This is a genomic window from Marinobacterium iners DSM 11526, assembly GCF_900107855.1.
Classification (GTDB): Bacteria; Pseudomonadota; Gammaproteobacteria; order Pseudomonadales; family Balneatricaceae; genus Marinobacterium; species Marinobacterium iners.
Genome location: NZ_FNRJ01000001.1, coordinates 399,780 through 457,450 on the forward strand (window position 1 = coordinate 399,780; position 57,671 = coordinate 457,450).

Sequence of the window (57,671 nt, forward strand, 5' to 3'; positions counted from 1 at the left end):
AGCACCTTTGGCTTCCGAATTGCTGCAAGTACCTTAACGTACGCCAATAACCGCCATTCCCTTGCTGGATCTTCCGCGATAAATCGCTGAACATCGGCATTATATGCAGGGTATCGCTTTAATAGCGTCAGTAGATTTGCGTCTTTCCGAGGATTCGATTCTTCTGCGAAACTGACAGCGCCTTTGTGATAGACAAACACATTCAGGGCATGCAGATTCGTCCACCCAGCGGCAATGGCTTTTTGGCACCAGTCGTTTTCTTCCCCATAGCCACGGCCGTAGGCTTCCTCATCGAAAAGGCCCAGCAATTCGATTGCGTCACGCCGCATATACATGCAGCACCCAACACCTGTCGGGAGCTCTACACTCGTCGTTGCCGGGACCGAATCCTTGAATGCCTGATCAATCACCTCCAGAGAAAGCCCTGTTGGCAACTCATTATCCTCGCAGAAAACCGGAAAACTACACACGGTTGCGTTATTGGCCGTTGCAGTCACCGACGCGACTTGGGCGTGGCTATAAGCGGTTTGCTGCAGCCGCTCTAACCAGTCATTTGCTACTTCCACATCGCTGTTCAATAACAGCACATCGGCCTCTGGGTGGAGTTGCATACCCTTGTTGACTGTTCCGACAAACCCAAGGTTGCTGCTGTTCTCATGCAGCTCAAACCCGAGCGCCTGATGTTGATCACGTAACCATTGGGTAATCTCAGGTTCGGGCGAGCAATCATTGATAACCACAAGACGGGCCCAGCGATGATCTATGCTTTTGGCAGCCGTTACAATGGCAGCACAGGTCTCATTAAAACCGGCGTAGACCGGGATGATGACATCGACGGCCCGGTAGGAGGTTTTCAAATCGCTCATTAACTTTTTTTCCGCAAAAACAGTTTCTTATAAATACGAACAGGCAGGCGCGATTCCAGCTCTTCCAACCGTTGGCGTACTATATTCAGTTGTGCCACTTCGGCATCAAGCGATGTACAGCGCTGGACCAATGCTTCAAGCGCTTGATCACGCTGCTCAACGACATTTTGCGCATGAGTATGCAACTGGCCCAACGCTTCATGCTGCTGCCACAGATCGGCAATTTGGGTATCTCGGTTTGCCAAAATGGCAAGCGCCTGCTCATGCGCTTCGCCCAGTTGATCCAGCTGGGCGCGGCTTGACTGCAACTCCATCACCGTACGATTGTAATCTTCGTATTGTTCGGCGAGTTGACGCAACAGCGATATTGTTTCTTCGCAGGGACTCCAACGGTCAGGCTGATACAGCTCAGGGGCCTTGCTACCCATGATGGCATTGAACAGGGCTTCCGTACGCTCGCCCAGAATACCTGCCAGCTGTTGTGAGCCCGCTTTATGATGCCTTAGATCCGATTGAATCCACTCTTTTATCTGCGTTGGCTCTGGTGAGACGCTCAACCCACAGGCCCGTAAGAAATGCTCTGTGGTGGTACCGGGCGACCGCATCAATTGATCATAACTTCCCACGGCACTCATGGCAGCAGGCAGCGTTGTACAGAACAGTTGGGCACAGACTGCATGCTCAAGCCAAAGGGCATTGGCATGATCAGGCTTGATGCCATCACGTCGCAGCAAAGATGCCTGGACTTCTGCCGGATGGCGCAACAAGTGAATGGCACAGCAATCAGCTCCTTCGAGCGCAAACACTTTTTGCCAAAACGGTGCCAACAGGCAAAGCCGCGGGTCCTTGATTGCAACCAAAGACCGGCCGCTGAGCAGTTTCCTGGCAAAAGACCGAGCCTGATCAAACAATGGACCGGCCAGCTCAGGCGCTTCACACACAGCAGACAAGGCATCCGCTGCTACAGGTGTGAACCACTTCAGCTCAGCATGAGCCAGCAGCGCTTCATTCAGTCGCACCAACTCACGGTGCTCCCAAAAGCCTTTATCGTTGACCCCTGCTTCTGCCTCAAGCAGATCATCACCAAAATACACGCCAGCAGATGCGATCGCACCGGACAGTGCTGATGTACCGCTACGATGCATGCCAAGAATGAATAGCGCCCTGGGGGTTTGCACGGGTCAATACCTGAGGCCGAAAACGTTGGGAAGAGTATACACGAGGCGTGTAAAGGACAAAAATAAGAGGGGTCGCCCCCTCTTGAATATGAAGAAAACGCGAGTACTGGAACTACCGCCTATTCTAGCGGGTTTTGGCAGGTTGCAGGTTGTAAAATTCAATCAATTCCTGCATGTCCATCCCTGACGTGTAGTTGTCCATGATATCACGTTCACTTTCCTGAATCGAGGTCTGGATATAGTTGTTGCGAATCGACTGAATTAATTGATCCTTAACTTCATCAAATTCCAATTGGCGCGCAGGTAGCCGTTTATCCAACTGAATCAGGTGCAGGCCAAAACGTGTTTCGACTATCCCGCTCAATTCACCTGGTTCATTGAGTGCAAAAACCGCATCTTCAAACGGCTTGACCATTCGGCCACGAGCAAAGGTCCCTAAATCGCCTCCTTTGGCAACGGAGCCGTTGTCTTCGGAGTACTCAACAGCCAGCTTATCAAACTCAGTCTCGCCGCTCGCTATTCGTTCACGAATGGACTCAAGCAGCGCCATTTTCTCCTGCTTTTCAGCTTCATCCTTGAATGTAAGCAGAATATGGCGCGCCTGCACCTGCTCCGGCTTCGTGAATCGGTCTTTTTCCGCCCGATACTGTTCTCGTGCCAACGGTGTAAAATCAGGTATTTCGAGATCTGCTCTCAATTTCTCACGCAGAAGCGCAACCAGCGCATTCTCATAGGCAATGCGAACAGCATTTGCAACCTTGGGATCACTTGCAAGACCCTCTTTTTCCGCCGCAATTGCCACTGCCCGTCGCATATCCAGCTGGTCTATAAAGTTGCCCAACAAAAGAGGCTGGTCCATCAGGCGATTAACGTCATTTTCAGGCAGTGACGCCAGCTCCTGTTTCACATCCTCATTATTGAGTGGAGCCGACTTCCCAATCACCAGATCTGCGAATACAGGCAAAGACACGCCCAACAGCAAAGGCAAACAGGCCAGTTTAAGCTTTGTATTCATATTACTCCTTGATCAGTTTGCATCGATAATACGGCCACTAAAAAAGGGGCCGAAGCCCCTTTTTAGTCTCAAACTAACTTAGTTAGTTCAATTATTACAGCGACTCGTCACGGGTGTAACCGTGGTTAGCGGAGAAGCCGTAGTTCAGGATGCCTTCAGAACCTACACCGTTCTCCAGAGTAGTTGCACTGAAGCCAGTTACAGGGTAACCATCCAGAGTGATGTTGCCATCAGTCAGCGTACGAGAGTCGTTGAAGATCATGTTCATCCAACCGCTCTGGAAGCCATCAGCCGCAACGTTCACACCTACAGCGCCGTGAGCACCGAACAGGTTGCTGTTATCGAAGGTTACAATCTGAGTTTCCTTACACAGGCTCTGAGAGTCTGCTACGGAAGCCGGAGAGAAGCCCGGGTTATCAACTGAAGCTTCAGCTTCTTCGCGGTTGAAGTAAGTGAAGTCAACACCTACTTCAGCACAAGCAGCAACACTGCCGTCAGTAGACTGCTGGAAGGTTTTGTTGAACGGAGCAACAGCTGCGTCGTCACCTACCTGGTGGCTGTAAGCAGGATAGTAGCTAACAGGATCCACTACGTTTGCCAGCGGGTTACGCTCGTCTACGTAGTAATGCTTGGTCGGGAAGGTAACAACCCAGTCAGTTTTGGCTTCGTTAAACGGGTTAACAGAGTACTGGTTAACAATGCTCTTACGCATCAGCAGTGCGGATACTGCATCAACGTTCTGGCTGCTGCTGGTGGCGTCAAAAGTTGCCATAGCGGTAGAGCCAGTAACTTCGCTCAGCCAGTAAGCTTCTGCAGGAACAACATCGTGCAGGCCAGGTGCCTGAGTTGACGGCAGAACTACCAGGTTATCAGTAGAAGAAGCCGGGTTGTAGAAATCAGCCAGCACTGTCGGCTCAGAGGTAATCTGCTTACCGCTGTTTACGTTCTGGAAGGTTACAGAACCTTTCAGCGCGTTGATCGGAGCCACGAACTGATCACGAGCAGTGGTGATATCGTTGATCATCAGATCACGAACCACATCACAGTCACGCGGAGTGCCGTTTACATGCTTGGCATAGTAAGCGATGGAGTCATCAACCTGAGTCTGAGTACCGCCGATGATGCGACCCATTGAGATCACTTCGATGTGACCTTCGGTGGTACGCTCCAGACCGGTACGACCTGTATCGGCATTGCCATCTACAAAGTCAGCATTGGTGAAGTCAACACCCGGCACATTGAACTCAGCGCTAGGAGTCAGCTTACCAACAGTACAGCTGGTGTCAAAAGTCTGAACGCGCGCGCCGCCCTGAGCGGTTTTAACGATGGAAGCGTTCCACACATCGTACGGAGACAGCACTACGTTAAAGTCACGAGCATCACGGCTGTTCTCGGATTCACGGAAGCGAATCTTGAAAGCAACTGTATCAGCTGTGGTGTTAGTGATGTTGATGTTAGTGTTGTAGCCGTTATTCACGGTGTAGTAGGGGAACAACAGCACTTCACCAATACCGTCGTTGCTGATGCTCACTGCCTGTGCATTAGCGGCCACCAGCGCACCCATTGCCAGACCGACAGCGGCAGCAACAGGCTTGGACACGAATGCCGTTTTATTGATCGTTTTCTTCATTGCAAAATTCCTTTAATCATCTATGACGGAATCGATCTTGCTAAATATTGCTCAACACCTGACCTGCAATCAAGTGCCAGTACGCAATCCCATAATAACACCGGCTTTTTACACAAGACAAGAGCAGATTCGTTTTATATACCCTGTCTCATCCAGCTTGCCGGATCGAACTCCACACGGTTGTGGCGGTTCACAGACTCTTACTGTACCACCACTTGCCATCAACGAGTTGCCAGCGCTCTTGAATCGGCTGAACACCATCAATCGGCTGGCCATCTGTTGTTAATGACCGGTAACCAATCATCACACGAACTTCGGCAATATCACCCTGTATTTCTACGCTTTGCGTGCTGGCATTCACCCAACGTACATGGCGACCAAAGCGGTTCTGAAAGGCCTTTTTCGAATACACCGCGCGGTAACCCGGTGTTTCGTATTCATATGCCTGGTCAAAATCACCGGCTATCAGTGCGTGCCAACGCTGCTCTGCACGCTCAGCCAAACGATTTTCCGCAGTTGGCAGCTTCAAGCTTGCACAGCCACTGACGACAAGCGCCAGCATCAGCATTGACAACCACTGGAGCGGGGCCTTGACCACCATGGCCGCATGCTGACAAAACTGATTTTCAGTGTCAACGTGCTTTGGCGCTTTTTCACCCAAACGATGACTCAACACGTTTTTAACTCCTTCCACTTTAGGCATAAAACATGACTTTTTCGTTACAGCCGACTGCCTGAAACAGGCACGTGCTGCCTGTCCAAGTTAGAGCCAGGAACATCATTTAAGTTCAATGACCTATACAGAACTTGGGCCATAGCCTGACAGCCAGTCACTCAGATCTTTTTGCAGATATAGCTGCAGAGACTGAACAGGCTCGCGGTACAGCGCCCACAATACTGGCTTTAAACTTTCACGCAGCGGATAGCCTGGCCCCGCGAACACTCGCTCCTGCACTTGCGACTCGGCCTTAGCGGGCAGGTCCAACTGCAAAAAATCACAGACATCCTGCAAGACAAGGTACGGATGACGCTGTATATCCTGGTAGAAAATCGTTTTAACCGCCTCTTCGCCAAATATGCCGCGCCAGCGGCGTAACGTACTTTCGTACGCGCCGCGCGCGCGTGATCCCCGCGAGTTGAAATGATCGATGAACCACTGATCGCTCACCTCATCAATTTCAAGCTCTGCCCTCTTCAGGGCCATCAATGCCGATGACCATGCACGCTCGATCGGGTTACGCAGTATAAAAATAATCTTCAAATTCGGATACAGCTGTTGTATCTGTTTAACCGTCGCGTCACACAGCATTGCGTAAGCTGGTGTCATATCGCCTTCTATGCGGGTTGCATCGGTTGAAAACAGTGACTGGTACCATTTCAATGGCTCAGAAACATGACGCGCATTCCAGTAATGCACTTCCTTACCACCGGGAAAACCGACCTGTTCAATACGATTCAGCTGCTCATACAACCAGGTGGTACCCGACTTTTGCGCCCCAATACACATAAAGGTCAACATGGATAGCCATACCTTTGCAGTGCAGGCCTGACTGACTCAAGCTCCAGCCTGTTCATAGCGTCATGTTGCTGCTGCTCCCGACCTGAAGCGCTCACGAGCGACTCATCTGCCCTGCTCCAGTCCAAATCCAGCCGCAGCTGCTCACATACTTGCCGGACCTGGGACAGTGGCGAAGTACAAAACGCCTCGTACTGCAGCCAGGCATATTGTCCTGGGTGCTGGCGCCCAATATCGCTTGCCGCCATATTGGTTGCTGCCCAAAACTCCAGCACTGCCTGCTCACGCGAGCCGGCCAACTGAGGCCAAAAATGGCCATGCAGCTCAAACTGACGCTGGTTTGACGAAAACGCCATGGATGCCCCATTGCGTACAAGGTGCAGGAACTTGATATCCGGTCTTACTGCATACAGCAAATCAAGCAGCAGCATTGCGCGCGGATTTTTCACCACGCATATTGCGCTGTTGCAGCCGACAAGATGATCGCCCAAGGCTTGCGCATAGGCTTCACTGAACTCAGCCACCAACTCGGAAACTTGATCAGCCTTGCGACCAAGCCAACGGTCTACCCAGATGTCAAGCAAACGGGCGACAGGCATGGAATCAAGTGATTCGTTCAGCTCACTGCCTGCATAACAGCCCAGCTGCTGAAGAAATCTGACCACGGCACGGGTACCCGACCCACCGGAGCCACCTATAAGAAGAAGCTCAGACATCGTGGACAATCCTGCCATGCAAGTTAACACCACCCAAAAAACATTTGTGCGAGTCGCTTACGGTAAAACCACAGATACCCACATGCTTGTCCAGCAAGTAATTAATTGTATCCGTCTTGGTGTTTTCCAGCCGAACGGTGAACGAGTATGAGCCTTCGGCAAGGTGCAGGGGTATTTCAAACTCGGCGCTCACACAACCATCCTGCGTTTGTCGTAAAAACTCTGTACGCGCCTTTAAGCCATAAATATTATAGCCCCGCGCGTCTCGCAATATCAGGATGATGGCTGGAGTGAGTTTTAGCTCATGCAGCTTGCATACGATCTTGACGCGGATGGTATCTCCGGTCGCAAAGCTTCTTTCAGCTTCGTGCCCCAGGACTTCAACCGAAAGGATTTCACCCTCTTTGGAGGCAAAACGGGCCTTGGCTTCTTCATCCGCTGTCCAGCTGAGCGTTTCCTGTGCATTTTCACGATCCTGTCGCATAAGGTGCAAGTAACGCTCAGTCACGACCTCCGGCTCACCTCTGGAAATGATTTCGCCTTGATGCAGGCATATGGCTGAGGTGCAGTAATTCCGTATCAGTTGCATATCGTGCGATGCCAACAGAATACTGGTTCCAGATGCGATCAACTCCTCAAGCCGCTCCAGGCATTTTGCCTGAAAACCCACATCACCGACCGAAAGCGCTTCATCCACAATTAACACATCGGGTTTGAGTGCAGTTGATACCGAGAATGCCAGTCGAACAAACATACCCGACGAGTATGTTTTCACGGGTTTTTCTATGTAGTTGCCAAGCCCCGAGAATCGAATGATATCGTCTATGCTGTCTTTAATCTGTGGCCGCGGTATGCCATAGGTGCTCGACATCAGGTAGATGTTTTCGATACCCGTGAGCTCAGGATCAACACCAGCACCCAGCTCAAGCAACGCCGTCAGGCGACCATCAATTTCGATCGTGCCTGAACTGGGTCTCAAGGTGCCGGCTATCATCTGCAAAAGCGTGGACTTACCTGCCCCATTCGGCCCTATAACCCCCAGTATTTGCCCTCTGCCCAGTTCAAGACTGATATTTTTAATCACCTCAACCTGACTGGCGGCATCAACCCCAAAAAGCAACTCCTTCAGGCGCTCATGAGGGCTTTCCCAGGCACGGTAATGCTTACAGACATTATCAACCTTGAGTACGGCATCAGAGCACATCGGCAAAACCTCCTTTCAGCCGCTGAAACCAGTAAAAACCCAGGTAAAACACCACGAGGCCATACAGGTTCATCAACACAAACGCTTTCAGCAGGTTATAGCTTGTATCAAACAGAAAGGCCCGCAACGACTCAATCAAGATGGCGATGGGGTTCAGAAACTGTATCGACCGCACGATCTCGGCAGCCGAATCGAGTGGGTAAAACACGGGTGAAAGGAACATCAATGCCGAAACCACAACACCCACAACATGCACCAAGTCTCTTATGTACACCGACAGCGATGAAATAAACCAAGACGCGCCGATCAAAAAGAGTGCGAATGGAAGTACAAAGGGCAGATACAGCAGTATACGCAGACTGACTGAGCCCGTCTGGAACCACACAAACACCAGCAGTACCAACAGATTTGCCAGAAAGAACACGAGTGCTGTCAGTGTGTTGGACACATTGAGCATCTCCAGCGGAAATACGACCTTCTTGACCAGGTTTGTGTTCATCATCACCAACTGTGGTGACTGGTTAATGACTTCAGCAAAGAGCGTGAACACAATCATGCCCGAGAACAGAAACAGTGGAAAACTGATCTCCGAATCAGCGGTCGATATCCATTTCAGAGGCATCACATATATAAAGACGAAGCTGAAGACACCAATCATCAGCAGCGGCAGCATGAAAGGCCATAAAAGCCCAATCCAAGAACCACGGTAGCGTGACACAATAGTGTGACTGACCGAGGCCCTGATCAGGCCTGTATTGGTCAAGATCAGGCGCCAAGGCCTAAGCAAAAAAGCGAGCATAGATATCCCTGCAACGGATTTATTCAGACTGTGAACGACTCAAATGGTCTTGCGGCGGCTCGCTTAACAAGTCCATACCTCGCAGGCGCAATCTCATTTCACGGCTGATATCTCGTGTATCCTGTTCGTTAGCCAACACCCGCGGAGTAAGCACAATCAGCAGCTCGGTTCGTTTACCGGTGTTAGCTGTTTTTCCGAAAAAACCGCCCAAAAACGGAATCTTATGCAACCCCGGAACACCGGTCTCTGCCAGAGACTTGTTTTCACGAATAAGACCACCCAGCACAACCGACTCGCCGGAACGCACTGCCACTCGGCTTGTAATATTACGCTCGTTAAAAGTACGTTGGCCGGTTACAGTATCAGCAGACCCCACATCGGTTACTGACTGCTCAACATCCATCGTTACCAGCCCGCCTGCATTGACTGAGGGTGTCACTGACAATTTCACCCCTGTGTCCTTGTACTCAACACGTGTGGACAGCACATTGCCATCACTGTTGACCGACTCCCCCGAGCGGATCGGCTGTTGATCACCCACCTGGATACTGGCCGTATGATTGTCCAACACCATAACCGATGGCGTTGAAATCACATTCAGCAAAGATTCCTGTGCCAGTGCGTTCAATACCGCCTTGATGTTGCCGGCTGAGTTGGAAATAGCATAAGAGAAGCCAGGCGCAATGGCTTTCAGTGGATTGTCCGAAACCGCAAGCTGCCCCAAACCGGAGTTGCCACTGCCCAAGTTATCCTTGAATACCCATTCCACTCCGTATTCAAGATCATCCGTCAGCGTAACCTCAAGAATACTGGCCTCGATCAGTACCTGAGCCGGAATCACGTCCAGCTTCTTAAGTGCTGACTCAACTTTCTTGTACTCTTTGCCATTGGCATAAATCAACAGCGCGTTGTTTTGCTCGTCGGCCACTACACTCATATTGCCCAGTTCAATACTGGTTGGCGCCTGGCTTTTTCCGGCCGAACTGGATGAACCGCCTCCCTGAGTGGTCGTGGTATTCGACCCTGATACACGTTCCTGTGTCAGCCCGGGTGCTACTCCACCGTTACCGCCCTGCGTCGACGACGTAGAGCTGAATCCATCGCCACCGTAAACGCGGCTAAGCAGATCCGCCAAGTGCCCTGCTGATGCGTTCTGTATCGGGTAGACATAGAGTTTGCGTTCGGTTGCTGCATCAGGCGCTCTATCGAGGCGCGTAATCCAGGTACGTACTGTTTCGAGGTATTTAACCCGAGGAGTGACAACCAGCAGGCTGTTCAGACGCTCAATGGGAATCACCTTTACCACAGCACCAAGCCCGGTTGCTGCACTCGTTAATGCTCCCCCCTTGTCATCTGAACCTGACGCATTGCCTGAGGGCACTGATGACGACCCACCCAACAACTCTGAAAGCGCAATCTCAATATCGGTTACATTGCTGTTTTCAAGCGGGAAAATCCCGACTGACATCCCCGCCAGCATATCAATGTCGAAGGTGGAGACCATATCCATCCAGCCATCCACCTGGTTGCGCGTGCCGGCCATCATTAAGAGGTTTCGGGCGTTATCAACACGGACAAAGGCTTCTTCAGGCGCCAGAGGTCGCAGTATATCCGCCATGGCATTGGCTGAAATGTATTGCAGAGGAATTACATTGATACTGTAGCCAGCCCCTTTACTGTTAGGGTTTCCCACACTCGGCAGCATCTGGGTAACACGACCCGATGCGCTGACAAACAGGCGGTCATCTGCATCACGCACCATTACTGCATTGTTGGCTTGCAGCAGCGACTCAAGGATTTGCAGCAACTGATCCTGTGGCACCGGTGTTCGGGTACGGAAGGTTACTTCACCCTCAATGGGGTGCTCAATAACGTAGTCCAATTCAAGGATGTCACCCAAAATGGCATGAACAACATCTGATAACGGTGCACGTTCAAAATTGATTGACACCGCTTCACCATACAGTTTGATAGGTTCACGCTCAGCCGGGGCTTTATGAAGCCTGTCAGTTCCCTTGAAAACAACAGGCTCTCTCAGCTGATCTGACTGATCTTCACTCTTGTTTTCTGTGGCCGATTCCTGATTGCGCAGATTCTGGACCAGTGCGAAGGCATCCTGGTTTTCTCGCACCTGGTCAGATGCCTGATCGAGCGCCGTACGCGTGGGGCTTTTTGTTGTCGCACAACCTGCTGCCATAATGGAAAGCAGCAATACAAAACCTGCCCGGCGCATCATGTTCGGGGCTGATATCCCGTCGGCCCTTGCCTTGACATTCGGGCATACAGTGAATCTTTTTTTATGCGCTGCTTGCATATTTTTCACGCTTATTCAGTTATTGGGTTGCTGACTGAAATTCACTTTCGGGTACTGAATTTCCATGCGGTAACGCTCACTGGCACTCACAAACTCAGCTGAACGTTCATTCAATGTGTCAAGCGTCCACCCCTCAAGGGTGTCTTGTTGGTTTAGCCTTATTCTTTTGTCTTTGTGCAACAGAATGACGCCGGGGTGCTGCCCGCCAGCATAGATGCCAAGCAACTGTGTATCCTTGAAAACCTTTTCACCGGGATCAGGCTGTTTTTCGGGCTGTTTTTCGGGTTCGACAACAACCGGAGGCTCATATGGACGGCGCTCACTCCAAAAAAGAGGTCTTTCCATGAGCTCGTTCAATACGATTGGTGTGCTGCCCTGCTCCTTGACTCTGACCACTTCAAATGCAGAGGATGAAAACTCTCTTGGCTCCGGGGGCGCAATCGTATTAAGCCTGATTGAGCCATAAGCCAGTTGAATCGCGCATATCACCAACAGTGCCGCCAGTGCCAGGTTCAAGTAACCTACTCGAGCCATCATCATCCTCCCTCCTTGTACACAAACAGTCTTGCATTGACTGTCAGTACCTGAGTCTTTTCGCCACGAAGCCGTGGCACAGGCTCTATTCGGAGGTGGTCGACCAAAATACGTGGACGCACATTTTTCAGCCCTTGCAGGGCCGCTTCAAAGGACTCGAAGCTACCACTTACGTTTAGATCAAGCATCAGCTGTGTTAGTGTTTCAGTAGGCTTCGATGACAAGATCTGACTTCCCGTTACATGCATACCCGCATCAGCAAATATTGATCTTGCCGTTTTCTGCAAATCAGAGTTTAGGGCAGCCTCGTCCTGACCGGCTGGATAGGTATATTCGGACAGCTCCAGCCCTGCCTCCTCTGCTGAAGCCTTAATATTTTCATGCGCCATCAAGAGCCCTTGCAACTGAGCGATACGCGGTTGCATGCTTTCAATCTCAGCCTGGTAGCGCTGATAACGGTCATACATGTTGAAGGCAACTATCAACAACAAAACAACTATTAACAGAATTATCCCAGCCAGCAGTCGAGCAGCCCTGGACCCCGCAAACATCCGAATCATGCGCCACCTCTCTGAGGCAACCTGATATCAAGCGTAAACTGTTCTTTGCCTGATGCCCTGTTGATACTTATGGCCGCTGGTGCCGTGACACGCTCATATGCCTCATCTGCATTCAAATCCTGCATGAGTTCAGCAGCACGATCCGCTTGCCCGGTAATTCTTATGGTTACCGGAGTCATTTCTACAAGTTTCAGGAAAACATCATCAGGAAGGCTTCTTGTCAGGTGCTCTAACTGCTGCAATGGGTCAAGACTGCTCGCTGGCAATGTTTTGATATTGTTTATCAAATTATTATTGGCCACCAACTGTTCACGCAGCCTGACTGACTCCTCTGCCTCTTCATTTACAGCAAGAAACTGGCTGCGCACGGCTTGCATTTCAAGCAGTTTAAAGCCTGCCGGCAACATTGAGCACAGCATCAGCAATAGAGTTATTGCAGCAGATTTCCCCAGGAGCCAGGCTATTTTTTTCTTTTGCCGCCTTATGCGCTGGTGCTCCAGATACCCTGAAATCTCGATGTATCCAGTACCATGAGCACACCATATCTCATACTCGGCAGGCACCCCTTTCAAGTTACTCTGGAAAAATGCATGGTGAACAAGCTGGGTGGATGTTATTGCAAGTACCAATTCTACCTGGCCTTCTCCGCGTTTAGTGATACGCCACCCATAACGGGTTTCATCAGCCGGGAAGGGGCTGTTGGACAACACATCCAGGCTGACAATATCGTATAGATTGGCTTCAGCCACTGCAGGGATGACCAGTTCCCTGATCAAGTATTGTTCCGGCGGAAGAAGAAGTGCTGTTGCTTTGCTCCGGGCAGCAGTTACGGGATCGTCCTGCCGGATGAACATTTCCTTACCATCAACGGTAACCAGTTTGACTACTTCACAGATATAAGGATGGAAGAAGCGGTTCTTTTCAAAAAAGAGCTCCTCCCACGCCAGCTTCCAGGATACAGGGGAAACCACCTGACGCAGGTCATATCCGAGAAAGCTCCACGGGTTTTTAGCGTCTGACATATCCATCCTTAATTAGCTGGAGTTCCCGGTTGACTCACACGCACTATGGGCTCAGTTCTGAAAAACCGCCATGGTAGCTGATCAAGCCCTTTCTGACCATATTCAGCCCATCGCACGCGCCGGAAAACCAGCCCATCTGCAAACTTGATCAGAACCTCTATGCGATAGATTGGTTCATTTGATGAGCCCACCAATTCCGGCTTTACTGAGGGCTGCACCGCCCCCGCCCCCGGTTCACGCTGTGCCTGTTGCCAATGATCCATCAGTGATTCATCACCGCCAGCCAGAATACGTAATACCTCAGGAGGGGCGCTCATTATATTCACTTCGGGATGCCAACCACTATTTACCGCCAGCGCAGGCAAGACTTTATCAAATAAAGAGCGACTCACTCCTTTAACCAGCAACAGGTCTTCTGGAGCCTCAAATCGACCGTAACGAAGATCAGGATCAGCCACCTCCTGCTCAGATTTTTGTCCACGCCACTTAATAATTGTACTGGCCAACACTGCAGCTGCTTGTGACTCCAGCTCACCCAGCTCAACGAATAGCTCAACAAGCAATGGCTCGGTTGCCCAGTTCAAATCCACATAACCGGATGCACCACGGACATTTGCGATCAGTTGAACTTGAGCCTGTTCATCTCCCCACTCAAATACAGAAGGCACAGGCTCACCACTGCGGCGCATCTCCAACATCGCCTGCATTGCCCGTTGCGCAGCTCCATCACCCAACGCCTCGGCTTGCGCCTGGCGAAGATAAAGTTGCGAGAGGCGAATATCCAGCTTGGCCTCCCCCATAAGTCCGGTGACAAGGAGTGACATCGCTGCTATGAACCAAAGCAGCATCACGAGTGCAACGCCCGCTTGCTGATTCGGCATGCCAAGCCTGCCCTGTCTGGTCATTGCCTCAACATCCCGTTATCCAGCCTGATAACAGTTTCGGGCCAATACTTGCCCCTTACCTTCAGGTTCAAGCGTACAAGTTTGGGACTGAAATACCCCATTGCCCACTCCGATTGCCACTCCGTGGCGGGTTCGAGGTCAGCCAAATAGGAAATATTGATCGACTCGACACTGCGCAACAGCGGATAGACTTCGATGCCATCCCATTGCGGTGGCTCGCTCGCTGAGCGAAAAGCCACCATCTGGAGACCAAGTACTTCATCCTGCAAGGCAAGACGGAAGAAGTACACTCCACCGCTTCCGGCCCCCGTTACCAGCGGAGCTATCCAGACCAACTGCTCCTCATTGCCGTAGAAAAAAGTGTTATAGATCCCTTTTTCTTCAACAAAGGCCGTTACCGGGATGGCTTTGCCCACCAAGCTGCGCAACAGGCTGGTAGCCTGCCTCATCTCGTCGAGGCGGTCTGTATGCTGTTCAATTCGAGATTGCGACTCACCAAACGTACGCATGGCCGTAAGTGTGGCCAACATGATCATTGAAAAGATGACCAGCGATACCAGCATCTCGATAATTGTAAAGCCGCGATAGTTTGAGCGCCTATCCATCCAATCGACCTGCCACAACCGACTCCAGCACGATAGAGCGCTTTTTACCGGTATCGCTCCACTGAACCTGAACGCGCAGATCCTGCAGTTGCTTTGCTGGCAATGCCTTATTGCTTTCAGTCTGGATACTCTGCGCCCGCACTTCCCATATGAAGCCGCCTTCCGTTTCACCCTGTTGAGTACTGTCCGGCTCAACCAGCGTGTTAAGAGCAACAAGAGATCGCGCAAGCTCTACTGCATAGACATATTTTTCATCCGTACCGACCGCTCGCATCGCACCACCCACTGCGTGGTACAAGGCCCCCAGGGACATGGCCAGCAGCACGATGGATACCAACATTTCGAGGAGCGTGAACCCCGACACTTGCCTTCTTGCAACACTAGAGCGCATATTTTTCCTGGACGACCCGGCCAAGTAACCAGTCAACCTTGAGATCCACACCTGTCCCACGCTGATTACGGATACTCACGGTTCCTCCTGATGAGGTGCCGTCTGGATAAAAACGAATAACGGCTTTACCTGGATACAGCACATTCATTTCCCGTGCACTGAGCACTTCCAGGGCCACTTTGTCAGGATATTCAACCTTATCGCGCCCTGACTCCAGCGTAAGCCCCTGAACATCGATCAGGACATCCTGCACTGTTCCATGTGCAACGGCTCGATAACGAGCAGACGTCAGCGCCACCAGCGAATCTCTCACTGCGCTGCGATACAGACTTGAGTCATACAATCTTGCAGTAGCAGGCACAGCAGCGCCTATGACCAAGCCTATCATGGAAAACACAACAAGCAGCTCAAGTAGCGTAAAACCTGCCTGAGAGCGCTGCCTGCTACTTCCAGTTATGGATGTCGGCGCTGTCACCTTCACCACCCGGCTTGCCATCTTCTCCATAGCTGAGGATATCCACATCTGCGTGCTCACCCGGACTTTTATAAAGGTAACCACGTCCCCATGGGTCTACAGGAACCGTTCCCTTCAGGTAGGGTCCATTCCAGCCCGCCGCGTTTGATGGTTGGCTTTGAAGCGCCTCCAGTCCCTCTTCCGTTGTAGGAAAGCGCCCCACATCAAGCTTGAACATTTCAAGCCCCTGCTCAAGATCCTTGATTTGAACGTGTGCAGTTTTGCTTTTTGCACTATCCAGTCGATTCAACAGGTTAGGACCCACCAAGCCCGCCAGAAGCCCAAGAATTGCAAGTACGACCAGAATTTCAATCAAGGTCATACCCGTTTGTCTAGCCATCATTTTGTATTTCATTTACGTCCACTTATACCTTGAGTTCAACCTGTGAAACTGACAACCACAACAGTCACATGGCCAAATCGTTCACTGACAGAATTCCCATCAATATGGAGATAATGATAAGGGCTATTCCGCCACCCATAAAGAGAATAAGTACAGGCTCAAGCAGTGTCAGCCCTCGCTTCACCCCTGCCTGAACTTCAGCGTCATACACTTTCGCCAACTCCAGCATCATCTCGCCCAATTGACCGGATTCCTCCCCCACTCGCACCATCTGAACAACCATGGGAGAGAATCCGCCATTCTCCTGCAGGACTGCCGACATCCTGCGGCCCGATTTGACGGCCGGCGCCAACACTTCAAACAGATGCCTGATATGTACATTACCAACGGTGTTCACGGCTATATTCAATGACTGCAGGAGTGACACCCCACTCCCCTGCAAAGTTCCCAATGTGCGCGCAAAGCGGGCAACTTCGTATTTGAACAGCACTCCGCCAGCAAAGGGAAGGCGCAACAGAAGCCGGTCCAGCCAGCGCTTACCTCCCGGCTGCCCAACCCACCTGCGCAGAAGCCAAAAACCAGGCACAACAACCATCAGGACCAGCCACCACCAATTCTGTACCCATTCGCCAGTCACTATAACCGCACGCGTCATTCCCGGCAGCGCATCCCCCATATCAGCGAATAGAGTTTCAAACTGAGGCACCACGAATCCAAGCATCACAACCACTGACAAAACAGCAACCAGCGCAAGGATTGCAGGGTAAATCAACGCCGAGACAACGGTGCCGCGCACCTGCTTCGACTGCTCAAGATGCTCAGCAAGGCGTGCAAGCACTTGACTGACCTGGCCACTTGCCTCACCGGCACGAACCATATTTATATAGAAGCTACCGAACAGCCGCTCATGCTGCTGCAATGCCGTGCTTAGAGGCTTACCGCCCTTCACTGTATCCAATAGATACTGCAACAACTCGGTATAGCGCTGCTTTGCGCTCATCTCGAGCAAAATCTTCAAGGCACGATCTATAGGCAGACCGGCTCGCATCAATACAGCCAGCTCTGAAGTCAATGCAATCACATCCGACCGACCGACCGGTGCTTTGGAAACACGCCCGGACCTGTGACGGACAAATACTTTCGAAGGAGCCTGCGTATCGTTTTGCTCGTCTTTCTCCGAGATTTTAAGAGGCGTCAACCCTTTTGCTCGCAGCTGTATCAGCACAGATTCTCGGTTTGCAGCCTGAATACCCCCCTCTTCTATGGGTCCATTTTTACTCACTGCCTTGTATCTGTACTCAGGCATCACTCATACTCACACAATCGCCGTTTCACCAAGAGACATTCAATCAGAACTGCTGTTCGCTGTTTTGATCCTGCGTAACCCTTAGCACCTCTTCAAGAGACGTCACACCCGTTACAACCTTTCGCAAGCCATCCTCATAAAGCGTCAACATACCGTTCTGACGAGCTAAGGTATGGAGACTTGCCGCATCAGACCCCGCGATGACAGCCTTTTGTAACTCTTCGTTCAGGACAATCAGCTCATGAATCGCAACGCGACCACTGTAACCCGTTCCTTGGCAGTGTTCACACCCATGACTGGTGTATATGTGATGCTGATGCTCTGGCATCCAACGACTCAAGCCCGAAGACTTTGCGACGGCAGGCTCAAGTTCTGTTTCCACTTTACAGTGAGTACAGAGTCGACGTACGAGCCTTTGCGCCAAAACCCCATTTACGGATGACGTTATCAGATAACGCTCAACTCCCATATCTTCAAGGCGTGCTATCGCCCCAGAAGCGGTATTGGTATGCAGAGTCGATAGGACCAGATGCCCCGTCAAAGCGGACTGCACCGCAATCTGGGCCGTTTCTGAATCTCGCATCTCACCGATCATGATGATATCCGGGTCTTGACGCAGAATAGAGCGCAGCGCACGTGCAAAATCCAGTTCAATCTGTGGCTGTACCTGAATCTGGTTAATGCCGTTCAACTGGTATTCCACCGGGTCTTCAACCGTTATGATCTTGAGCGCCTGAGAGTCCAGTGTGGCCAGAGATGCATACAGCGTCGTGGTTTTGCCCGACCCTGTTGGCCCCGTCAGCAGCAACACTCCATGAGGTCTGTGCAGCAGCTCCTTGTACGCCGACAGAACATCATCACTGAACCCCATACTCTCAAGGCTCAGTTTGATACTTTGACGATCAAGAACACGCATCACGATACTTTCGCCGTGCACTGTCGGTATCGTCGACACCCTAAGGTCCAGCTCATGACCTTTAACGCGCGTCATGATACGTCCATCCTGGGGCAGACGCCTTTCCGCAATATTCAGATGGGCCAGCAACTTGATACGAGAGGCTATGGCGGCCGCCTGCTCCAGGGACGGAGGATCAGGCATCTCCTGAATCACTCCATCTACGCGATATCTCAGGTGAAGACCATCATCAAAAGGCTCGATATGTATATCGGACGCTCCCATATCAAGGGCGCGATGTATAATCTGGTTGACCTGCCGAATGACTGGCGCTTCACTGGCCAGATCTCTGAGATGCTCAATGAACTCTTCATCACCGCCAAAGCTGTCAAAAGCCTCATCCGCCTCACCCTCAACAGACTGCTGCTCCGCATAACGCTGCATCACTGCGATGATATCGGTTTCAAGTCCCAGCTTTAAAACAACCTTGGCACCGGAAGCCAGCGCCAATGCGTGAGAAAGATACTGGCTCTGGGGCTCGGGGCACGCAACCTGCAACTCTCCCGACTCGTTACTCAGCACAACCATTTGGTGGCTTTGGAGGAATACGCTCGACACCCCGGCTACAACAACAGGCTCTTCAGGGTACTCAGCCGCATACACGCGATGAACATCAAGCTGCGTACAAAGAGCAACAGCAACATCAGACTCTGAAACCAGACCCAGCTTAACCAGCACCTGGCCAAGCAGACCACCCATTTCCTGTTGCGCAACCAGTGCGCGTTCCAGATCTCGAGCACTGATTTTTTTACTGGCAACCAGCATTTCGCCCAAACGTATATTCACCATCAACACCTTAGTCAGCAAGCTCGAAGTTCATCATTTCCCAATCAAAATCTGGTGATAGAGCTGGGACAGCTTTTTATTGCCAGGGTATAAATAAAGCCCTCTATTAAGGGTTTCAAGTGCATTACGGTTCAAACCCAGATTGCGGTAAGCGAGCGCAATAGCATGAATGGTTGAAGTCTCCGGTTCTTTCTTGACGTACATTTCAGACCATTCAATAAATTCTTTGGTCCAGTGATTGGTCCTATTCCTGAGATCTTGATTCAACAAAACCTTCAACCTCAACATCGTGGCAAATTCACCAAAGTAAAGATTATCACCAGCAGCTTCCAGCTTTTTCATATCAAGCTGCTTATACATAAAGAAATGGTTAATATCACGACTTACCGGAATGGTCGTGATGCAGAAATAGACCAACAAGACCGACCAAACACCCATACCGAATACCACCGGCATCACCACAGCCGTTTTCTCACAACGCACTGCACAGGGTCTTTTATACGACAGAGTCAAGTACACAATAAAAATAAAGAGCAGCCAATGATATACCGAACTATAAAAAGGCAGCTCAACCTGAGTATGCACGGCAATCGGGACAAGCAGCGCAAACATAGCGCCCCCTCTTTGCCAACCGAGATTGAACAGGGCGGTCATAATGACAACTGCAACAGCCAATATCGCCAAAAGCGCAATAGCACCACCCTCAACACCCCACAAAAGCAATTCATTGTGTGGATGCCCGTATCGGTTGGGGCCGATTAGTGGCTTACCATCTCTTGCTGCCATGTACTCAGCTGCACGCTCGTGAAAAACGCTCTGAAATGTACCTATTCCATGGCCGTAAAAAGGCTTGTCACTCATCACATCAAAAGCAACGCTGTACACGTGAGGCCTGACATCACCCTCCCCCTGGAAAAGACGCTGAATTTTCCAAAGCGTGCGATCAAACGCCGTAGAGCCGCCCCCACCCGATGCGTACATGCCGATACGATCGGGCAAGGCTGCCAACTGCATCGATTCAGGGACTCCCCCCCCCTTCTCAGTGAGCTTTATATCCTTGGTTAGTACAGTTAAATCCTGCATGCCGACACCAACACCGACCACCAAGGCCAAAATCGCACCTGCGGCTGTAGTCTTATTCCGATACAAGACTTTTGCTCTTGACAGGAACAAAACCGGCAGCGCCAAAACGGCAGCCAGTAGCCCAATACGTGAACCACTTGAAACCACAACTGCCATACCCAACATGATTGTCAGAACACATATGAGTTTAAGTACTGCATTACGTTTTGAGAAACCTGGCGTTGTCATGATGAACAGCGACAGCAAAACACCTGTCAGCACAGCGCTTACATTGACATTGGCCTGCTGAAAAACCCCAATAATACGCGGAGTTGTCATATGAGGTATCCACCCAAGCAAGATCTGCCCCGGAATAGCCTGCAGCACACTGACAACAGAGAATAATAGTGTCGCGAAGACAAAAATGTATACTGCATTTTCTTTGGTGCGACGCCCAAGATCAAACTGGTAAATCGAAATAAAAAACAAGACACCCGATAGCACATACCCGATTCTGAACAGCAAATCTTTCGGGTATGGAACACCATTTACAATAGTACCCGCGGTAAGCCCAAGTGGTAGCAACAAAAACCAAATATAATATTTAGGCAAAACAAGATTACGATTGATAACCGACTTCACAGCGGCACTTATAATAACGACAGCCACAACACCCCAAAGCCAAATATTGTATTCCTTAAGAAGGGGGTCATAACCGGTATTTGGTGTAAAATACAACGATAAAAAAGCGATCAAGGCCATCAATATAAGAAAGAGTTTATTCACTGCTCACATCCTGTCTGAATCCAAATGCCCAACCGCTCAATACACTTACACCACTACTGCCAGGCAACAGGCCAGCATGATAGCGGTTAGCCCTGCATCCGTACAGGCGCAGCAACAATGTCACTCCCCGAAGACACTATCATTCAACAGCACTACAATTATCCACCACACTGTTGCCATCTTCTGTCTTATGCTTTAAAAACCCATATCAATCGGTTGATACAAAAGCACGACAATAATAATCGTTCTGACTCCTACTGGTAGAGCGACCGACGAGCAGGGATAGTACATGAAGATAGGGACGCTGGGTTTCCCCTCTGATCAGCTGAAAAAACTGGAAAAAATTCTCAGCCTGTCAAAACGGCCGCTTGTGCTCGTCAGTTTTGATCAGAATGAGTTGCCCGACCTTCTTCTCGTGTTCGGGCCAGAGCACCTGCAGCAACCGGCGGTTTCAGAGCTGCCGCAGGAGTATCACTCTCGAGTGATACTGGTCAGCAAAACCCGCCCCAATGACAGCAGCTTGCCTCACATCAAATCACCCCTGATCTCATCCCGCGTCATCCGCACACTGGAACAGTACCAGCCGTTTGAACCGTCACTCTCAACACCTGCAGCCGAACCCGCTGAAAGGCCACTTTCTGAGCCGGATGCCATTGATCTTGATGTCCAGGCGGAAACGGAGAACCCGTTCAGCAAATACGACGCCCGAATCGCTGAGGTCCAGAAGCTGAAAGATACCGCCCCTGAGGCGGTGGCTGATGCGTCCTATGCCGTTCTGGTCGTGGACGACAGCCACCCAATGCAGCAGATGCTGGCCAGGGAACTGCAACAGCTGGATCATCCAGTAAATCTGGACTTTGCCGATGATGGTGAATCGGCTCTGGCCAAAGTGGCCGACAACCATTATGACTTTATTTTCCTCGACATCATGATGCCTGGCATCGATGGTTTTGAGACCTGTACTCGCATGCGATCCATGCCAGCATTGAAGAAAACACCGATCATCATGCTGTCATCGAAAACATCTCCTCTGGATGAGGTCAAGGGAATCATGGCTGGCTCTTCAACCTACCTGACCAAGCCCATCGAGCATGCCGAGTTCCAAAAAGTGATCCGGCGTGTTTCCCGCTGGGTCAGCGAATTCAGAAAATAACGCGTTTCATCTACCGGAGTAAGATATCTGCCATGGCCATCAACAAAATCCTGATTGTGGAAGACGATCCTGTTCAACAACAGCACCTGCAAACCATTCTTCAGACAACCGGCGCCAAGATTCTTGTCGCCGAAAACGGCCAGCAAGGCATCACCCTGGCTGAGCAGGAAAAGCCCGATCTGATATTCATGGATATTGTAATGCCCGAGGTGGACGGCTTTTCTGCCTGCCGGCATATCACCAGCGCCGAAAGCACCCGTTCTATTCCGGTCGTTATCGTATCCAGCAAGCACCAGGAGGCAGACCGGGTTTGGGCGCAGTTACAGGGTGCGAGTGCACTGGTCGCCAAGCCGTTTTCTGATCAGGACATACTGGATCAGGTCAAGGCCTTCAGCTGACAGGAGAGCATCATGGACGATATCAACAGTACGCTTGACCGACTGCTGCAAGCCGACATGGCTACAACGGCAGCAGCATCTGGTGAGATTCGTCACGGCTTCAGCCTTAGCGGCCATCATTTCCTTTTACAGCCAGGTACGTACTGCGAACTGGCGGCAAAGCAGAGCATTTGCGCCTTGCCAGACTGCCCCGACTGGTTTGCCGGGTTTATCAATCATCGCGGCCATGCCGTTCCTGTCTATGACCTGGCACGTTACCTTGACACGAACACTCCCAGGGCAGAACAGAAACGAGAATTCTGGATTCTGCTGCTGGATGCTCACCCCAATACAGCAGGATTTATGATTCCGACTCTGCCAACCGTGTTAACAGACCTCTCCTCTGTCGAACATCTCAACGCCACCGAGCAGCCCGCAAACCTGTCACCCTTTATCAGCCAAGCATGGCAACAAAACGGGCAGCGGTGGTACGAAATTGACCACACGGCGCTGCTGAACCATTTAAAGCTGCAATTTCAACCCTCCAAACAACAATAAAAAGCCAACAATACGTTTCAAGGGAACAGATATGACTTCTTCACGGAACCTGCAAGGCATACGGATAAGCACCAAGTTTGCGATAGCAGGCATTATGCTGCTCATCTGTATGGTAGCCATCGCAATTGCCTACTACCGTACTATCGTTATTGATGAGGAATCGCAACGCATTGACGCTGAAACCCGTGCCGTGTCGAATGTCGCTTCCGTTTTGACACAGCAACTCAATGAAGCACAGCTGGCATTTACGCGGGCTCGCCTGACCCTTTCGGTGGCGTCTCTGAATACGCTTGAAAACAGTACTCGAGCCTTTTTTATTCAACTTGAGAAATTACCGGCACTGTTGACCAATTTGCCCGGGGGCGATGAGTTGAAAGATCGCCTTTCTACACTGGACATTGAGCATGCTCTGGCAGAGCTGAATGCCGTTAAAGCCTCGTCAGCCCCACGCAAGGAGCGGGTACTCCGACTGCAAAAGGCGTTCGGCCCCATTTTTGCCACGCTGCAGCATGAAAACATCGTGTTGAAACTGCTGCCGGACATCTACAGTGCTGAAGCCATTGCCCAACGCAACGAAGCCAAGGCGGAAATGCTCAAACTGTTTCTTGGATCATTGCTGCTGCTCAGCTTCGCCCTTATCGCCGCCATGGCAATCGTCAAGCACGGCGTTCTGGATCCGATTGCCAAGCTCTACGCCACTGTAAATGCGGTACGCAATGGTGATACCGATGCACGTACAGAGTTGGAAAGCCGCGATGAACTTGGACAAATGGCAAGCGTACTGAACAGTTTGCTGGATGAAAAGGAGGCGGCAATTGCCCGCCAGTCGGAAGAAAACAAGAAACTGAACGACTCAATCATTCAGCTGATTCAGAATGTATTCAAGATCAGTCAGCGCGACCTGACTGTACGCGTACCGGTTGCAGAAGATATCACCGGTGCAGTGGCGGACTCCATCAACCAGCTGACCAACTCGATTGAAAACGTATTGCGTGAAGTCAGCGCGGTTACCTCTGAGGTCAACAGCACCTCGGTACAGGTTAAAACACAGTCGGAAGCGGTGCTTCTGCACGCCAGTAAAGAACAGGAGCAGATCAATGAAACACTGCAAGGCCTTGATTCAGCCATTCAGGCGATGCAACTGATTGCCAAATTGGCAGCCGTTACCAACAGTGCCTCTCAAAAGGCGATCAATACGACAGAAAATGCCAAGGAATCCGTTTCGGCAACAGTAGCCAGTATCAACAAGATTCGCCAGACGATCCATGAGGCCGAAAAACGCATCAAGCGTCTGGGAGAACGTTCACAGGAGATAGGCGGTATTATCAGCCTGATCAACAACATTTCCGAACGAACCCATATTTTGTCATTGAACGCCAGTATGCATGCCGCTTCGGCAGGCGAGGCCGGCCGCGGTCTGATGGTTGTTGTTGATGAGGTGCAGCGATTGGCTGAAAACTCACGTGAAGCGACCGCCGAGATCGAAAGCCTGGTTAACAATATTCAGTTGGAAACTGCTGATACCATTCACGTCATAAACACCGTAATTGAAGATGTGGTATCCGGTACACGATTGGCCGAACAGGCGGGTGAACGTATGGAAGAAACCCGTAAAACGACCCAGTCTCTGGTTGAGTCCGTGGTACGTATTGCGCAAAGCGCAACCGGCCAGGCAAAGCTGGCCCAGAATCTGCGCCAGCGTGCTGGCAGCATTAACGACTTCACACACGCAACCAATACCGAGATGCTGCAGCAGAAACAGTTGTCTGAACGACTGGTTGGCGCGGCCGATGAACTGCAGCGCTCCATAAGCGTATTCAAGCTGCAGCAGGCCGAGTAAAGGGGGTCGTCATGGACCAGACCACAAGCACGACGGCTCTTGAGTCGCTGCAGCAACTGATTGAGTGCCTTCAAACCGACAGCGGGAGTGAGCCAGACAGTATCAGCGAGCAAATGAATCAGCTGGCAGATCTGTTTCACGATCTGGGGATGCCGGGGTGTGGCGACCTGTTGGCCCTGCTGGCAGAGCAGATCGAGGCTGAACAGGGAGCAGCTCTGAACCCGGACCAGGCAGAGAGTGTGCTGCACCAACTGGGCCTGATCTTGAATGCGGACACGCCGAAAAGCCTGTTGGAATATGTGCAGCAGGCGCATTTAACAGACGCATGGGACTCGCCACTCGACCCACAGGATCTGGAGTTACTGCCACAGCTGTTGGAAGAAGAATGGCCACGCCTGCGTCGCCTTACAACTCCTCTCGAAACAGCTGCCGCGATCGCGGCTCAAGCTGACATGGACAGCTGCACGCCTTCAGAACAGTTATTGAACTGCTTTGAGCACGCTGACGACCCAGAGGCACTGGCCGAGGGGCTGGCTGAGCTGAGTGAAACACTTGCTGCGGATTCGCCGGTATTAGCGGACCTGGTGGCCCTAGCGGCCGAACGGGTTGAGGGAGTAAAAGCCCTTCATGCCACTCCCGTTCTTGAATTACAGTCTGCATTGCAACAGCTGCTGCAACACCCTGACCAACAGCGGGCAATCAGTATTCTGGATCTATTGCTCGACCCACGCTGGCCAGAACCGCTGGACCCGAGTGAACAAAAGGATCAGTTAGAGCTTATTCAAGAGACGTTGCCCGCCGCCCCCGAGGGGCCCGAAAATCACACACAGGCCGATGCAGATCCATTCATTGATGAGCACCGAAGTGACGACCGCTTTTGTGAGGTGGACATGTCGCTGCTGGAGCAGGATGGCCCCGCCGTAGATCCGGGCATTATGGCCATGCTGACGAGTTCACTGCAGGCATTGGAGCTGCAGTGGCAACAACCACCCAGCGACACTATGGCACTATTGGAGACCAGCCTGGACGCCCTCCAACCCTTGAGCCGCGCCTGCGCTACCGTCAATCTGACTGGAGCCCAGTTGCTGCTGCAAGGTCTTGGCGCCAACCTCCACCTCTTTCGCCAGCATCCGGAACAATTTTCCGACTATAACCGCACCCACTTTGCCCACTGCCTCAGCACTTTGCATCAACACCTGGAGGCGCCGGCCGACAAGTTGATCCGAGAAGACCTGATTGATTGCCTCAGTGATGACTGCCTGCCTATTCATACTGACCCCCAGCAGTCCGCTTTTATTTCAGGACTGCTGGCACTAACCAGTCTCCGATCACCGGACCAAATAGAACTGCAGACCGCCACAGCAGACGATATTGACCTGAGCACAGGTGATGAAATAGATCTTCAGCTGATGGATATGCTGTGCGCCGAGTTGCCGCTTTTGGTGGATGAGTTCCAGCTACAGCTGCAAACTGTGATAAGTGACCGAGATGTCAACGGTTTGCTGGGCGCTCAACGTGCCGCACACACCATCAAGGGGCTGGCCAACATGGCAGGCATACGCGGCCTTGCCAACCTGACTCATCATCTTGAAGACATTTTGGAAGTATTGACCGATACCTCCACGCTCCCCGGTGAGCAGCTGTCACAGGACCTGACGGATGCATCCGACTGTCTGGCCCAAATGAGCGAAACTGTAACCGAAGGCGGTCAACTGCCTGAAACCGCCTTGATCCAGCTACAGCAGTTGATGAACTGGTTTTTCAGGTTGCAGACAGAGGGGGTTGAGTGTGCTTCGGCAGCACTCGACGATGCAGAGCGCCACCGTCGCCGCGAACAGGCCGAGCTTCAGGCAGCTGAGCCGCAGCTCAACACTCCGGCTCAGCAGGAATCTCGTGACAATAACCAGATACGCGTTCCGGTCGGTATCCTCGACAATCTGTTCCGTATCACCGGAGAGTCAAGCACGCTGAACGCACAGCTGGATGACAGCCTGCTGCAACTGCGCCGCCTGACCCGCTCCAACCGAGACCGCCAGCGTGTACTGCAGACAGTGATGTTTGATCTGGAGCAGCAACTGCATGACCATTTCACCCTGACACCTTCCATGCAGGAAGGTGACACGGATTTTGACCCGCTGGAGATGGACCGTTATCACGATATGCACGCGACCTTGTCGCAACTGCAGGAAGCCGTTGCCGACGTACGTGAAGTTGACCATCAAACAGCTCAGCAACTGAGGCAGCTCACTGAACTGCACGTCGCTCAGGCCAACTTGCAGAAAGAGTCTCTGGAAAACGTACTCAACACCCGATTGGTGCCTGTCAGAAGTATCACCTCTCGCATGCAACGCATCATGCGACAAGCCTGCCGAGCCTCGGGCAAGCAGGCGCGACTTGTAATTGAAGGTGAAAGCGTAATGATGGACAGTCAGATCTTGAATCAGCTGGCTGACCCTTTGATGCACATCATCCGCAATGCCGTAGATCATGGCCTGGAAACACCGCACATGCGGTTCGAGGCTGGCAAGGATGAAACCGGCACACTGAAAATCAGTTTCAGCCAGCGCCAGAGTAAAGTCCAGGTCAGTTGTGAAGATGACGGCGCCGGTATTAACCTGCAACGCGTACGTGAAATTGCCGAGCGCAAGCAGTTGATTCAGCCATCCTCGGTATTGAGCGATGCTGAAATCCAGCGCTTGATTCTTGTGCCCGGTTTTTCAACGCGGGACGAAATCAGCCAGCTGTCCGGTCGCGGTATCGGCATGGATGTGGTCTATCAGCAGGTTTCCCGCATGCAGGGTACACTCACCATTCATTCACAGACGGGCAAAGGCACCCGGTTTGACCTGTCGATGCCGGCATCCTCCCTCCTCGTGCACACCCTGCTGGTACGTTCGGGCAACGGAAAAATCCATGCCTTGTCCAGCCACAGCATCAGCAAGAACCTGCTTTCACTTGACGGGCAGCTGCAGACACATAATGAACGGCCCGTTTTCGTTACGGCAGATGCAGAATACCCTGCCTATACCCTTGAAGGCCTGACGGGTGAAGCCGTTCCGGATTATGCCGCCATGCGCATACACCCTGTCGTACTGGTACAGCTTGATCAGGATGAGGAAGCAGCCGTATTTGTACCTGAAATACTGGCGCACCGAGAGCAGGTCTTCAAATCGATGGGAGAGCATATACCCGACATCCCTGGCATTCCGGGCGTGACCATTCTTGCCAACGGCGAAATCGCTCCCATTATTGACCTGCAGGCCCGCGTACGTCACCGGCACTCGGTACTGGCAACGGCTCTGGAATCGCCTGATGTCAACCTTGACCTGCACTTGCCACGCTTGCTGGTTGTTGACGATTCACTCAGTGCACGCAAAACACTCGAGACATTGCTCAGCGACAGCGGCTACGATGTCACCACGGCCATTGATGGACTGGATGCACTCGACAAGGTGCGCGCCAACCCGCCCGACATGATTTTGACCGACCTGGAAATGCCCCGCATGAGTGGCATGGAACTGGCGGCCATTGTACGCAACAGCCAAAACTTCAATGATATCCCCATCATCATGATAACCTCCCGCTCAACACGCAAGCACCGTGGCGAAGCCGAAGCCGCAGGTGTTTCTGCCTACCTGACCAAGCCCTGGACAGAAACGGCTGTGCTTGAACAAGTACAACAGTTCCTGTTCTGAACTTTTCTGACATCAAGGCGGTCTTTTCACTGGCACACATGTTGCTGGAAAGTCCGCCCTGCTCGACCGCATTTGGTGGACTCTGGAGCCGTCAAAAGGTATAAATTACTCTCATTCAGCGCATATTTCATCGACCGCTAATACATGAATTCACCCGCTACCGACCGGAGCACGCCCAGCAGATGAGCCTATTCTGGATTCCGTTATTACCCCTGATCGGCACCCTGGTCCCCCTGTTCACCGAACGCTTCGGTCGCAGCGCCTGTGCATGGTTCACTGCCATGTTGCCGGCACTGTCACTGTTTCTGGTACTGCAGGCCGTGCCGCAGATATTTGCCGGCGAAACCCTGCAGCAAACGTTCAGCTGGATACCGGCGTTGGGTCTGGAGCTGTCGTTCCGGCTCGACGGCCTTGCGCTGCTGTTTCTGCTGCTGATTCTTGGCATTGGTCTGCTGATCATTTTGTATGCCCGCTATTACCTCTCGCCCCAGGATTCCATGGCGCGCTTCTATGCCTACCTGATCCTGTTCATGACATCGATGGTCGGCATCGTGACATCCAACAACCTGCTGCAGCTGTGGATGTTCTGGGAGCTGACCAGTATCAGCTCCTTTCTGCTGATCAGTTTCTGGCACCACAAGAGCGAAGCGCGCAAGGGCGCCCGCATGGCCTTGACGGTTACGGGTGCCGGGGGGCTTGCCCTGCTTGCAGGCCTGCTGCTGGTCGCTCATATTGTCGGCAGCTATGACCTCAGCGTGGTACTGGCCAGCGGTGATACTTTGCGCGAGCATGCAGCCTACCCGGTTGCATTGATTCTGGTTCTGCTCGGTGCCTTCACCAAGTCGGCCCAGTTTCCATTTCATTTCTGGCTGCCACATGCCATGTCAGCTCCCACACCGGTCAGCGCCTACCTCCACTCGGCTACTATGGTCAAGGCAGGCATCTTCCTGCTGGCTCGCTTCTATCCGGTTTTGTCCGGTACCGAGCTCTGGTTCCTGACCGTCAGCCTGACTGGCCTTGCCACCCTGCTGCTGGGTGCCTATATCGCGCTGTTCAAGCATGACCTGAAAGGGCTGCTGGCCTACTCCACCGTGAGCCATTTGGGCCTGATCACGCTGTTGCTGGGCATGGACACCGAACTGGCCGCCGTGGCAGCCGTGTTTCATATCATCAACCATGCCACATTCAAGGCATCGCTGTTCATGGCCGCGGGGATCATTGATCACGAATCCGGTTCACGCGACATGCGCAAGCTGAACGGTCTGTGGCATTACATGCCGCATACTGCCACGCTGGCGATGGTGGCAGCAGCATCCATGGCCGGTGTACCTTTGCTCAACGGCTTTCTGTCGAAGGAGATGTTCTTTGCCGAGACGCTGCATCAGGTAGCTCTGGGCTCACTGTCCTGGATGGTACCGGTACTGGCGACGCTGGCGGGTATTTTTGCAGTGGCTTACTCGATGCGCTTTATCCATGACGTGTTTTTTAACGGCGAGCCGATCGACCTGCCCAAGACACCCCATGAACCACCGCGCTATATGAAAATACCGGTCGAGATTCTGGTAACACTGTGTCTTCTGCTTGGCATTTTCCCCGGCTTCATCGTGGGCGGGCTACTGGAGTCCGCATCCTCAGCGGTGCTGGCCGGCAATGTACCGGAGTACAGCCTGTCGATCTGGCACGGCTTCAACCTGCCATTGCTGATGAGCATCATCGCACTGGCTGGCGGCCTGATGATCTACTATAACCGCCGTCATCTGTATCAGTTCCAGGCCCAATTCCCTGAAACCGATGCCAAGCTGGTGTTTGAGCGCATCATTCAACAGATGGTTCGCACGGCTCGCAGTATCCACGACTTCCTCGAAAACGGTTCTCTGCAGCGCTACATGTTCCTGTTGCTGCTGTTTGCACTGGTTTTGATGGCAGGCCCGTTGATGGACCTGAATACGACAGCCGGCCTGCGCCCTCACCTGCCGATTGATGCAGTTGAAATCACGGCAGCCGTGCTGCTCTGCCTCAGTGCACTGGCGACGGTGGTGTGGCACCGCAAGCGTATGATTTCACTACTGACCCTGTCGGTGGTCGGTCTGATCGTGTCCATTACCTTTGCCCGCTTTTCGGCGCCGGATCTGGCACTTACTCAGCTTTCGGTTGAGGTGGTGACCGTAATCCTGCTGATGTTGGCCCTGTTCTTCCTGCCACAGAAGACGCCCAAGGAATCCTCCCCCAAGCGAGTGGTCCGCGATCTGGGTATTGCAGCCATGCTCGGTGGCATCATTGGCACCATCAACTATGCGTTGATGACCCGACCACTGCACAGCATCTCTGACTTTTTCCTGGCCAACAGCAAAACCGGTGGCGGTGGTACCAACGTGGTCAACGTGATTCTGGTGGATTTCCGTGGTTTCGATACCCTGGGTGAAATTACGGTACTGGGTATTGCAGCTCTGGGTATCTATAAACTGATCGTACGCATGCGGCTCTACATGCCTGCCGGGGACGAGAGTGGCCGTGCCTGGGCCAGCGACCGTCACCCCATGATGCTGGCCGTCATTTCGCAGAGCCTGCTGCCCTTGGCCCTGCTGGTGTCGGTTTACATTTTCTTGCGCGGCCATAACCTGCCCGGCGGCGGCTTCATTGCGGGTCTTGTTACCTCTGTCGCTCTGGTCCAGCAATATGTTGCTCATGGGGTCGACTGGATCAAAGAGCGCTTGAAGGTCAATTACCAGTGGCTGATTGCCAGCGGTGTGCTGATCGCCACCCTGACCGGAATGGGCAGCTGGGTCTTCGATCGCCCGTTCCTGACATCCTGGTTCGACTATTTCAGTCTGCCCTGGATCGGCGAATTTGAACTGGCCAGCGCCATGCTGTTTGATCTTGGGGTTTACCTGACCGTTGTGGGGGCTACCCTGTTGATCCTGGCCAATCTGGGCAAACTGACTACCAACCATCGACCCACTTTGCCGGAGTCTGAATAATGGAAGCCGTATACGCGACCTGTGTCGGCCTGCTGACCTTTTCAGGGATTTTCCTCTGCCTGCGGGGCAGAACCTTCCCGGTGGTGCTCGGCATTACACTGCTGTCCTACGCTGTCAATCTGTTCCTGTTTTCCAGTGGGCGTTTAAAGCTGGATGGTGCGGCCATTCTTGGTACCTCTTACAGCTACGCTGACCCGCTGCCACAGGCGCTGGTACTGACGGCCATTGTGATCGGTTTTGCCATGACCGCCTTTATCGTCATTCTGGCCATGCGTGCCCGTGCCGACTTGGGCAATGATCATGTGGACGGCCGCCTGCCACCACAGCCCGAAACCAAGGCCCGCAGCCGTAAGGAGAAGGCATGACCGCACACCTGCCCATTTTGCCGATCCTGATTCCCATGATTGGCGCCCTGTTGCTGCTGTTGCCTCCATTGTGCGGCAGTCCGGATCGGCAGCGTGCAGCCGCTCTGCTCTTTTCGGCATTGACACTGCTCGTATCCATCCTGCTGCTGCAGGTTCAGCAACAGGGGATTCAGCTTTACGTTCTGGGCGACTGGCAGCCTCCATTCGGTATTGTGCTGGTCGCTGACCGCCTCTCCAGCCTTCTGGTGCTGTTGACCTCGGTGTTGGGGCTGGCCTCGATTCTGTATGCCTGCGCCGGCGATGACCGCACCGGTTCCTACTTCCACCCGCTGGTACTGTTCCAGATCATGGGCATTAATGGCGCATTCCTGACCGGTGACGCCTTTAACCTGTTCGTCTTCTTTGAGGTGCTGTTGATTGCCTCCTACGCCCTGCTGATTCACGGTGGTGGCAAGCAAAAGACTCAGGCAAGCTTTCACTATGTCGCGCTGAATCTGGTCGGTTCGAGCCTGTTCCTGTTCGCTCTGGGCATTCTTTACGGCACACTTGGCACCCTGAACATCACCGACATGTCGACCAAGATTGCAGCGCTTTCCGGAGGTGAGAAGACCCTGGCCCGTGCCGGTGGCCTGTTGTTGCTGGTGGTATTCGGCCTTAAAGCCGCGATGCTGCCGCTGCATTTCTGGCTGACACGTACCTATGCGTCGGCCAGCGCCCCCGTTGCTGCGCTGTTCGCGATCATGACCAAGGTCGGCATCTACAGTATTTTCAGAATCCATACCGTTGTATTCGGCGAAAATGCCGGTGAGCTGGCATTCATGGCCCAGCCCTGGATCTGGCCGCTGGCCCTGCTGACCCTGGTGGTTGGCAGTATTGGCGCACTTGCCAGCCCCAACCTGCGCGAGCTGACGGCCAACCTGGTGGTAATTTCGGTGGGGACACTGCTGGTATCGATCGCGCTGCAGAACGAAGATGCCACATCGGCCGGGCTCTATTACCTGGTCCACAGTACGCTGGTGTGCGCAGCGCTGTTTCTGATCGCAGATCTGATCGGGCAACAACGCGGCAAGGCCGCTGACCGTTTTGTGGTATCTCGTCGCGTACGCCAACCGGCACTACTGGGTGTGCTGTTTTTTGTTGGTGCCATGACAGTGGCTGGCATTCCGCCATTCTCAGGCTTTGTCGGCAAGGTTTTGCTGCTGCAGGCCGCCCACGGCACCACTGAAATGCTTTGGGTATGGCCGGTCTTGCTGATCAGTAGCCTGATTGCCATCATCGCACTGTCACGTGCCGGTACAACGCTGTTCTGGCGTCGCAGCACCGACAAGAGTCAAGGCGAGGTCGCTTCACCCTGGCACCTCGCTGCCGTTACCCTGCTCCTGCTGGCAGCCCCGATGCTTGTGGTTTTGGGTGGCCCAATGACGGAGTATACCCGTGAGGCCGCACACCAGCTGCACTCTGTACCGATTCACTTGCCTGTTCTGCTGCCGGGAGGTCCTTCATGAGTCGCTCATTCTGGCTGCCCATGCCGATACACAGCCTGTTGCTGTTTATCGTTTGGCTGTTGCTGAACAACACGGTTGCACCGGGGCATATTGTACTCGGCGCGTTTCTGTCACTGGTGATCCCCATACTGTGTGCTCCACTCAAAACCGAGCAGCCTCATGTGAGACGCCCTTTGCTGGCACTGAAGTACATTCTCAAGGTGCTGGGGGATATCGTGGTTGCCAATATCGAGGTTGCCATTCTGGTACTGGGACCGGTGCGCCGGCTGCAGCCAGCGTTCGTTGCCGTGCCGTTGGATATTAAGGAAGAGTTGCCGATTACGCTGCTGGCCAGCACTGTTTCCCTGACACCGGGCACCGTGAGCTCGGAGCTGTCGTCGGACCACAAGTGGCTCTATATTCATGCGTTGCATGTGACCGATGAACAGGCTCTCATTGCCACCATCAAGTCACGTTATGAAGCGCCGCTGAAGGAGATTTTTGCATGCTAGACACGGCACTCATGATCGTCAGCGGCATTCTCTGTGTTGCCCTGATTCTCAACCTGTGGCGACTGCTGCGCGGGCCTGATCTGTCGGATCGAATTCTGGCGCTGGACACCATGTATATCAACAGCATCGCCCTGATTCTGCTGTACGGCATGTACATGCGTACCAGCCTCTATTTTGAAGCAGCTTTGCTGATTGCGATGCTAGGCTTCGTCAGCACCGTGGCCCTGTGCAAATATCTGCTGCGCGGCGACATCATTGAATAGGTTTGCATATGACTTTTTGGGTTGAACTTCTGGTATCCATATTGCTGCTGATCGGTGGCTTCTTTGTGCTGGTAGGCTCGGTCGGCCTCATCCGGCTGCCCGACTTTTATACCCGCCTGCACGCACCAACCAAGGCGACCACGCTAGGCATGGGCGGTATTCTGATCGCCTCCATGATCCTGATGACTTATGAACAGGGCTATCTGAGCCTTCATGAGCTGCTGATTACCCTGTTCTTGCTGATCACGGCTCCAGTGACCGCTCACATGCTGGCAAAGACCGCGCTGCACCATGAGAACCGTGCCTTGAAACGCACCCGCTCGCTGCACCTGATGAAACCGGCCCGTGAACAACAGGCGCCCACCGCCGCAAACGAACATGAGTGACCCTCAATCACCACTGCAGCAGGCCGATCTGGAGTGGCAGGATGGCGTGCCGTCATCCACGCTTTTTGACGATATCTATTTCAACCGCGCAGGCGGCGTAGCGGAAACGCGCCATGTTTTTCTGAATGCCAATGCGCTTGAGCAACGATTCAGTGAAGCCAGCGGCGCCCCTTTCGTGGTGGCTGAAACCGGTTTTGGAACCGGGCTGAACTTTCTGTGTTGCCGTGCGTTATGGCTGCAACAGGCTCCAGCAGAGCAGCAGCTGCACTACATTTCCTGTGAGAAATACCCGCTAAGCGCTGCCGATCTCAGGCAAGCTCTGTCGAACTTTTCCGAGTTCAGCGATGGGGCCAAGCAGCTTCTTAAAAGTTACCCACAGCCGGTCGCCGGAGCCTATACCCTCGTGTTTGATGCCGGGCGCATTCTGCTGACGCTGCTGTTTGGGGATGCACTGGAGACACTGCCCCGGCTTGATGCGCGAGTGGATACCTGGTTTCTGGACGGTTTCGCCCCGGCACGCAACCCTGAGCTCTGGAATGAACAGCTGTTCAGTGAGATTGCACGCCTCAGCCGGCCGGGCAGTACCTTTGCCACCTTCACTGCGGCCGGGGTGGTTCGTCGTGGTCTGCAGGAGGTCGGCTTCGAAGTCATCAAGCGCCCAGGCTTTGGCCGCAAGCGGGAAATGCTCAGCGGTCGGATGACCCTCGCCCCCTTTGACGCCACACCGGCAGACACTCCAATCTGGTTTCAGCGCCCGGCCGCTGCCATCACGGACGAGCCGATTGTGGTGATCGGGGCCGGCATCGCCGGTGCTTCCACCGCCTACGCACTGGCATCGCAGGGCTACAGGGTCATCGTGCTGGAACGCCATGCAGCTCCAGCGATGGAGGGTTCTGGCAACCCTCAAGGGGCTCTGTATGCAAAGCTGCCCGCCAGCCCAACCCTACACAGCCACTTTCATCTCAGCGGCCTGATTCATACCAGCGCGTTGCTGGCTACTCTTAGGGAGGAACACCCCGAGTTAGGCCAGTGTTGCGGTGTACTGCAGCTGGCTCTGACCGATAAGGAAGCCGAACGGCAACAGCAGGTCATCGAACAGGCCGCCTACCCCGATTCTCTGGTTCGTGCCGTGGATGCGGCAACCGCCAGTGAGCTGGCAGGCGTCACAACCGGTGAGGGCGGGCTGTTTTTCCCCACCGCAGGCTGGATAGCGCCTGCCCGGTTGTGTGAGTTGCTGCTGTCACACCCCAATATTGAGTGCCACTACAACACGCCCGTTGAGACACTTGAGCGTCGTTCCGGGCGCTGGCACCTGGGCAACAGCGGATTCAGTAGCGAGCAGGTCGTGGTCTGCTGCGCCAGCCAGGCCGTGAGGTTTGATCCACTGTCACAGTTGCCACTCAAACCAATCAGAGGCCAGACCAGTCAGGCGTCTGCACCGGCCGGGCTCCCGCCGCTGAAAACGGTCGTCTGTGGTGAGGGCTATATCTCCCCTCCGCTGAATGGTGAGTACTGTTTCGGTGCATCATTTGTACTGCATGACAGCAATGATCAGGTACGACAGGAAGAGCACCAGCACAATCTGGATATTCTGCAGCGGACTCTGCCAAAGCTGGGCCAGGCCCTGCAGCAGCAGTCGCTTGAGGGCAAGGTCGCATTTCGCTGTAGTACACCCGACTATCTGCCGCTGGCGGGTGCAGTAGCGGACCACGACGCTTTCATCGAGACCTATGCCAAGCTGCGCGATGATGCCCGTTGGCCCTTCACTGCACGGCCTCCGCTGCAGCGTGGGCTCTTCGTGAATGTGGGCCATGGATCGAAAGGGCTGCTCAGTGGTCCAATCTGTGGGCAGTTGATCGCGGCACTGATCAGCGGTGCGCCGTTGCCGCTTGCTGCAGATCAGGTTCGGATCCTTAACCCGGCGCGTTTTATGGTCAAGAATTTGATCCGCAAGACGCTATAATAAGAAGGCCGGCATTATCCGGCACTGGCGGAGTAGCAGTTTATGGCACTTGTCATCTACGATCAGGGGTATCGGATCCAGACACCAGTTGAGTCTCTGTTTCGCCCCCGCGGAGTGGAAGGTCTGACTCAAAGCATCAACAGTGCTGCTGTACCGGGTTCTGAAGACCAGATTCGTCAGCAACAGGATCTTGAGCAGCGCATACAGCTATCAAAGGAGCGCTTTCAGGTTCCCGGTGAAAGTCCAGGCAAGGCTTCGCAGAAAGCCTATCAGGACGCCAGCACCGCCGGTGACAAGCCCAAAAAGCCGCAAGGGCTGCGGGCGGCCCAGATCATGACCAGCCCCGTGCTCACCATTCCGCCGGAAACCAGTCTGCGTCAGGCCTGGGCCTTGATGCAGGAGCAGGAAGTTTCGCATCTGATGGTGGTAGATGCTGACGAACGGGCATTGGGCATTATCTCCATACACGACATCATGCAACGTGGCACTGACTCACCGGTCAGTGTCACTCAGGCCTATCATCGCCAAATGATAGTAGCTTCACCCGACACTGAGGTTTCCAGCATTGCCGCCAGCTTTGTGCGTTACCCCATCGGCGCAATTCCGGTGATAGACCGCGACGAGAAGCTGGAAGGCATTGTGTGTCGCACCGATCTGATCAGAATGCTGATCAATGATGGTCACGTAGAGAGCTGGGCCTGATCAGTCCGGAGGCAGCTGAGGCTTAATGCCTGGACGGGGTGCAGCCGCACGGCGTGCGTCACGCTCCAGATCACCTTCGGGGCTCGGGCTGTCATCTTTCTGGCCCCCAAACAGTCTGGCCAGAAACCCGAACACTTTTTTCACTCCGCGCCAGAGCTTCGGCAACAGCCAGACCAGCAGCAGGATAAACAGTATGAGCCCACCCAAAAACCATAACGGATGGTTAAGGGCCGTCCAAAGCCCTCCGATTACAAGCAGGTCCTCACTGAATGACGCGACCCAATTGCTGACCGGCTCGGGCGAAGTGTTGATCATGACCCGACTGCCCGCCTTGAGTGCATGGCTGCCTGCAGCCACTGAAGCGCCGGTCAGGGCTGCTGCAAGCCCAACAGCTGGGCTCAGATCACCCACGGCTCCCGCCGCCAGAGCAGCTCCTGCAGGGATGCGAATAAAGGTATGCAAGGCGTCCCAGCCCGTATCAACCTCCGGTGTTTTGTCAGCGAAAAACTCAACGCAGTACATGAAACCGGCGGCAATCAGCACCAATGGATCAGAGACTATTTCCAGCCCCGGCGGCAGGCTGATATGGCCCATATTGTTCAGTACACCCAGCATGAGCACCGTGGCATAAAGATTGATGCCACTGGCCCAGGCCACCCCCATCGAAAGGGCGATCAGTGTACTGATCTGATCCAGTTGCTCCATCCACTATCTCCTCGCCGCCGGGCTCAGTGATCAAACTCCGGCAAGCGTTCACGGGGCACAATGTTGCACTGACCGGTGCTTTCGCTGAACAGCAAGACGGCTTCACCTCTGATCAGTTTCAGCCGAATCTGCTCGGCCTTCTGCGCCAGACTGAGTTCCTGTTCACCATAGTCGGTGCCATCACGGCTGACAAACTCCTCCAACAGATTCTGCAGTGTATCCGGGTCTAGTGACTGCCAGGGAACAATCATGCCTTTTCCCAAGCCTGTAACTGATTCACAAATGCATCCTCGTCCAGTACCTCAATGCCCAGCTCTGTCGCCTTGTTCAGCTTGGAACCCGCACCCGGACCGGCCACCACACACTGAGTCTTGCCGGAGACGGAGCCGCTGACCTTGGCACCCAGTGCCAGCAAGCGATCCTTGGCCTCGTCTCGGGTCATGGTTTCGAGCGTTCCAGTCAGTACCCAGGTCTGCCCGGCCAGTGGCTGTGTGGAGCCGGTATCAGACGGACCCTCGCACTGCCAGTGCATGCCAAAGGCCTTTAGTTGCTGCTCCAGTGCCCTTGCCTGCTCACACCAGTCAGGCTCTGCCAACTTCTGCAGCAGGCCGCTACGCGCCTTTTTGCTGAGCTTGGCAACCGGTTCCAGTGCCTCGGCATCTGCCTGCAGAAGAGGCTCCAGTGACTGGAAGTGATCGGCCAGAGCCGTAGCACCGGTTTTAGCCACTCCCGGTATGTCCAGCCGCTGCAGCAACATCGGCAGACTGATGGCGCCCTGCAGCGCAGCTGCAATATCGGCCTCCTGCTGAAGTTCAATGCCCTGTGCCAGTAATGCATCCATCACTTGGCAGTTATGCTCGTCCTGCATGAAGTTATGAATCTCATGCCCTACTTCCAGCCCGATATCCGGCAACCATGTCAGCAGCAACGGCAGTGCCTGACGCAACCGCGCAAGAGACCCCAGCTGCAGCGCCAGCGTGCGCGCCGTGCCTTCCCCCACTTCCGGAATGCCAAGCGCGTAAATAAAGCGAGCCAGCTCCACGCGGCGGCTGGACGCAATGGCGCTGTACAGTTTTTCAGCTGACACCTGTGCGAAACCGTCGAGTTCGAACAGGTCTTCCACCCGTAGTCGATACAGATCAGCCGGAGACTTTATCAGGCCACGCTCAACCAGCTGTTCAATATTCTTTTCGCCCAGCCCATCTATGTCCATCGCCTTGCGCGAGACAAAATGGATCAGGGCCTGGGTCAGCTGGGCACGGCACGAGAGTCGACCGACACAGCGGTAGATTGAGCCTTCACTGACCTGTTCCCGCCCCTTGCCTCGCTTGATCAGCCGAGTACGCTCCACATCCGATCCACATACCGGACAGGATGAAGGGATGCTGATGTTTTGTTCAGTGCCATCGCGACGCTCCTTCAATACCTGTACGATTTGCGGAATGACATCACCGGCACGGCGTACCGTGACCCAGTCACCGGCATGCACATCAAGTCGGGCGATTTCATCCATGTTATGCAGGGTCGCGTTGCTGACGGTGACTCCGCCCACAAAGACCGGCTCCAGCCTGGCCACCGGTGTGATTGCTCCGGTTCTGCCAACCTGAAACTCAACCGCCTTGAGGCGTGTAATCTCTTCCTGAGCCGGGAACTTGTGCGCAATGGCCCAGCGCGGTGCGCGGGCGACATAGCCCAGCGCTTCCTGCTGATCAAGCCGGTCCAGTTTGAATACAATGCCATCAATGTCGTAGGGCAACTGATCGCGCTTATCCGCCAGTGAGCGGTAGCTTTCCCGACACCCCTCCAACCCATCAACACGCCGCATTTCCGGATTGATTTTAAGTCCCCAGCGGTTGAGTTGTTGCAGCCGTTCAATGTGACTGCCCGGCAGCTCCCCGTCCGCAACCACGCCGGTACTGTAACAGCAGAACTCCAGCGGTCGCCGGGCGGTAACCGCCGGATCCAGCTGACGCAGGCTGCCAGCGGCGGCATTGCGCGGATTGACGAAGGTTTTTTCACCGGCATCACGGGCCTGTTCATTGAGCCGTTCAAAACCGGCTCTGGGCATGTAAATCTCGCCCCGCACTTCCAGCAGCCGTGGCCAGCCTTCGCTCAACAAACGCAAAGGCACGCTGGGCAGGGTGCGTACATTAAGGGTGATATCCTCACCTGTATAACCATCGCCCCGGGTTGCAGCACGCACCAATCGGCCCTGCTCGTACAGCAAGCTGACCGCCAGGCCATCCAGCTTCGGTTCACTGACAATGGCCAGCGGCGCATCAGAGCTCAGCCCCAGACGTTCACGGGCGCGGCGAACAAAGGTAGCCATCTCGTCATCACTGAAGGCGTTGTCCAGCGACAGCATGGGCTGTTCATGACGCACTTCGGCAAAGCCTGAATCCGGCTTTTTACCGACCCGCTGTGTAGGTGAATCTTCACTCACTAGCTCTGGATATTCTGCTTCCAGCGCTTTGAGTTCATTGAAAAGCCGGTCATATTCCGCATCCGGAACACTCGGCTCGTCCAGCACGTAATAACGGTAACTGTGTTGTTCGATCTCGGTGCGCAGCTGCTCGGCACGGGTCACGACGGATTCAGGCAGGGTCATGGAGTCTGGGTCTGGTCAGAGGTGGAACGAAAGCGGGTATCAGTGTACCCGCCGGGTGCGGTTGTGCATCTCGAACTCGCGAATGCGCTCGCGATAGTGCTCCTTGGTTTGCGGACGCATGACTGAGCGGTCTTCATCCAGCAGATCGCCGTCGAGGTGCTTGGCAAGCGTTTCAGCGGTCGCCAGCATGCACTCATAAGCGTTCATTGGATCATCCGGTTCACTCATGGACATGAAGAAGGACACGGCAGGTGTTTGCAGCTGCTCCAGATGCTCTGGGTCAAAGGTACCCGGTGCAACGGCGTTGGTCATACTGAATTGGACGGCAGCATCGGGCGCATCTGTTTCACTGCGATGATAAATCGACATTTCGCCCCATTCCATGCCACAGGCCGTAACGATCTTGTGCAAAGCGGGTCCCGGCAGCAGCTGACGGTTACGGCCAACGACCGTGATCACCAGAACGTGCTCGGGATCGGGTGCACTGCGCAATCCGGGCCGTGGTTTTTCAGGAGCCGACGCTTCAGACACTGCAGGTGTCGGTTCTGCTACAGCGGGGCTTTCTTCATCCAGACCCAACTCGGTACTGCTGAACAGGGATTCGTCCGGTTCGGCTGGCAGCTCAGTGGCCGTCAGCCCTTGCAATGGATCGTTCTCAATACGCTGGCGCGGAGAAGGTTCTGGCTGTTCATTCAATGAGCGCTTATAGGCCGCAAGGGTGTCATCCGGGAGATCAGCCGCATCGGGTGAGGGTACCTTGTCGAACAGGATCGGAATGGGCTGCTCAAAATCCAGCTCCATGCGGTCATTCAGGCTGGTACTGATCTGACTCTCTTCGTGCGCGGTATCGGTATTGAAGTCAAGTGAACCGCCCTGCAGTTCACCCTGTTCGACGGCGCGCAGCAGCTCAGGATCATCGTCAATCGTCTGTTGTACCGGCGCTGGTGTTGAATCGTTTTCTGCTGTTGATTTCTTTCTGTTCCGAACCGGACGAGCACGGCCCGTCTCAGTATCGGCAGGAATATCATCAAACAGCGGGTCCATCTCGCTAAGCTCTGCCTGTACCGCCGTGGCATTCGATGGCTGCTTCGCGGGTTTGGAAGTGATCGATTCATTGAATACCGGCTCACGCCGCACTGGCTGTGGCGGTGTTGTTGCGGCTCGTTCAGGCTTTGCTGCGGCTGGCTTTTGTGTCGGGGTTTCTCGTACGGATTCCTGACTGCGCCGCCGTGCACCACCGTTAGGTAGTTCAGGGTTGTGCTGCGACGGTTCTGCCTCACCCAACTCCGAAAGAGTACGGTCAATTTCCAGACGCAAACGATTGCGGTTGGCACTCACACGGCGCCAGCCGTCAATCAGAATCAGTACCACGATCAGTATACCGCCGATGATGAGCCATTCGCGCAGACTGATATCCATACCCTTGCCTTTTACCTGTTCGATGTTCGCCGGAAGGTTACTGTACCACCTGGTCGATGATCAGTGTAACTGCCTCGTCACCCTGACGAGTAGAAACCTGCAACGGACGGCTTTCGAAATCACCACTGCTGGCCTGCGGTTGCCCGGAAAGGCTGATCCGGGCCCCCACTTCAACCTGATCATGCAGTGACAGGCGTGCCTGTGGCATCATCGCCATACTGTCATCCAGAATCACCTCCACCGGTAAGTCCGATACTGTATAGCGTGCCGCTGCGAGCGGCATGCGACCACCTATCGGTCGTGCATAGATGAACACGACCTGATCAGGCTGCGCCCGCTCCGCAAGTTCGGCTGACAGTGATACCTGCAGTTTTACCTCAGCCAGCGCAGCCTGTTCTATTTCTATATCCGGGACCGGCTCCCCTCTCGCTTCCAGCTCGGCTCTTGCTCGCTCAATCCCGCTGCGCAGTGACTCAGCGGCCTGTCCTTCGGCACCGGCCAGTGCCTTGTTCCAGTGCTCTATGGCCGCATTGAAGTCCTGTTTTTCAAAGGCATCAATACCGAGCAGCCCCAGCGCCGCAATTTCGGTCGGATCAATGCTTAGCGTTGCATCAATCTGAGTGCGCACCTCATCCGTCATCTGTGTTTCACCGGCAAAGTAGAGTGCCTGTGCCAACTGCCCCATTACGCTGGCGTATTGCGGGGCATCCTGTGGCAGCACCTGAAGCAGTTCGCGGAACGCCTCTGCACCACCGGCATAGTTGCCCATGCTCATATAGGTATTGGCCAACAGGTACCAGCCTTGCGCGTTATCCGGATTTGCCGCCAGCTCACGCTCCAGCCCGGCAATAGCCTGCTCAAGACTCATCTGTTCACCTTGAGAGCCTTGGCTGACCGGCGCATTGAGTGCAAGGGCCAGGTCATCTGCACGCCCCAGATGGTTGTAAAGCCCCAATGCCGCAGCCGGGATCATCAACGCCAGCAAGGTGACGGTGACCAGCTGAGCCTGGCCAACACGAACCAGCGGCGCGCTCTGCATCGGCACATCCTCTGCATCGATCAACAGGTTACGCTCCAACTCAAGCTTAAGAGTCGCGAACTCCTCCGCTGCCAACGTTCCCTGTTCGCGCTCGGACTCCAGCTCGGCCAGTCGCTCACGGAAAATATCGATGTTTTGTTGCTGACGTTGAGTTGCCTCGGACTTTGCCAGCTGCTGATGACGCACCAGCGGCCAGAAAACACAGGCCAGGGCAACCAGTGTCAGGACAGCTATGCCGATCCACAATGTACTCATTTATCAGAATCCCGTTGCAGTAACTTCTTCAGACGCTCAACCTCTTCCGGGTCAAGCCCCGGCTCCGGCGCATACTCGTCCGTTCGTCCGTCCGCTTGCCTGGTTCGACCCGTTTCCTCTCCAGAGGTGGATCCAACGTGCTGGCGGCGATTGCGGCTGATCATCACAACCGCCAACACACCGATCCCCAACAGGACAAAAGGTCCGTACCACAGCAACCATGTCACTTCATTGACCCTTGGGCGGTACAGCACAAACTCACCGTAACGGGTCACCATGAAATCGATGATGCTTTCATTAGGCTCCCCCTGTTCCAGCATGCGGTACACTTCACGTCGCAAGTCCGCCGCCAGCGGAGCATCAGAATCCGCAATATTCTGGTTCTGACACTTAGGACAACGCAGCTCGCCGGTCAGCTCATGAAACCGCTTTTCGTACTGCTCGTCGCTGAACTCGTAAGCATCAATTGTTGCCTGTGACAGACCAGGCAGCAGGATCAGCAAAGTCAGGAAAAATACCCTCATTGTGTGCTCTCCTGATCTACACTGGCCATTACCTGTTGCAGGGTCTGCCATACGTCGGCATCAACAGCTCCCACATGGCGGTAACGAATACGTCCAGCCGCATCCAACACATAGGTTTCAGGTGCACCGTAGACCCCCAGGTCCAGACCCAGTGAGCCATTCTGATCCAGCACGACAGCCCGGTATGGATCCTTGTAGCGACGCAGCCATTCACGGGCCTTCGCAGGATCATCCTTGTAGTTGACGCCGTATATGGTCACACCCTGCTCCAGTGCAAGCATATTCAGGAAATCATGTTCCTCCTTGCAGGTCGGACACCAGGTCGCCCATACATTGAGCAGGGCGACTTCACCGTTCAGGTCCGCTTCCGTCAGAGTCCGCTCGGGGTCCGTGACCGACGGCAGACTGAACTGAGGTACAGGACGCTTGTTTTTTGCCAGCTCGGAAGGCAGCTCACGGGGGTCAAGATACAGCCCGACCCAAAGAAACACGCCAAGCAGGATGAAAACCAGCAGTGGAACAAAAACCAGAATCTTGCGGTTATTCATCTCAAATCCTCATGCATCAGCCAGCGCCGCTGCCGGGCGCAAACGCTTACGGTAGCGCGGATCGGAAGCAGCCAACAGACCACCCGCCGTCATCAACAGTCCGCCAAGCCAAAGCCAGCGTACATAGGGCTTGTACTGCATGCGCACAGCCCAGGCGCCATTTTCGAGCGGCTCGCCCAAGGCCACATACAGGTCACGGGTAAACCCGGGATCAATCGCGGCTTCGGTCATTACATTGCCACGCGCGGTATAGAGTCGTTTCTCAGGCTTCATGAATCCATAGGGTTCGCCCTTGTGCAGCACCCTGATCTGCCCCTGGTCAGAGGTAAAATTAGGGCCTTCCACGTGCTTACTGCCTTCAAACACGAAGGTGTAATCACGGAAACTCAGGGTATCACCCGGCTGCATTCGAAGATCGCGCTGCTCGGTGTACACCGACACCAGAGAAACCCCCACCACCGTAACGGCCACTCCCACATGCGCCAGCACCATGCCGTAGTAGCTGCGAGTCTGCTTCGACAAGCCCTTCAGCTTCTCGCGGCGGTGACGCAGGCGGTTGTACAGATCACGCAAGCCGGCCAGCATTACCCACCAGGACAGCACCAGCCCCAGCACTACCCAGGGCTTCAACTCACCGGCATAGAGCCAGGCACTGCCCGCTCCCAGCACCAGCGCCAACACACCCGGCAGCCAGAGCTGCTGCACCATCATTGACAACGATGTCTGCTTCCAGCGGCTCACGGCGCCGACCCCCATCGCCAGCATCAGGATCGCCATCAAGGGGTTGAACAGAGCATTGAAATAGGGGGGGCCAACAGACAGTTTGCCCAACCCCAGCGCATCAACGATCAACGGGTAGATTGTCCCCAGCAGTACCATTGCACAGACAACAACCAACAGTACGTTATTGACCAGCAGCATGCTTTCACGGGACATCAGGCCAAAGCTTGATTCACTCTTCATCTGACCTGCACGCAGTGCATACAACAAGAGCGAGCCGCCAATGACAATCGCCAGCATAATCAGAATGAACAGTCCACGTTCAGGGTCGGAAGCAAAAGCATGTACCGATGTCAGTACACCGGAGCGTACAAGGAAGGTACCCAGCAGACTCAACGAGAAGGTGAAGATCGCCAGCAATACGGTCCAGCTTTTGAATACACCGCGTTTTTCGGTCACGGCCAGGCTGTGCATCAGTGCCGTACCGACCAGCCACGGCATGAGGGATGCGTTTTCAACCGGATCCCAGAACCACCAGCCGCCCCAGCCAAGCTCGTAGTAGGCCCACCAGCTACCCAGGGCGATACCAAGGGTCAGAAAAGCCCAGGCAACGGACGTCCAGGGACGTGACCAGCGCGCCCATGCCGCATCAAGTCGTCCGCTGAGCAGGGCCGCGATGGCAAAAGCAAAGGAAACCGCAAAGCCCACATAACCCATATACAGCATGGGCGGATGGACGATCAGGCCAAAGTCCTGCAGCAGAGGATTAAGGTCTGCCCCTTCCTGCGGAAAACCAGGCAGATAGCGTTCAAACGGGCTGGAAGTAAACAGGATAAACAGATAAAAACCGACCGATATCAACCCCATTACCGCCAGCACGCGGGCAATGATATCCGGTGGAAGGTCGCGGCTTTTTATCGCTACGGCTACGGTCCAGCCCGAAAGAATCAGCGCCCACAGCAGCAGGGAGCCTTCATGGCCACCCCAGACGGCGCTAAGACGATAATACCAGGGCAGCGCCGTATTGGAGTTGTTGGCTACATAGACAACGGAGAAGTCATTATCCAGAAAGGCCCAGCCCAGACACAAAAAGCTGAACAGCGTGAACAGAAACATACCCTTGCTCAGAGGACGGGCAAATCCCATCCAGAGAGCATTACCGCGGGTCGCGCCGACCATCGGCACCACGGTCAACAATACTGACAAGCACAGTGCAAGAATCAGTGCATATTCACCCAGTTCGGGAAAGATCATTTATTGAACTCCTGTCCCTCAGGCATCGGCATCTTACCAGCCTTCGCCAGCGCGTCGGCCACTTCGGGGGGCATGTAATTTTCATCATGCTTGGCCAGAACTTCAGCCGCATTCAGGACACCATGCTCATTCAACATGCCCTGAGCCACAATGCCCTGCCCTTCACGGAACAGGTCCGGCAGGATGCCAACGTATTCAACCGTCACTGTCTTGTCATAGTCGGTAATGTCAAATTGCACGAACAGTGAATCGGGATCACGTTTGACGCTGCCATCCACCACCATCCCACCGGCACGAATACGTGTATTTTGAGGCGCTTCACCTGAGACGATCTGGGTAGGTGAGTAGAACAGATTGATGTTCTGGTTCAGTGCAAAAAGCGTCAGCCCTACAGACACGCTTACACCTACCAGAATGAACATCACAATTATCAGACGCTGTTTGCGTTTTGGGGTCATGCGGTTTCCTCCCGGCGCAGGCGGCGTTTTTGTTCCGCCAACAGACGGTTACGACTCAACTTCGGCAGGATCAGGTTGGCTACAATCACGCCTGCCCCCAAACCGTAGCTGAGCCAAACATAGAGACCATGTCCACCCATGGCCAGAAACTCGGAGACACTGTTGAAACTCACCTGAACCTCACTGCTTATTCAGTAGTTCGCGAACCCAACTGGCACGACGTTCGCGCCAGATTATTTCGTTACGCAGCCGCTGCATCAGACTGACTGCAAAAAAACAGTAAAAGCCAATCACCATGACCAGCAGCGGCAGCCACATATCCGGCGGCATGGCCGGTTTTTCTGTCAGCTTGAACGTGGCAGGCTGATGCAGCGTATTCCACCACTCCACCGAATACTTGATAATCGGGATATTGACTACCCCGACCAGCGCCAGCACAGCCGATGCCTGAGCAGCAGTTGACTCGTTTTCGATCGCAGAGTTCAGCGCCATTATGCCCAAGTAGAGAAACAGCAGAATCAGCATGGAGGTCAGGCGTGCATCCCAGACCCACCATGAACCCCAGGTGGGCTTACCCCAGATTGCGCCGGTGGCCAAGGCCAGTACTGCCATGGAGGCGCCGATCGGTGCGGCCGACTTGAGCACCATATCAGCCATCTTCATCTTCCAGATCAGACCAATGGCTCCGGCTACCGCCATTAACATATAGGCCGACTGCGCCAGAATGGCCGATGGCACATGCAGATAGATGATGCGGAAACTGTTGCCCTGCTGATAGTCTGCCGGGGCAAATAACAGCGACCATACGGTCCCCCCTGCCAGCAGTATCAGGGTTGCCAGCAGAAACCAGGGCAATAGGCGTCCGGTGATCTGGTAACACCACCGAGGTGAAGCAAGCTGGAAGAACCAGCGCGGCAACCATTTTTTGTCAGCCATAGTCTCTCTTCTTGTTAACTACTGATTGAGATCCGCAATGCGGCCGCAATAGCCAGTGGCGCAAGCGCCAGCGCAAGCGCCAGCAGTGCGCCCAAAAGCGCGAGGTATCCCCCCAGCGGCAACCCCGTTACGGCAGCCTGCACAGCACTGGAACCAAAGATCAGTACCGGGATATACAGCGGCAAGACCAGCAGTGAGATCAATACACCGCCCTTTTTCAGCCCTACCGTCAACGCAGCACCGATGGCCCCCACCAAGCTGAGCGTGGGTGTTCCCAAAAGCAGGCTCAACATCAGCCCTGGCATCCCTTCAGCAGGCAAAAACAGCATCACGGCCAGCAGGGGCGCCATCACGGTCAGTGCCAACCCGGTCATGCACCAGTGGGCACTGACTTTCGCCAACACCGCCACAAACAGCGGCTGTGGGCTAAGCAGCAGCTGTTCCAGCGAGCCGTCCTCATAGTCCGAGCGAAACAGGGCATCCATCGACAGCAGGGTTGCCAGCAGGGCAGCCACCCATACAACCCCGGGTGCTAGCTGAGCCAGAAAGCCGGGTTCAGGACTCACCCCCAGCGGGAACAGCGTTGCCACCATGAGAAAAAAGATCAGCGGGTTCGCCAGGTCACTTTTTCGTCTGAACGAGAGTAGAAACTCGCGCCGCATGGTGGCCATAAACAACGCCAGCGCTGACACCTTCTGCATATTCTCGGGGTTAGTCCCTGTGCTCATGCTGAAGTTCCCGCCAGCTGATCAAGATTGATTTTACGTACCGGCCCCTCGATGCCCAGCTCGTGATGCGTCGTCAAAATCACGCTACCACCTCGGCGGGCATGCTCAAGCAACAGTTTTTCCTTGGCTGCCACCCCTTGCTTGTCGATCGCAGTAAAGGGTTCGTCCAGAATCCAAAGTGGTGCACGGCTGAGATACAATCTGGCCAGGCTGACGCGTCTATTTTGCCCGGCCGAAAGCGAATGACAGGGAACATCTTCGTAACCGCGCAGACCCACCCGCTCCAGAGCCGCCTGAATATCGGCTACGGCAATATTGGGCTGCAGGGCAGCATACCAGCGCAGGTTTTCTTCAGGCGTCAGTACCGCCTTGACCCCTGCCTGGTGACCAAAATAGAGCATCTCACGACAAAACTGCTCACGCACATCCTGAACCGGCTCACCCCGCCAGAGAATCTCACCTTCATAATTGCGTGACAGACCACAGAGAATACGCAGCAGCGTAGTCTTGCCGCTGCCATTCTGACCTTCGATCTGAACAATTTCGCCAGCAGACAGCGCAAAATCAAGATGACTGAACAGTACCCGATCATCGCGTTCACAGTACAACTGACTTACTTTGAGCAGGGGTTCAGACAAGCCTCTATCCTTCAAAAATCGCCGAGCTGGCCGATAGCACATTAAGGCGCCATTATATACAGATAGAGACTTGATCGTCAGGTTCCAGATGCAATATCAGGGAGTCATGCGGTGTTAACACCCACCACCAGTTCCACCACACCTGCAGCCGGTACCAACAAGGGCGGCAGTGCTGACAGTCTTCTGCCCGCGGCTGGGCGTGAACTGGCAGCGACTGTTCGTAGCGTAGCGGCCAGCGGGGGCAACGCGGCTGTTTTCCGTATTCAGGTGGAGATCAACAGCCGCCTGCTGGAATTGACTACCCAGGCCCCTTTGACACAGGGAGATCGCATCGTACTGCAGCGGGGTAATACGGGCGAGTTGCAGATTCGTTTGCCCGCACCAGCGCAGCCAAACGTTCAAGGCAACGCCACCCCGGCCGCGCAAAGCAGCATGACACTGCAGTTGACCTCATCCGATGGTGCTCGCCTGCAACAGCTGTTACCCCTGAACGTTCCTCGAAATGCGCAGGTAACCGGGTCTGAGCCCGTTATCCCACGCCAGCCTGCCGCTGCAACCAGCCCTCAACCAGGAGCAGGAACAACGCCAGCCGAAACTTCTGCCAAACCGGCTGCCGCCTATCTCCAACCACCCGGTGGCAATACCTCACAAGGGGCAACTCAAGGCAATGCAGCCACCACAAGCGGGAACAACAGTTCGCTGCAAGGTCGGACACAACCGACCGGCAATGCACCAACACCTGCACGCAGCGAAAGCCCTGCTGCGCAGGCAACCAGCGGTTCACGTCAGCCTGCCGGTACAGTGACAGGACAAACACCAGCCCCGGGCCAGCCCCCTTCTTCGGCAACACCATCATCACAGGCAACACAGGTGTCCCCCTCGGGGACAACAAGCTCTCAGGTGCAGGTATACTCGGCTCAGCTACAGTCATCCGCGATCAGCCAGGTCAGTACTGCCACCTCAACAACCACGCCGACGAACCAGCCCCCTGCAGCACAGACGCAAGCGGCAGGCTCTGAGGCCCGCCCAGCGGCGCCTGCACCCACCACACAGGCCACTTCACCCGACACCGCAGCCAAAACTCAGACGGCACCAGCCAACAGTACCGCGCGCGCTTCGACACCTGCGTCCACGGCTGTCCAGACAGCTCAAACAACTACTCAGCCCAGCGTCAGCCATACGGGACAGGCTCTACTGCAAACGCTTGGCAAACAGGTCCCGGTACAAGCCGACAACCATATGATCCGGCTTAATCTCAACAACCAGACACTCAACCTGATCAGCCCAAAACCCCTGCTCAGCGGGCAGCAGGTGGTCCTGACTCGAGTGAGTGAACAGCAGGTCAACCTGCAACCAGTCCCTATACCCACAACCCCGTCCCAGGAAGCCAAGGCACAACAGCAGATGCAACTGGCACTACGCGAAGCATTGCCTCGCCAGATCCCGTTTGGAGATGCCCTGAACCAATTGGTTCAGCTGAGTCAAAGCCCGGCCGGTCGCAGTCAGGGGGCCATTGGCCAGCTGGTGCAGTCGATGTTAAGCATGTTCTCGGTCAGCCCAGGCAGTGCCGATGCCGAACAGGCAATTCAGCGCAACCTGCAGCAGGGTGGCCTGTTGACCGAATCCAGACTGGCTCAAGGGGGGGGTACTGAGCGCGGCGCAACGCCGGACCTGAAGCAGCAACTAGGCCAACTGCTGAAAGCAGCGGAACAACTGCCACCGGATGCACGCCAGCAAATGACACGTCTGGTGGAAGCCCTTCAGGCTCGCAGCACAACCCAGCAGGTCAGCAGTTTGCAAGGGTGGAAGGACCAGCCAGACGGTACTCAGGAGCGTGTCTACCGCCTTGACCTGCCGATCCGTCAGGCAGATCAACACGATAACGCTGAGCTGACCATAACCGAGCAGCGCAGGCGCAGCAGCGGCGGTGAAGTCGAGACCCTTTGGGGTGTGGCTCTGCATTTCGATCTTGAACAACACGGCAGTGTCGATGCTCGTTTAAGCCTGAGTGAGGAGTGGCGCCTGCAGGTGCAACTCTGGGCCGAGCAGGCTTCCACCCTGCGCCAGATTGAGCGCCGTCTCGACGATTTCAGCGATGGTTTGCATCGCAAGGGGTTTCTGGTTGAAACGCTACAGGCGCGTCAAGGGCGCCCAAGCCAACCTGAGCTGACTGACGTTCAGCGCCGACTGGTGGATATACATACATGAACGAGCACAACCCGAAACGCAGTGCCGTAGCCCTGCGCTATGACCAGGCAAAAGGGACCGCACCGAAGATAGTGGCCAAGGGCAGAGGCCTGATCGCCGAGCAGATACTGGCGCTAGCTCAGGAGCATGACATCCATATCCATGAAAGCCCTGAGCTGATCGAGGTATTGATTCGTCTGGAATTGGGTGAGGAAATACCTGAGGCACTGTATCGTGCCATCGCGGAAGTGATTGCCTTCGCGTACGGTCTCAAGCAGTCGGGCAGCAACATCTAGTGACGTTGATGTTGTTCCGGCAACATTTGAGTCGTGTGAAGCTCGCGGTGAAGCAACGCCATAAGCTCCGCTTCGGGACGACCGATACCGCAGTTGCGCACCAGATCATCCACAGAAGCCCCCATTTCCATAAGCTTGGCGGCCTGATTGTAGGCCAGCACGCCCGGATCACGGTTCTCCAGCTCCTGCTGTTTCTCAACCGTTATATTGAGCGTCCGCTCAATCGCCAGCAGGCGTTTGCCCATGCCGATCGAGCCATTGGTCATGGCGCGAATTTCATTCCGCAGTACATTGATCAGCGCCTGCTGCTGCCGCTCCTGCCGCTTGATGCGCACCAGTACATAGACGCAGATCACCGCTGACAGAACAGCTGTCAGTGTCAGCACAAGCAACAGTATCGACGTATATTCGGCCACACCCGGTCCCAGCCCATTAGCAATGTTCACGCACAGCCGGTGAGTCTACCCCATCTGTCTAAACGGTTCACGGCCTTCAGACACTGCAGGCTTCAAACTCGAGCAACAGTTGATCGATGTCCAGTATGGCACAACGCTCAGGCATGTAGGTACCCAGCAGCCATGAGCGGTGACTTTTGTCCTGATGCCAGTTGATCTGACGGGTATCGACACGTATCGACTTGACCAACTCATCACAGGCAATGGCCCAACGGCGGCCTTTCAGGATAATCACCTCGGCATACTTGGAGTATTCCGGTTTGTAGCGCTCCGGTATCAGCCAGCGTGCAGTGTCCACGACCTGCGTCCAGGCCGGTTCTTCACCGAAACGGCCAAGGACCCATTCCGGCCCATCAAGCCTCAGTGAAAGCGACTCCAGCTGCAGAGCCCCTTCCACATAGTCGAACGGTACCGCCAGCTTCAGGCCGTGCATATCGAGCAGTATGCAATTCATCTCCTCACCTGAAGCCACCTTCGGTATAACGGGTTCAGGTGCGAGACCGGGCTCGGGTTCCGGTTCCGGTTCCGGTTCGGGTTCGGGTTCGGGTTCGGGTTCGGGTTCGGGTTCGGGTTCGGGTTCGGGTTCGGGTTCGGGTTCGAGCAATGATGGCTCGCTTTCCTGTATAACGGAATCAGCAGGCGTGATCTCTACCGTCGGTTGCACGACCTCAATCACTTCATCTTCCGTTGCTATAACAGACTCATCTACAACAGACTCATCCTCTGCTGGCTGTTCGTCTTCAGCTATCGGCGGATTAACGGCATCGGGCTCAACTGCAGTCGCTGCATCCGTTTCCATTTTATCTTCTGCAACAGCCTTCTCTTCGTCAGCCTGAGGGTCCTGCAAAAGTGCCTCGAGGTACTCAAATACAACTTTTTTCTGGTCTGCCATCAGTTCACCCCTGTTTACGCCGTTCAAGCAGGCTGCGCAGGAGGCGCGCATACGCGTGCACGCCACGGCTACCTGCATCGAGTGACGACGGCACCAGCCCCTTCAGGCTGGCATTTCTGAATTTGGTATCAACCGGTACAACTGCATTCGAAATATGATCAGGGTAGCGGTGGTGCAGCTCGCGAAGACTACTGACGGACGCCTGCGTGCGACGGTCATAGAAAGTGGGCACAATGGTATAGGCAAGCTTGTTCTTGCGCGCACGATTGATCATTTCAATGGTTCTGACCATTCGTTCCAGCCCCTTAAGGGCCAGAAACTCGGTCTGGACAGGCACCAACAGGTGATTGCAGGCAGCCAACGCATTGACCATCAACACTCCCAACACCGGCGGGCTGTCCATAATCACAAAATCATACTCGGCTTTCAGGTGTCGCAGTGCTTTCGCCACCTGCAGTCCCATGCCCTCCTGGGCGACAGCCTTTCGCTCCAGCGTGGCCAGGGCGGTAGAGGCGGGTATGAGCTTGATGCTTTCATGGGATGTGTCGAGAATCAGTCCATGCACCCGTTCGGAATCCACCTGAATCTGCTCAAACAGGTCGTAAACACTGTGTTCGAGCTCATCCGGGTCATAGCGGAAATAGCTGGTCATGGAGCCATGGGGATCCAGGTCCACCAGCAGCACCCGATATCCGACCTCTGCCAGCAGACCTGCCAGGGTGATAGCGGTTGTCGTCTTGCCCACCCCGCCTTTCTGATTTGAGACTGCCCATACCTGCATCGTTATTGTTCCTGTTGTTGCTCCGGTCGTGCCTGCCGAAACAGAATACCGGACTCAGTATCGACCTGTTCCAGTGCAGGCGGCTCGCCTGTCACTTCGTTCTCGTCAGCGGTCAACAGTGCACGCACCGCATCTTCACTGACTCGCTGACTGCCAAAGGCCTGTACGAGGCGGCGGACACGCTCATCCCGTGCGATCACAATTACCAGACGCCGATTGTGCTGCCGCCCCTCTTCGGTTCGGTTACTGTAGGCAGGCTGGTACTCACCGTAACCCACCGCTGCCATTCGTTCGGGGTTAACGCCCTGTAACTGCAGCATGCGGACCACCGCAGCTGCCCGGGCCGCAGACAGCTCCCAATTGGACGGAAAGCGGTCAGTACTGATCGGCCGATTATCGGTGAAGCCTTCCACATGCACGGGATTATCCCTGCCTGCAGCAAGTGCAGCAACCTGCTGTAACAGCGGCTCTGCCTCGATCACCGGCAGTGCGTCGCCACTTTCAAACAGCAAACTGGCATTCAGCTCAATGGCGATCCACAAGGCGTTGCCAGTGACTTGTACACTGCCGTCTTCAATCCAGTCACGGAACTGCTCCTCAGCTTGACGCTGCAACTGCTCCAGTGCCTGCGTTTGCTCCGCATCCGGCGCTTGCACGGTTACCGGCGGAACCTGCATTTGCTGTCCACGCCCAGGCAACAGCCCCTCTCCGCCATCCGGCGATACGACCTGGCTACCGCCCTCGGCCCGAAACACCTCGGAAAGGGACTGCGCCAATTGTCGATACTTTTCTTCATGCACGCTGGACAAACCATACATCACCACAAAAAATGCAAACAGCAGGGTGACAAAGTCCGCCCAGGAAATCATCCAGCGATCTGTTCGCAGGTCAGCTTCAGGCCGGCGACGTCTTGGCATCTGACCGCTCCAGGTAACCCTGCAGGCGTAGCTGCACGCTCTTTGGCCCCTGTCCTTCCGCAATGAACAAGAGCCCTTCGAGCATCATCTCCTGATACAGGCTACGACTGTCAATGATCTGGCGCATTTTACCGGCCAGTGGCAGCAGTAGCAGGTTGGCCAGTGCAATACCATAGATGGTTGCCACGAAAGCGGTAGCTATGCCGGCACCCAGCAGAGCAGGATCTTCAAGATTCACCATCACCTGAATCAACCCCAGCACGGCACCGATGATACCGAGGGTCGGGGCATACCCACCCATGCTTTCGATAACACGAGCGGCCTGGTAGTCTCGCTGCTCACGAGCCACCAGCTCTACCTCCAGAGTGGCGCGGATCAACTCAACCGACTTGCCGTCAGCCAGCAACTGCAAACCGTTTCGTATCAGCGGATCGTCAACGCCCGTCAGCTCGTTCTCAAGCGCCAACAAACCTTTGCGACGGGCCGTGATACACCAATGCACCAGCTGACTGATCCCGTCGGCATGATGTGGCTGAGGGTCGCTCAGTGCCAGCCGCACCAAATGCAGGGTGCGCAGCAACAGGTTTTTGGGTGTTTGTACCAGTGCGGCACCGCAGGTCCCGCCCAGCACGATGAGAGCAGCAGGCAGGTTAAGCAGCTCCTGAAGTTGGCCACCTTCAAGGTAGTTGGCCCCCAGGATGGCGACCGTACTGAGCAACAGGCCCAGCAGCACCCACATCAGCGCGAACCTCGCCCTGCCAGTAACGGGCCAATATCATCCAGATCAAGTATTGCATCTGCCAGTCCTGCATTGATGACGGCCTGAGGCATTCCATAGATGGTGCAGCTTTCACGGTTCTGTGCCCACTGGGTCGAGCCGGCCTGCTTCAGCAGACGCGAGCCATCGCAGCCATCCGCCCCCATCCCGGTCAGCGTGATGCCCAGCACCTTCGCCCCATAGGTTTTGGCTGCCGAGGCATAGGTAACATCGGCGCTGGGTTTGTAGGTCAAACGCTCGTCACCCGGTAGAATGCGTACCCGGTCGGTTTGCTTGGAATCAATGATCATTTGCAGCCCACCCGGAGCAAGCAATGCACGTCCGGGCTGAAGCCGATCACCGTCTTCCGCTTCCTTGACACTGATATGACACTGCTGGTTCAGTCGCTCGGCAAATACCTGGGTAAAGGTCTTTGGCATATGTTGAACCAGAAGAATGGGGTAGGGAAAGTTCGCGGGCAGTGCCGTCAGCACCTTTTGCAGGGCGGCAGGACCACCGGTGGAAGCGGCAATCACCACCAGTTTGCAGTCCGGAAAACGCACCCGTGCTGCCGGTGTCGTGGCCGGGCCAGATACCTCCCGCGCAGTAGCAGGGGCAGCCGTTGGGGCTGGCACTGGACGCTCACGACGCGTACTCAGACCACCAGACACTGACGAACGGGCTGGTTTCGCCATCGTTGTACGGGCAGGTGTTGCAGTGCGCCGAGATGGAGGCTCCGGATCATCCGGACGGAACACCATGGTGGTGCCCGGTTTGGCTTTGCCTGGAAAATCGCGCTCGAAAACAGAGCTGCGCTGAAAACGACGACTCCGCCCCAGTGCGACAAGCCGGTCAATCAGCTGGCTGCGCACATTGCTGCCCTTGTCCATCCAGGCACGAATATCCTTGGGCAGATAATCGGCAGCACCTGCTTCGAGTGCCTGCAGGGTCACACGCGCACCTTCATGGGTAAGCGAAGACAACATCAACACGTTGGTAGGTGCTTCTCGCATGATGATACGGACCGCTTCGATCCCGTTCATCTGCGGCATCTCCACATCCATGGTGACCACATCAGGACGCAGCTGCTTTACCTTTTCGACAGCTTCGCGTCCATTTACCGCCGTACCGACAACTTCCATTCGAGGATCATCGCTCAGCATCTCTTCGATGCGATGGCGAAAGAAACCCGAGTCATCGACAATCAACACTTTTACCGGCATAGCGCTCCCTCAGTCACACCTGCCGAATCAGGTCGATGCGTAGTGTTTCAGCAGATTCGGTATATCAATGATCAGTGCGATGCGCCCGTCGCCCGTGATGGTGGCACCCGAAAGGCCCGGCGTTCCATGCAAAATGCTGCCCAACGGTTTGATCACGACTTCTTCCTGACCTACCAGCTGGTCGACAACAAAGCCCACTCTGGAGGTACCAACACTGACGATGACCACATGCCCCTGGTCCGGCAGTCGTGCATTTTCATGCCCTGTAATGAGCCAACGTTTGAGGTGGAACAACGGCAGCGCCTGGTCTCGAACAATAATCACCTGCTGCCCATCGACAATATTCGTTTTGGTCAAATCCAGGTTGAATATCTCGTTCACGTTCACCAACGGCAGTGCAAAGGCCTGGCCTTCAAGCACTACCATCAGCGTCGGCATGATCGCCAATGTCAGCGGTACCTGAATCGCAATCCGGGTCCCTTGCCCCATCACCGAGTCGATACTGAGAGTACCGTTAAGCTGGGTAATCTTAGTCTTGACCACATCCATGCCAACACCGCGGCCGGATACATCAGACACCTCGGTCTTGGTAGAAAAGCCAGCCTGGAAAATCAGATTGAAACATTCCTGATCGGTTAGGCGGCGAGCGGCCTCCACATCCATCATGCCGCGCTTGACCGCCAGGTTACGCAACATTTCTGGATCCATGCCGGCACCGTCATCCTGGATAATCAGCAGGATGTGATCACCCTCCTGCTCAGCCGACAGCAGCACGTTACCTTCACGCGGCTTGCCCGATGCAGAACGTTTTTCAGGCGACTCGATACCATGATCAACGGCGTTGCGCACCAAGTGAATCAGCGGATCAGCCAGCGCTTCGACCAGGTTTTTGTCGAGATCGGTTTCTTCACCTCGAAGCTCAAGCCGCACCTCTTTTTTGAGATTGCGCGACAGATCACGAATGAGACGGGGAAAACGGCCAAATACCTTTTTCACCGGCTGCATGCGGGTCTTCATAACCGAGGTTTGCAGATCGGCGGTGACCATA

General features: G+C 54.5%; 56 protein-coding genes (2 of these 56 cut by a window edge). 15 read left to right on the forward strand and 41 right to left on the reverse strand.

All coding sequences use genetic code 11. From position 1 onward, the window contains the following. From BLV48_RS01930 to BLV48_RS02030, 21 genes are all read right to left on the reverse strand, one after another. Nucleotides 1-866 carry the beginning of a glycosyltransferase gene (locus tag BLV48_RS01930; protein ID WP_091822248.1) on the reverse strand. 1,330 nt of this gene lie to the left of the window's left edge, so 866 of the gene's 2,196 nt are visible here — the first part of the coding sequence; the start codon lies at nucleotides 864-866; its stop codon lies off the left edge, out of view. Beyond that, on the reverse strand, nucleotides 866-2,044 hold the full coding sequence (locus BLV48_RS01935; RefSeq protein ID WP_139253867.1) for a sulfotransferase: 1,179 nt from the start codon (nucleotides 2,042-2,044) through the stop codon (nucleotides 866-868). Before BLV48_RS01935 ends, BLV48_RS01930 begins: the two co-directional genes overlap by 1 nt. Nucleotides 2,045-2,168: 124 nt before the next feature. After that, nucleotides 2,169-3,059 carry a peptidylprolyl isomerase gene (locus BLV48_RS01940; protein ID WP_091822254.1) on the reverse strand — a complete coding sequence of 297 codons (891 nt, stop codon included), beginning with the start codon at nucleotides 3,057-3,059 and terminating at the stop codon, nucleotides 2,169-2,171. Between the two features lie 94 nt (nucleotides 3,060-3,153). Next, nucleotides 3,154-4,689 (reverse strand): hypothetical protein, encoded by a 1,536-nt coding sequence (locus BLV48_RS01945; RefSeq protein WP_091822256.1) that lies wholly within the window; start codon nucleotides 4,687-4,689, stop codon nucleotides 3,154-3,156. A gap of 190 nt (nucleotides 4,690-4,879) precedes the next feature. Next, nucleotides 4,880-5,365 carry a DUF4864 domain-containing protein gene (locus BLV48_RS01950; protein ID WP_091822259.1) on the reverse strand — a complete coding sequence of 162 codons (486 nt, stop codon included), beginning with the start codon at nucleotides 5,363-5,365 and terminating at the stop codon, nucleotides 4,880-4,882. Nucleotides 5,366-5,485: 120 nt separating this feature from the next. After that, complete coding sequence (locus tag BLV48_RS01955; RefSeq protein WP_091822262.1) at nucleotides 5,486-6,208, reverse strand: sulfotransferase family protein; 723 nt, start codon at nucleotides 6,206-6,208, stop codon at nucleotides 5,486-5,488. Further along, on the reverse strand, nucleotides 6,202-6,921 hold the full coding sequence (locus BLV48_RS01960) for a sulfotransferase family protein (RefSeq protein WP_175527545.1): 720 nt from the start codon (nucleotides 6,919-6,921) through the stop codon (nucleotides 6,202-6,204). The genes BLV48_RS01955 and BLV48_RS01960 overlap by 7 nt, the downstream gene beginning before the upstream one ends. Further along, complete coding sequence (locus BLV48_RS01965; protein WP_091822267.1) at nucleotides 6,914-8,125, reverse strand: ABC transporter ATP-binding protein; 1,212 nt, start codon at nucleotides 8,123-8,125, stop codon at nucleotides 6,914-6,916. Before BLV48_RS01965 ends, BLV48_RS01960 begins: the two co-directional genes overlap by 8 nt. Next, on the reverse strand, nucleotides 8,115-8,924 hold the full coding sequence (locus BLV48_RS01970; RefSeq protein ID WP_091822270.1) for an ABC transporter permease: 810 nt from the start codon (nucleotides 8,922-8,924) through the stop codon (nucleotides 8,115-8,117). The genes BLV48_RS01965 and BLV48_RS01970 overlap by 11 nt, the downstream gene beginning before the upstream one ends. Nucleotides 8,925-8,943: 19 nt before the next feature. Next, the gene (gene gspD / locus BLV48_RS01975) at nucleotides 8,944-11,160 is read right to left on the reverse strand and encodes a type II secretion system secretin GspD (protein WP_175527546.1); all 2,217 of its coding nucleotides are present in this window, start codon (nucleotides 11,158-11,160) and stop codon (nucleotides 8,944-8,946) included. 93 nt (nucleotides 11,161-11,253) lie between these two features. Further along, on the reverse strand, nucleotides 11,254-11,778 hold the full coding sequence (locus BLV48_RS01980; RefSeq protein ID WP_091822275.1) for a hypothetical protein: 525 nt from the start codon (nucleotides 11,776-11,778) through the stop codon (nucleotides 11,254-11,256). Continuing rightward, nucleotides 11,775-12,332 (reverse strand): type II secretion system protein GspM, encoded by a 558-nt coding sequence (gspM, locus tag BLV48_RS01985; RefSeq protein WP_091822278.1) that lies wholly within the window; start codon nucleotides 12,330-12,332, stop codon nucleotides 11,775-11,777. Before gspM ends, BLV48_RS01980 begins: the two co-directional genes overlap by 4 nt. After that, nucleotides 12,329-13,354 carry a PilN domain-containing protein gene (locus tag BLV48_RS01990; protein WP_091822281.1) on the reverse strand — a complete coding sequence of 342 codons (1,026 nt, stop codon included), beginning with the start codon at nucleotides 13,352-13,354 and terminating at the stop codon, nucleotides 12,329-12,331. Before BLV48_RS01990 ends, gspM begins: the two co-directional genes overlap by 4 nt. Before the next feature lie 8 nt (nucleotides 13,355-13,362). Continuing rightward, entirely contained in the window at nucleotides 13,363-14,259 is an 897-nt protein-coding gene (locus BLV48_RS01995) for a type II secretion system minor pseudopilin (protein ID WP_091822284.1), read from the reverse strand. Next, nucleotides 14,256-14,864, reverse strand: coding sequence for a PulJ/GspJ family protein (locus BLV48_RS02000; protein ID WP_091822287.1), 609 nt, complete (start codon nucleotides 14,862-14,864; stop codon nucleotides 14,256-14,258). The genes BLV48_RS01995 and BLV48_RS02000 overlap by 4 nt, the downstream gene beginning before the upstream one ends. Further along, a complete protein-coding gene (locus BLV48_RS02005) occupies nucleotides 14,857-15,255 on the reverse strand; it encodes a type IV pilus modification PilV family protein (RefSeq protein WP_091822290.1) in 399 nt (132 codons plus the stop codon). The genes BLV48_RS02000 and BLV48_RS02005 overlap by 8 nt, the downstream gene beginning before the upstream one ends. Then, entirely contained in the window at nucleotides 15,245-15,760 is a 516-nt protein-coding gene (locus BLV48_RS02010) for a prepilin-type N-terminal cleavage/methylation domain-containing protein (RefSeq protein ID WP_175527547.1), read from the reverse strand. Before BLV48_RS02010 ends, BLV48_RS02005 begins: the two co-directional genes overlap by 11 nt. Further along, nucleotides 15,699-16,124 (reverse strand): type II secretion system major pseudopilin GspG, encoded by a 426-nt coding sequence (gene gspG, locus BLV48_RS02015; RefSeq protein WP_217632928.1) that lies wholly within the window; start codon nucleotides 16,122-16,124, stop codon nucleotides 15,699-15,701. The genes BLV48_RS02010 and gspG overlap by 62 nt, the downstream gene beginning before the upstream one ends. 52 nt (nucleotides 16,125-16,176) lie before the next feature. Next, nucleotides 16,177-17,394, reverse strand: coding sequence for a type II secretion system F family protein (locus BLV48_RS02020; protein ID WP_217632929.1), 1,218 nt, complete (start codon nucleotides 17,392-17,394; stop codon nucleotides 16,177-16,179). 67 nt (nucleotides 17,395-17,461) lie between these two features. Then, a complete protein-coding gene (locus BLV48_RS02025; protein WP_254774946.1) occupies nucleotides 17,462-19,159 on the reverse strand; it encodes a GspE/PulE family protein in 1,698 nt (565 codons plus the stop codon). Between the two features lie 33 nt (nucleotides 19,160-19,192). Continuing rightward, entirely contained in the window at nucleotides 19,193-21,007 is a 1,815-nt protein-coding gene (locus BLV48_RS02030) for a PglL family O-oligosaccharyltransferase (protein ID WP_091822305.1), read from the reverse strand. Nucleotides 21,008-21,296: 289 nt separating this feature from the next. On the opposite strand from BLV48_RS02030, the gene BLV48_RS02035 reads away from it, so the two are divergent. The 13 genes from BLV48_RS02035 to BLV48_RS02095 all read left to right on the forward strand — a co-directional run bounded on the left by BLV48_RS02035 (nucleotide 21,297) and on the right by BLV48_RS02095 (nucleotide 37,283). Then, nucleotides 21,297-22,160, forward strand: a complete 864-nt coding sequence (locus BLV48_RS02035; RefSeq protein ID WP_091822308.1) for a response regulator — start codon at nucleotides 21,297-21,299, stop codon at nucleotides 22,158-22,160. 32 nt (nucleotides 22,161-22,192) lie between these two features. Then, nucleotides 22,193-22,558, forward strand: a complete 366-nt coding sequence (locus tag BLV48_RS02040) for a response regulator (protein WP_091822311.1) — start codon at nucleotides 22,193-22,195, stop codon at nucleotides 22,556-22,558. Nucleotides 22,559-22,570: 12 nt separating this feature from the next. Continuing rightward, complete coding sequence (locus BLV48_RS02045; RefSeq protein ID WP_091822314.1) at nucleotides 22,571-23,095, forward strand: chemotaxis protein CheW; 525 nt, start codon at nucleotides 22,571-22,573, stop codon at nucleotides 23,093-23,095. A 94-nt stretch (nucleotides 23,096-23,189) separates the two neighbouring features. Beyond that, nucleotides 23,190-24,935, forward strand: a complete 1,746-nt coding sequence (locus BLV48_RS02050) for a methyl-accepting chemotaxis protein (RefSeq protein WP_254774947.1) — start codon at nucleotides 23,190-23,192, stop codon at nucleotides 24,933-24,935. Between the two features lie 11 nt (nucleotides 24,936-24,946). Further along, the gene (locus BLV48_RS02055; RefSeq protein ID WP_254774948.1) at nucleotides 24,947-28,630 is read left to right on the forward strand and encodes a hybrid sensor histidine kinase/response regulator; all 3,684 of its coding nucleotides are present in this window, start codon (nucleotides 24,947-24,949) and stop codon (nucleotides 28,628-28,630) included. A 182-nt stretch (nucleotides 28,631-28,812) separates the two neighbouring features. Then, on the forward strand, nucleotides 28,813-31,608 hold the full coding sequence (locus BLV48_RS02060; RefSeq protein ID WP_091822320.1) for a monovalent cation/H+ antiporter subunit A: 2,796 nt from the start codon (nucleotides 28,813-28,815) through the stop codon (nucleotides 31,606-31,608). Continuing rightward, nucleotides 31,608-31,973: a Na+/H+ antiporter subunit C gene (locus tag BLV48_RS02065; RefSeq protein ID WP_091822323.1), complete on the forward strand. Its 366-nt coding sequence runs from the start codon at nucleotides 31,608-31,610 to the stop codon at nucleotides 31,971-31,973. Before BLV48_RS02060 ends, BLV48_RS02065 begins: the two co-directional genes overlap by 1 nt. Further along, nucleotides 31,970-33,478 carry a monovalent cation/H+ antiporter subunit D gene (locus tag BLV48_RS02070; protein WP_091822326.1) on the forward strand — a complete coding sequence of 503 codons (1,509 nt, stop codon included), beginning with the start codon at nucleotides 31,970-31,972 and terminating at the stop codon, nucleotides 33,476-33,478. The genes BLV48_RS02065 and BLV48_RS02070 overlap by 4 nt, the downstream gene beginning before the upstream one ends. Further along, nucleotides 33,475-33,969, forward strand: coding sequence for a Na+/H+ antiporter subunit E (locus BLV48_RS02075; protein ID WP_091822328.1), 495 nt, complete (start codon nucleotides 33,475-33,477; stop codon nucleotides 33,967-33,969). The genes BLV48_RS02070 and BLV48_RS02075 overlap by 4 nt, the downstream gene beginning before the upstream one ends. Beyond that, nucleotides 33,963-34,232, forward strand: coding sequence for a K+/H+ antiporter subunit F (locus BLV48_RS02080; protein WP_091822331.1), 270 nt, complete (start codon nucleotides 33,963-33,965; stop codon nucleotides 34,230-34,232). The genes BLV48_RS02075 and BLV48_RS02080 overlap by 7 nt, the downstream gene beginning before the upstream one ends. 8 nt (nucleotides 34,233-34,240) lie before the next feature. Then, nucleotides 34,241-34,618, forward strand: a complete 378-nt coding sequence (locus BLV48_RS02085) for a Na+/H+ antiporter subunit G (RefSeq protein ID WP_091822334.1) — start codon at nucleotides 34,241-34,243, stop codon at nucleotides 34,616-34,618. Further along, the gene (mnmC, locus tag BLV48_RS02090; RefSeq protein ID WP_091822337.1) at nucleotides 34,611-36,581 is read left to right on the forward strand and encodes a bifunctional tRNA (5-methylaminomethyl-2-thiouridine)(34)-methyltransferase MnmC2/FAD-dependent 5-carboxymethylaminomethyl-2-thiouridine(34) oxidoreductase MnmC1; all 1,971 of its coding nucleotides are present in this window, start codon (nucleotides 34,611-34,613) and stop codon (nucleotides 36,579-36,581) included. The genes BLV48_RS02085 and mnmC overlap by 8 nt, the downstream gene beginning before the upstream one ends. Nucleotides 36,582-36,623: 42 nt before the next feature. Beyond that, nucleotides 36,624-37,283 (forward strand): CBS domain-containing protein, encoded by a 660-nt coding sequence (locus BLV48_RS02095; protein WP_091822339.1) that lies wholly within the window; start codon nucleotides 36,624-36,626, stop codon nucleotides 37,281-37,283. On the opposite strand, the gene BLV48_RS02100 is transcribed toward BLV48_RS02095, so the two are convergent. The 13 genes from BLV48_RS02100 to ccmA are packed head-to-tail and all read right to left on the reverse strand — an operon-like array spanning nucleotide 37,284 to nucleotide 49,115. Next, complete coding sequence (locus BLV48_RS02100) at nucleotides 37,284-37,988, reverse strand: DUF4126 domain-containing protein (protein ID WP_091822342.1); 705 nt, start codon at nucleotides 37,986-37,988, stop codon at nucleotides 37,284-37,286. It abuts the gene before it with no gap. A 23-nt stretch (nucleotides 37,989-38,011) separates the two neighbouring features. After that, nucleotides 38,012-38,239: a YheU family protein gene (locus BLV48_RS02105; RefSeq protein ID WP_091822345.1), complete on the reverse strand. Its 228-nt coding sequence runs from the start codon at nucleotides 38,237-38,239 to the stop codon at nucleotides 38,012-38,014. Then, nucleotides 38,236-40,596 (reverse strand): NAD-dependent DNA ligase LigA, encoded by a 2,361-nt coding sequence (gene ligA / locus BLV48_RS02110; protein WP_091822347.1) that lies wholly within the window; start codon nucleotides 40,594-40,596, stop codon nucleotides 38,236-38,238. The genes BLV48_RS02105 and ligA overlap by 4 nt, the downstream gene beginning before the upstream one ends. A gap of 39 nt (nucleotides 40,597-40,635) precedes the next feature. Next, nucleotides 40,636-42,015, reverse strand: coding sequence for a cell division protein ZipA (zipA, locus tag BLV48_RS02115; protein WP_091822351.1), 1,380 nt, complete (start codon nucleotides 42,013-42,015; stop codon nucleotides 40,636-40,638). 37 nt (nucleotides 42,016-42,052) lie between these two features. Continuing rightward, complete coding sequence (gene ccmI, locus BLV48_RS02120) at nucleotides 42,053-43,309, reverse strand: c-type cytochrome biogenesis protein CcmI (RefSeq protein WP_091822354.1); 1,257 nt, start codon at nucleotides 43,307-43,309, stop codon at nucleotides 42,053-42,055. After that, the gene (locus BLV48_RS02125; protein ID WP_091822357.1) at nucleotides 43,306-43,833 is read right to left on the reverse strand and encodes a cytochrome c-type biogenesis protein; all 528 of its coding nucleotides are present in this window, start codon (nucleotides 43,831-43,833) and stop codon (nucleotides 43,306-43,308) included. Before BLV48_RS02125 ends, ccmI begins: the two co-directional genes overlap by 4 nt. Continuing rightward, complete coding sequence (locus BLV48_RS02130) at nucleotides 43,830-44,381, reverse strand: DsbE family thiol:disulfide interchange protein (RefSeq protein ID WP_091822359.1); 552 nt, start codon at nucleotides 44,379-44,381, stop codon at nucleotides 43,830-43,832. Before BLV48_RS02130 ends, BLV48_RS02125 begins: the two co-directional genes overlap by 4 nt. A gap of 9 nt (nucleotides 44,382-44,390) precedes the next feature. Next, nucleotides 44,391-46,352 carry a heme lyase CcmF/NrfE family subunit gene (locus BLV48_RS02135; protein WP_091822870.1) on the reverse strand — a complete coding sequence of 654 codons (1,962 nt, stop codon included), beginning with the start codon at nucleotides 46,350-46,352 and terminating at the stop codon, nucleotides 44,391-44,393. Then, entirely contained in the window at nucleotides 46,352-46,813 is a 462-nt protein-coding gene (ccmE, locus tag BLV48_RS02140) for a cytochrome c maturation protein CcmE (protein WP_091822361.1), read from the reverse strand. The genes BLV48_RS02135 and ccmE overlap by 1 nt, the downstream gene beginning before the upstream one ends. Next, nucleotides 46,810-46,986: a heme exporter protein CcmD gene (gene ccmD / locus BLV48_RS02145; RefSeq protein ID WP_091822364.1), complete on the reverse strand. Its 177-nt coding sequence runs from the start codon at nucleotides 46,984-46,986 to the stop codon at nucleotides 46,810-46,812. The genes ccmE and ccmD overlap by 4 nt, the downstream gene beginning before the upstream one ends. A 7-nt stretch (nucleotides 46,987-46,993) precedes the next feature. Continuing rightward, entirely contained in the window at nucleotides 46,994-47,749 is a 756-nt protein-coding gene (locus tag BLV48_RS02150) for a heme ABC transporter permease (RefSeq protein WP_091822367.1), read from the reverse strand. Nucleotides 47,750-47,763: 14 nt separating this feature from the next. Further along, nucleotides 47,764-48,450, reverse strand: a complete 687-nt coding sequence (ccmB, locus tag BLV48_RS02155; RefSeq protein ID WP_175527561.1) for a heme exporter protein CcmB — start codon at nucleotides 48,448-48,450, stop codon at nucleotides 47,764-47,766. Between the two features lie 23 nt (nucleotides 48,451-48,473). Further along, nucleotides 48,474-49,115: a cytochrome c biogenesis heme-transporting ATPase CcmA gene (ccmA, locus tag BLV48_RS02160; RefSeq protein WP_091822370.1), complete on the reverse strand. Its 642-nt coding sequence runs from the start codon at nucleotides 49,113-49,115 to the stop codon at nucleotides 48,474-48,476. A 111-nt stretch (nucleotides 49,116-49,226) separates the two neighbouring features. Between ccmA and fliK the strand changes: the two genes are divergently transcribed. Together fliK and BLV48_RS02170 are read left to right on the forward strand one after the other, a co-directional pair. Further along, nucleotides 49,227-51,323: a flagellar hook-length control protein FliK gene (fliK, locus tag BLV48_RS02165; protein WP_091822373.1), complete on the forward strand. Its 2,097-nt coding sequence runs from the start codon at nucleotides 49,227-49,229 to the stop codon at nucleotides 51,321-51,323. Next, the gene (locus BLV48_RS02170; protein ID WP_091822375.1) at nucleotides 51,320-51,598 is read left to right on the forward strand and encodes an EscU/YscU/HrcU family type III secretion system export apparatus switch protein; all 279 of its coding nucleotides are present in this window, start codon (nucleotides 51,320-51,322) and stop codon (nucleotides 51,596-51,598) included. Before fliK ends, BLV48_RS02170 begins: the two co-directional genes overlap by 4 nt. On the opposite strand, the gene BLV48_RS02175 is transcribed toward BLV48_RS02170, so the two are convergent. The 7 genes in view from BLV48_RS02175 to BLV48_RS02205 are tightly spaced (at most 46 nt apart) and all read right to left on the reverse strand, a layout consistent with a single transcriptional unit that may run on beyond the window. Further along, complete coding sequence (locus BLV48_RS02175) at nucleotides 51,595-52,044, reverse strand: DUF2802 domain-containing protein (protein WP_242530086.1); 450 nt, start codon at nucleotides 52,042-52,044, stop codon at nucleotides 51,595-51,597. The two genes, BLV48_RS02170 and BLV48_RS02175, sit on opposite strands and share 4 nt — an antisense overlap. 46 nt (nucleotides 52,045-52,090) lie before the next feature. Next, a complete protein-coding gene (locus tag BLV48_RS02180; protein WP_175527548.1) occupies nucleotides 52,091-52,945 on the reverse strand; it encodes a chemotaxis protein CheW in 855 nt (284 codons plus the stop codon). A 4-nt stretch (nucleotides 52,946-52,949) separates the two neighbouring features. Next, on the reverse strand, nucleotides 52,950-53,726 hold the full coding sequence (locus BLV48_RS02185; RefSeq protein ID WP_091822382.1) for a ParA family protein: 777 nt from the start codon (nucleotides 53,724-53,726) through the stop codon (nucleotides 52,950-52,952). 2 nt (nucleotides 53,727-53,728) lie between these two features. Continuing rightward, complete coding sequence (locus BLV48_RS02190) at nucleotides 53,729-54,643, reverse strand: flagellar motor protein MotB (RefSeq protein ID WP_091822385.1); 915 nt, start codon at nucleotides 54,641-54,643, stop codon at nucleotides 53,729-53,731. Then, entirely contained in the window at nucleotides 54,621-55,382 is a 762-nt protein-coding gene (locus tag BLV48_RS02195) for a flagellar motor protein (protein WP_091822387.1), read from the reverse strand. Before BLV48_RS02195 ends, BLV48_RS02190 begins: the two co-directional genes overlap by 23 nt. Continuing rightward, nucleotides 55,382-56,623: a protein-glutamate methylesterase/protein-glutamine glutaminase gene (locus BLV48_RS02200; protein ID WP_091822391.1), complete on the reverse strand. Its 1,242-nt coding sequence runs from the start codon at nucleotides 56,621-56,623 to the stop codon at nucleotides 55,382-55,384. Before BLV48_RS02200 ends, BLV48_RS02195 begins: the two co-directional genes overlap by 1 nt. 27 nt (nucleotides 56,624-56,650) lie before the next feature. Next, nucleotides 56,651-57,671 carry the final stretch of a chemotaxis protein CheA gene (locus tag BLV48_RS02205; protein ID WP_091822394.1) on the reverse strand. The gene runs 1,058 nt beyond the window's last position, so 1,021 of the gene's 2,079 nt are visible here — the last part of the coding sequence; its start codon lies beyond the right edge, outside the window; it ends in the stop codon at nucleotides 56,651-56,653.

Excerpts from the sequence above, each read along its gene's own strand:
- BLV48_RS01965 (WP_091822267.1), bottom strand. The coding sequence starts at position 8,125 with ATGTGCTCTGATGCCGTACTCAAGGTTGATAATGTCTGTAAGCATTAC.
- BLV48_RS01990 (WP_091822281.1), bottom strand. The coding sequence starts at position 13,354 with ATGTCAGACGCTAAAAACCCGTGGAGCTTTCTCGGATATGACCTGCGT.
- BLV48_RS02050 (WP_254774947.1), top strand. The coding sequence starts at position 23,190 with ATGCTGCTCATCTGTATGGTAGCCATCGCAATTGCCTACTACCGTACT.
- BLV48_RS02195 (WP_091822387.1), bottom strand. The coding sequence starts at position 55,382 with ATGTGGGTGCTGCTGGGCCTGTTGCTCAGTACGGTCGCCATCCTGGGG.
- BLV48_RS01945 (WP_091822256.1), bottom strand. The coding sequence starts at position 4,689 with ATGAAGAAAACGATCAATAAAACGGCATTCGTGTCCAAGCCTGTTGCT.
- BLV48_RS02185 (WP_091822382.1), bottom strand. The coding sequence starts at position 53,726 with ATGCAGGTATGGGCAGTCTCAAATCAGAAAGGCGGGGTGGGCAAGACG.
- gspM (WP_091822278.1), bottom strand. The coding sequence starts at position 12,332 with ATGATTCGGATGTTTGCGGGGTCCAGGGCTGCTCGACTGCTGGCTGGG.
- ccmB (WP_175527561.1), bottom strand. The coding sequence starts at position 48,450 with ATGCAGAAGGTGTCAGCGCTGGCGTTGTTTATGGCCACCATGCGGCGC.
- BLV48_RS02095 (WP_091822339.1), top strand. The coding sequence starts at position 36,624 with ATGGCACTTGTCATCTACGATCAGGGGTATCGGATCCAGACACCAGTT.
- BLV48_RS02085 (WP_091822334.1), top strand. The coding sequence starts at position 34,241 with ATGACTTTTTGGGTTGAACTTCTGGTATCCATATTGCTGCTGATCGGT.
- BLV48_RS02170 (WP_091822375.1), top strand. The coding sequence starts at position 51,320 with ATGAACGAGCACAACCCGAAACGCAGTGCCGTAGCCCTGCGCTATGAC.
- BLV48_RS01980 (WP_091822275.1), bottom strand. The coding sequence starts at position 11,778 with ATGATGATGGCTCGAGTAGGTTACTTGAACCTGGCACTGGCGGCACTG.
- BLV48_RS02150 (WP_091822367.1), bottom strand. The coding sequence starts at position 47,749 with ATGGCTGACAAAAAATGGTTGCCGCGCTGGTTCTTCCAGCTTGCTTCA.
- gspG (WP_217632928.1), bottom strand. The coding sequence starts at position 16,124 with ATGAAATACAAAATGATGGCTAGACAAACGGGTATGACCTTGATTGAA.
- ligA (WP_091822347.1), bottom strand. The coding sequence starts at position 40,596 with ATGACCCTGCCTGAATCCGTCGTGACCCGTGCCGAGCAGCTGCGCACC.
- BLV48_RS02180 (WP_175527548.1), bottom strand. The coding sequence starts at position 52,945 with ATGGCAGACCAGAAAAAAGTTGTATTTGAGTACCTCGAGGCACTTTTG.
- BLV48_RS02000 (WP_091822287.1), bottom strand. The coding sequence starts at position 14,864 with ATGGATAGGCGCTCAAACTATCGCGGCTTTACAATTATCGAGATGCTG.
- BLV48_RS02190 (WP_091822385.1), bottom strand. The coding sequence starts at position 54,643 with ATGCCAAGACGTCGCCGGCCTGAAGCTGACCTGCGAACAGATCGCTGG.
- zipA (WP_091822351.1), bottom strand. The coding sequence starts at position 42,015 with ATGGATATCAGTCTGCGCGAATGGCTCATCATCGGCGGTATACTGATC.
- BLV48_RS02130 (WP_091822359.1), bottom strand. The coding sequence starts at position 44,381 with ATGAATAACCGCAAGATTCTGGTTTTTGTTCCACTGCTGGTTTTCATC.
- BLV48_RS02065 (WP_091822323.1), top strand. The coding sequence starts at position 31,608 with ATGGAAGCCGTATACGCGACCTGTGTCGGCCTGCTGACCTTTTCAGGG.
- BLV48_RS02200 (WP_091822391.1), bottom strand. The coding sequence starts at position 56,623 with ATGCCGGTAAAAGTGTTGATTGTCGATGACTCGGGTTTCTTTCGCCAT.
- gspD (WP_175527546.1), bottom strand. The coding sequence starts at position 11,160 with ATGATGCGCCGGGCAGGTTTTGTATTGCTGCTTTCCATTATGGCAGCA.
- BLV48_RS01970 (WP_091822270.1), bottom strand. The coding sequence starts at position 8,924 with ATGCTCGCTTTTTTGCTTAGGCCTTGGCGCCTGATCTTGACCAATACA.
- ccmE (WP_091822361.1), bottom strand. The coding sequence starts at position 46,813 with ATGACCCCAAAACGCAAACAGCGTCTGATAATTGTGATGTTCATTCTG.
- BLV48_RS01940 (WP_091822254.1), bottom strand. The coding sequence starts at position 3,059 with ATGAATACAAAGCTTAAACTGGCCTGTTTGCCTTTGCTGTTGGGCGTG.
- BLV48_RS02125 (WP_091822357.1), bottom strand. The coding sequence starts at position 43,833 with ATGAGGGTATTTTTCCTGACTTTGCTGATCCTGCTGCCTGGTCTGTCA.
- BLV48_RS02045 (WP_091822314.1), top strand. The coding sequence starts at position 22,571 with ATGGACGATATCAACAGTACGCTTGACCGACTGCTGCAAGCCGACATG.
- BLV48_RS02055 (WP_254774948.1), top strand. The coding sequence starts at position 24,947 with ATGGACCAGACCACAAGCACGACGGCTCTTGAGTCGCTGCAGCAACTG.
- BLV48_RS02070 (WP_091822326.1), top strand. The coding sequence starts at position 31,970 with ATGACCGCACACCTGCCCATTTTGCCGATCCTGATTCCCATGATTGGC.
- BLV48_RS02040 (WP_091822311.1), top strand. The coding sequence starts at position 22,193 with ATGGCCATCAACAAAATCCTGATTGTGGAAGACGATCCTGTTCAACAA.
- BLV48_RS02105 (WP_091822345.1), bottom strand. The coding sequence starts at position 38,239 with ATGATTGTTCCCTGGCAGTCACTAGACCCGGATACACTGCAGAATCTG.
- BLV48_RS02075 (WP_091822328.1), top strand. The coding sequence starts at position 33,475 with ATGAGTCGCTCATTCTGGCTGCCCATGCCGATACACAGCCTGTTGCTG.
- BLV48_RS01955 (WP_091822262.1), bottom strand. The coding sequence starts at position 6,208 with ATGTTGACCTTTATGTGTATTGGGGCGCAAAAGTCGGGTACCACCTGG.
- BLV48_RS02005 (WP_091822290.1), bottom strand. The coding sequence starts at position 15,255 with ATGCGCTCTAGTGTTGCAAGAAGGCAAGTGTCGGGGTTCACGCTCCTC.
- ccmI (WP_091822354.1), bottom strand. The coding sequence starts at position 43,309 with ATGAGTACATTGTGGATCGGCATAGCTGTCCTGACACTGGTTGCCCTG.
- BLV48_RS02060 (WP_091822320.1), top strand. The coding sequence starts at position 28,813 with ATGAGCCTATTCTGGATTCCGTTATTACCCCTGATCGGCACCCTGGTC.
- BLV48_RS02080 (WP_091822331.1), top strand. The coding sequence starts at position 33,963 with ATGCTAGACACGGCACTCATGATCGTCAGCGGCATTCTCTGTGTTGCC.
- BLV48_RS01960 (WP_175527545.1), bottom strand. The coding sequence starts at position 6,921 with ATGTCTGAGCTTCTTCTTATAGGTGGCTCCGGTGGGTCGGGTACCCGT.
- BLV48_RS02010 (WP_175527547.1), bottom strand. The coding sequence starts at position 15,760 with ATGGAGAAGATGGCAAGCCGGGTGGTGAAGGTGACAGCGCCGACATCC.
- mnmC (WP_091822337.1), top strand. The coding sequence starts at position 34,611 with ATGAGTGACCCTCAATCACCACTGCAGCAGGCCGATCTGGAGTGGCAG.
- BLV48_RS01995 (WP_091822284.1), bottom strand. The coding sequence starts at position 14,259 with ATGACCAGACAGGGCAGGCTTGGCATGCCGAATCAGCAAGCGGGCGTT.
- BLV48_RS02035 (WP_091822308.1), top strand. The coding sequence starts at position 21,297 with ATGAAGATAGGGACGCTGGGTTTCCCCTCTGATCAGCTGAAAAAACTG.
- BLV48_RS02100 (WP_091822342.1), bottom strand. The coding sequence starts at position 37,988 with ATGGAGCAACTGGATCAGATCAGTACACTGATCGCCCTTTCGATGGGG.